Source organism: Streptomyces sp. AK02-01A, assembly GCF_033795305.1.
Taxonomy (GTDB): Bacteria; Actinomycetota; Actinomycetes; order Streptomycetales; family Streptomycetaceae; genus Streptomyces.
This window is the reverse complement of the sequence record NZ_JARBAE010000016.1, coordinates 1-57671: the sequence shown is the minus strand read 5'-3', so window position 1 is coordinate 57671 and position 57671 is coordinate 1. Positions and strand designations below refer to the sequence as shown.

46 protein-coding genes (1 of these 46 running past the window's edge) are annotated in these 57671 nt (G+C 69.9%); 23 read left to right on the top strand and 23 right to left on the bottom strand.

The genetic code is table 11. The annotated features are described in order from the left end of the window. Window positions 1-790, top strand: partial view of an ABC transporter ATP-binding protein gene (locus PV679_RS17210; protein WP_319681150.1) — the 3' portion only. It extends 2 nt beyond the left edge of the window; 790 of the gene's 792 nt are visible here — the last part of the coding sequence; only part of the start codon is in view: it crosses the left edge, with 1 base visible at window position 1; its stop codon occupies window positions 788-790. 3 nt (window positions 791-793) lie between these two features. After that, a complete protein-coding gene (locus PV679_RS17205) occupies window positions 794-2128 on the top strand; it encodes an ABC transporter permease (RefSeq protein ID WP_319681149.1) in 1335 nt (444 codons plus the stop codon). Window positions 2129-2205: 77 nt separating this feature from the next. Here PV679_RS17205 and PV679_RS17200 read toward each other — a convergent pair whose 3' ends face one another. Then, entirely contained in the window at window positions 2206-2832 is a 627-nt protein-coding gene (locus PV679_RS17200; RefSeq protein WP_319681148.1) for an NAD(P)-binding oxidoreductase, read from the bottom strand. Window positions 2833-3081: 249 nt separating this feature from the next. On the opposite strand from PV679_RS17200, the gene PV679_RS17195 reads away from it, so the two are divergent. Beyond that, a complete protein-coding gene (locus PV679_RS17195) occupies window positions 3082-4008 on the top strand; it encodes a LysR family transcriptional regulator (RefSeq protein ID WP_319681147.1) in 927 nt (308 codons plus the stop codon). 30 nt (window positions 4009-4038) lie between these two features. Here the strand turns inward: PV679_RS17195 and PV679_RS17190 are convergent, their stop codons facing one another. The 6 genes from PV679_RS17190 to PV679_RS17165 form a co-directional block, all read right to left on the bottom strand. Next, window positions 4039-5316 carry a sensor histidine kinase gene (locus PV679_RS17190; RefSeq protein WP_319681146.1) on the bottom strand — a complete coding sequence of 426 codons (1278 nt, stop codon included), beginning with the start codon at window positions 5314-5316 and terminating at the stop codon, window positions 4039-4041. A gap of 318 nt (window positions 5317-5634) precedes the next feature. Continuing rightward, window positions 5635-6597 (bottom strand): NAD-dependent epimerase/dehydratase family protein, encoded by a 963-nt coding sequence (locus PV679_RS17185; RefSeq protein ID WP_319681145.1) that lies wholly within the window; start codon window positions 6595-6597, stop codon window positions 5635-5637. Between the two features lie 49 nt (window positions 6598-6646). Further along, a complete protein-coding gene (locus PV679_RS17180; protein ID WP_319681144.1) occupies window positions 6647-7903 on the bottom strand; it encodes a nucleotide sugar dehydrogenase in 1257 nt (418 codons plus the stop codon). A 347-nt stretch (window positions 7904-8250) separates the two neighbouring features. Next, on the bottom strand, window positions 8251-9753 hold the full coding sequence (locus PV679_RS17175; RefSeq protein ID WP_319681143.1) for a glycosyltransferase family 2 protein: 1503 nt from the start codon (window positions 9751-9753) through the stop codon (window positions 8251-8253). A gap of 65 nt (window positions 9754-9818) precedes the next feature. After that, window positions 9819-10640 carry a glycosyltransferase family 2 protein gene (locus PV679_RS17170; RefSeq protein ID WP_319681142.1) on the bottom strand — a complete coding sequence of 274 codons (822 nt, stop codon included), beginning with the start codon at window positions 10638-10640 and terminating at the stop codon, window positions 9819-9821. A 40-nt stretch (window positions 10641-10680) separates the two neighbouring features. Then, complete coding sequence (locus tag PV679_RS17165) at window positions 10681-11886, bottom strand: glycosyltransferase family 2 protein (RefSeq protein ID WP_319681141.1); 1206 nt, start codon at window positions 11884-11886, stop codon at window positions 10681-10683. A gap of 821 nt (window positions 11887-12707) precedes the next feature. On the opposite strand from PV679_RS17165, the gene PV679_RS17160 reads away from it, so the two are divergent. The 5 genes from PV679_RS17160 to PV679_RS17140 all read left to right on the top strand — a co-directional run bounded on the left by PV679_RS17160 (window position 12708) and on the right by PV679_RS17140 (window position 17137). Continuing rightward, window positions 12708-13292 (top strand): ABC transporter ATP-binding protein, encoded by a 585-nt coding sequence (locus PV679_RS17160; RefSeq protein ID WP_319681140.1) that lies wholly within the window; start codon window positions 12708-12710, stop codon window positions 13290-13292. Further along, window positions 13289-13969 (top strand): hypothetical protein, encoded by a 681-nt coding sequence (locus PV679_RS17155; RefSeq protein WP_319681139.1) that lies wholly within the window; start codon window positions 13289-13291, stop codon window positions 13967-13969. The genes PV679_RS17160 and PV679_RS17155 overlap by 4 nt, the downstream gene beginning before the upstream one ends. 439 nt (window positions 13970-14408) lie before the next feature. Then, window positions 14409-15401, top strand: a complete 993-nt coding sequence (locus PV679_RS17150) for a prenyltransferase/squalene oxidase repeat-containing protein (protein ID WP_319681138.1) — start codon at window positions 14409-14411, stop codon at window positions 15399-15401. A gap of 84 nt (window positions 15402-15485) precedes the next feature. Then, window positions 15486-16322, top strand: a complete 837-nt coding sequence (locus PV679_RS17145) for a geranylgeranylglyceryl/heptaprenylglyceryl phosphate synthase (protein WP_319681137.1) — start codon at window positions 15486-15488, stop codon at window positions 16320-16322. Beyond that, window positions 16319-17137, top strand: a complete 819-nt coding sequence (locus PV679_RS17140; RefSeq protein WP_319681136.1) for a class 1 isoprenoid biosynthesis enzyme — start codon at window positions 16319-16321, stop codon at window positions 17135-17137. Before PV679_RS17145 ends, PV679_RS17140 begins: the two co-directional genes overlap by 4 nt. Window positions 17138-17145: 8 nt before the next feature. Here PV679_RS17140 and PV679_RS17135 read toward each other — a convergent pair whose 3' ends face one another. The 7 genes from PV679_RS17135 to PV679_RS17105 form a co-directional block, all read right to left on the bottom strand. Continuing rightward, window positions 17146-18726 (bottom strand): carbamoyltransferase C-terminal domain-containing protein, encoded by a 1581-nt coding sequence (locus PV679_RS17135; protein WP_319681135.1) that lies wholly within the window; start codon window positions 18724-18726, stop codon window positions 17146-17148. A 37-nt stretch (window positions 18727-18763) separates the two neighbouring features. After that, complete coding sequence (locus PV679_RS17130) at window positions 18764-19999, bottom strand: hypothetical protein (RefSeq protein ID WP_319681134.1); 1236 nt, start codon at window positions 19997-19999, stop codon at window positions 18764-18766. Next, window positions 19989-21509: a B12-binding domain-containing radical SAM protein gene (locus PV679_RS17125; protein ID WP_319681133.1), complete on the bottom strand. Its 1521-nt coding sequence runs from the start codon at window positions 21507-21509 to the stop codon at window positions 19989-19991. Before PV679_RS17125 ends, PV679_RS17130 begins: the two co-directional genes overlap by 11 nt. Window positions 21510-21605: 96 nt before the next feature. Continuing rightward, a complete protein-coding gene (locus tag PV679_RS17120) occupies window positions 21606-23231 on the bottom strand; it encodes an asparagine synthase-related protein (protein WP_319681132.1) in 1626 nt (541 codons plus the stop codon). Next, complete coding sequence (locus PV679_RS17115; RefSeq protein ID WP_319681131.1) at window positions 23228-24442, bottom strand: Moenomycin biosynthesis protein MoeGT1; 1215 nt, start codon at window positions 24440-24442, stop codon at window positions 23228-23230. Before PV679_RS17115 ends, PV679_RS17120 begins: the two co-directional genes overlap by 4 nt. Then, the gene (gene asnB / locus PV679_RS17110) at window positions 24432-26384 is read right to left on the bottom strand and encodes an asparagine synthase (glutamine-hydrolyzing) (RefSeq protein WP_319681129.1); all 1953 of its coding nucleotides are present in this window, start codon (window positions 26382-26384) and stop codon (window positions 24432-24434) included. The genes PV679_RS17115 and asnB overlap by 11 nt, the downstream gene beginning before the upstream one ends. A gap of 5 nt (window positions 26385-26389) precedes the next feature. Next, entirely contained in the window at window positions 26390-27379 is a 990-nt protein-coding gene (locus PV679_RS17105; RefSeq protein WP_319681241.1) for an NAD-dependent epimerase/dehydratase family protein, read from the bottom strand. A gap of 446 nt (window positions 27380-27825) precedes the next feature. On the opposite strand from PV679_RS17105, the gene PV679_RS17100 reads away from it, so the two are divergent. Together PV679_RS17100 and PV679_RS17095 are read left to right on the top strand one after the other, a co-directional pair. Continuing rightward, window positions 27826-29616: an ABC transporter ATP-binding protein gene (locus PV679_RS17100; RefSeq protein WP_319681128.1), complete on the top strand. Its 1791-nt coding sequence runs from the start codon at window positions 27826-27828 to the stop codon at window positions 29614-29616. After that, complete coding sequence (locus PV679_RS17095) at window positions 29613-31427, top strand: ABC transporter ATP-binding protein (RefSeq protein WP_319681127.1); 1815 nt, start codon at window positions 29613-29615, stop codon at window positions 31425-31427. The genes PV679_RS17100 and PV679_RS17095 overlap by 4 nt, the downstream gene beginning before the upstream one ends. A gap of 62 nt (window positions 31428-31489) precedes the next feature. Here the strand turns inward: PV679_RS17095 and PV679_RS17090 are convergent, their stop codons facing one another. Next, a complete protein-coding gene (locus PV679_RS17090) occupies window positions 31490-32416 on the bottom strand; it encodes an NAD(P)H-binding protein (protein WP_319681126.1) in 927 nt (308 codons plus the stop codon). A gap of 151 nt (window positions 32417-32567) precedes the next feature. Next, window positions 32568-33617 (bottom strand): alcohol dehydrogenase catalytic domain-containing protein, encoded by a 1050-nt coding sequence (locus tag PV679_RS17085; protein ID WP_319681125.1) that lies wholly within the window; start codon window positions 33615-33617, stop codon window positions 32568-32570. Between the two features lie 148 nt (window positions 33618-33765). Between PV679_RS17085 and PV679_RS17080 the strand changes: the two genes are divergently transcribed. Next, window positions 33766-34347 (top strand): TetR/AcrR family transcriptional regulator, encoded by a 582-nt coding sequence (locus PV679_RS17080; protein WP_319681124.1) that lies wholly within the window; start codon window positions 33766-33768, stop codon window positions 34345-34347. Window positions 34348-34538: 191 nt separating this feature from the next. Here the strand turns inward: PV679_RS17080 and PV679_RS17075 are convergent, their stop codons facing one another. After that, a complete protein-coding gene (locus PV679_RS17075) occupies window positions 34539-35066 on the bottom strand; it encodes a DUF4142 domain-containing protein (protein ID WP_319681123.1) in 528 nt (175 codons plus the stop codon). 289 nt (window positions 35067-35355) lie between these two features. On the opposite strand from PV679_RS17075, the gene PV679_RS17070 reads away from it, so the two are divergent. After that, entirely contained in the window at window positions 35356-36573 is a 1218-nt protein-coding gene (locus tag PV679_RS17070; protein WP_319681122.1) for a cysteine desulfurase-like protein, read from the top strand. A gap of 329 nt (window positions 36574-36902) precedes the next feature. Further along, window positions 36903-37631 carry a hypothetical protein gene (locus PV679_RS17065; RefSeq protein ID WP_319681121.1) on the top strand — a complete coding sequence of 243 codons (729 nt, stop codon included), beginning with the start codon at window positions 36903-36905 and terminating at the stop codon, window positions 37629-37631. A gap of 515 nt (window positions 37632-38146) precedes the next feature. On the opposite strand, the gene PV679_RS17060 is transcribed toward PV679_RS17065, so the two are convergent. After that, window positions 38147-39022 (bottom strand): LLM class F420-dependent oxidoreductase, encoded by an 876-nt coding sequence (locus PV679_RS17060; RefSeq protein ID WP_319681120.1) that lies wholly within the window; start codon window positions 39020-39022, stop codon window positions 38147-38149. A gap of 520 nt (window positions 39023-39542) precedes the next feature. Between PV679_RS17060 and PV679_RS17055 the strand changes: the two genes are divergently transcribed. Then, entirely contained in the window at window positions 39543-40292 is a 750-nt protein-coding gene (locus tag PV679_RS17055; protein ID WP_319681119.1) for a GntR family transcriptional regulator, read from the top strand. On the opposite strand, the gene PV679_RS17050 is transcribed toward PV679_RS17055, so the two are convergent. Next, on the bottom strand, window positions 40285-41892 hold the full coding sequence (locus tag PV679_RS17050) for a phosphonate degradation HD-domain oxygenase (protein ID WP_319681118.1): 1608 nt from the start codon (window positions 41890-41892) through the stop codon (window positions 40285-40287). The two genes, PV679_RS17055 and PV679_RS17050, sit on opposite strands and share 8 nt — an antisense overlap. Window positions 41893-43416: 1524 nt before the next feature. Continuing rightward, on the bottom strand, window positions 43417-44070 hold the full coding sequence (locus PV679_RS17045) for a M15 family metallopeptidase (protein WP_319681117.1): 654 nt from the start codon (window positions 44068-44070) through the stop codon (window positions 43417-43419). 237 nt (window positions 44071-44307) lie between these two features. On the opposite strand from PV679_RS17045, the gene PV679_RS17040 reads away from it, so the two are divergent. After that, window positions 44308-44976 carry a hypothetical protein gene (locus PV679_RS17040; RefSeq protein ID WP_319681116.1) on the top strand — a complete coding sequence of 223 codons (669 nt, stop codon included), beginning with the start codon at window positions 44308-44310 and terminating at the stop codon, window positions 44974-44976. Window positions 44977-45210: 234 nt separating this feature from the next. Here PV679_RS17040 and PV679_RS17035 read toward each other — a convergent pair whose 3' ends face one another. Further along, window positions 45211-45711, bottom strand: a complete 501-nt coding sequence (locus PV679_RS17035) for a CGNR zinc finger domain-containing protein (RefSeq protein WP_319681115.1) — start codon at window positions 45709-45711, stop codon at window positions 45211-45213. 286 nt (window positions 45712-45997) lie between these two features. Between PV679_RS17035 and PV679_RS17030 the strand changes: the two genes are divergently transcribed. From PV679_RS17030 to PV679_RS17020, 3 genes are all read left to right on the top strand, one after another. Continuing rightward, window positions 45998-46867: an alpha/beta hydrolase gene (locus tag PV679_RS17030; RefSeq protein ID WP_319681114.1), complete on the top strand. Its 870-nt coding sequence runs from the start codon at window positions 45998-46000 to the stop codon at window positions 46865-46867. 199 nt (window positions 46868-47066) lie between these two features. Further along, entirely contained in the window at window positions 47067-47288 is a 222-nt protein-coding gene (locus PV679_RS17025; protein WP_319681113.1) for a hypothetical protein, read from the top strand. Window positions 47289-47556: 268 nt separating this feature from the next. Beyond that, complete coding sequence (locus PV679_RS17020; protein WP_319681112.1) at window positions 47557-48075, top strand: hypothetical protein; 519 nt, start codon at window positions 47557-47559, stop codon at window positions 48073-48075. A 241-nt stretch (window positions 48076-48316) separates the two neighbouring features. On the opposite strand, the gene PV679_RS17015 is transcribed toward PV679_RS17020, so the two are convergent. Next, on the bottom strand, window positions 48317-48724 hold the full coding sequence (locus tag PV679_RS17015) for a nuclear transport factor 2 family protein (protein WP_319681111.1): 408 nt from the start codon (window positions 48722-48724) through the stop codon (window positions 48317-48319). Window positions 48725-49349: 625 nt separating this feature from the next. On the opposite strand from PV679_RS17015, the gene PV679_RS17010 reads away from it, so the two are divergent. Further along, window positions 49350-52355, top strand: coding sequence for an AfsR/SARP family transcriptional regulator (locus PV679_RS17010; protein ID WP_319681110.1), 3006 nt, complete (start codon window positions 49350-49352; stop codon window positions 52353-52355). A 16-nt stretch (window positions 52356-52371) separates the two neighbouring features. On the opposite strand, the gene PV679_RS17005 is transcribed toward PV679_RS17010, so the two are convergent. Further along, on the bottom strand, window positions 52372-52557 hold the full coding sequence (locus PV679_RS17005) for a hypothetical protein (protein WP_319681109.1): 186 nt from the start codon (window positions 52555-52557) through the stop codon (window positions 52372-52374). A gap of 317 nt (window positions 52558-52874) precedes the next feature. Here PV679_RS17005 and PV679_RS17000 point away from each other — a divergent pair, with 317 nt between their 5' ends. The 4 genes from PV679_RS17000 to PV679_RS16985 all read left to right on the top strand — a co-directional run. Next, complete coding sequence (locus tag PV679_RS17000; protein ID WP_319681240.1) at window positions 52875-54407, top strand: helix-turn-helix domain-containing protein; 1533 nt, start codon at window positions 52875-52877, stop codon at window positions 54405-54407. A 150-nt stretch (window positions 54408-54557) separates the two neighbouring features. Beyond that, complete coding sequence (locus PV679_RS16995; protein ID WP_319681108.1) at window positions 54558-55460, top strand: beta-ketoacyl-ACP synthase 3; 903 nt, start codon at window positions 54558-54560, stop codon at window positions 55458-55460. 111 nt (window positions 55461-55571) lie between these two features. Further along, on the top strand, window positions 55572-55805 hold the full coding sequence (locus tag PV679_RS16990; protein ID WP_319681107.1) for an acyl carrier protein: 234 nt from the start codon (window positions 55572-55574) through the stop codon (window positions 55803-55805). A 145-nt stretch (window positions 55806-55950) separates the two neighbouring features. Next, the coding region (locus tag PV679_RS16985) for a condensation domain-containing protein (RefSeq protein ID WP_319681106.1) at window positions 55951-57671 on the top strand (1721 nt) is incomplete at its 3' end.

Sequence of the window (57671 nt, the reverse complement as noted above, 5' to 3'; positions counted from 1 at the left end):
GTTTCGTCGCACGAGCAGGACCGGACCCGCCAAAGGCACCGAGGCACTTCTTCTGGCCTCAGTCAGCAAAACCTACGGGTCCGCCGGGAACACCGTTGCCGCACTCGACGGTGTGTCCCTTCGCCTTCCGGCGGGAAGCTTCACCGCCGTCATGGGTCCGTCCGGATCCGGCAAGTCCACTCTGCTGCAGTGTGCCGCCGGGCTGGACCGGCCGGACAGCGGACAGATCGTGGTGGACGGCGAAGAGATGACGGGAGGCAGCGAGGCGGCGCTGACAAAGTTCCGCCGCCGCCGGATCGGCTTCGTCTTCCAGCAGTACAACCTGCTGCCCACGCTCACCGTGGCGCAGAACACCACACTGCCGCTGAGGCTTGCCGGGCGTCGCGTCGACCGGGCCCGGACTGAGCGGATCCTCACCCAGGTCGGCCTCGGCGACCGTCTCGGCCACCGGCCCGACCAGCTCTCCGGCGGACAGCGCCAGCGGGTCGCCATCGCCCGCGCACTGGTCACCGAGCCCAGTGTGATCTTCGCGGACGAGCCGACCGGCGCGCTCGACACCCGCGCCGCGCGGGATGTGCTGCGGCTGCTGCGGCAAGCCGTACAGATCCACGGCAGGACGGTGGTGATGGTGACGCACGATCCGGTCGCCGCCTCGTACGCCGACTCCGTGCTCTTCCTGGCCGACGGCAGGCTGGCCGGAGAGCTGACGGAACCGACCGTGGACGCGGTCGCCGAGCGGCTGGCGCATCTGGGCGACGCGGTGGACGACGACCTGCCCGCGGGGGTGTGAGTCATGTTCATCCTGGCCATGCGTTCCGTCCGGCTGCGCCCGGGCCGCTTCACCGCCACACTGCTGGCCGCGTTCCTGGGCGCGGCCGTCATCATGACGTTCAATTCGATGCACGACACCGCGGGCGCGAAAGGCGTCGACGACATCAGCGCGGAGTCGCTCACACTCACGGCGAGTGTGGTCGGCGGCTACGGGACGCTGCTGGTGTTCTTCGCCGTCGCCTCCACACTGACCGTGAACGTGCGGCAGCGCGCCGAGGAGATCGGTCTGCTGCGCAGTATCGGCGCGACACCGGCGCAGCTCAGGCGGATGGTGGTCGGCGAGTCGGCCGTGGTCGCCCTCGCCGGAGCGCTGCTCGCTGTCGGGCCCGCGATGCTGGGCGGTCAGGCGCTGCTCGGGGCGTTCCAGGACAGTGGCCAGGCCGCCCGGGACGTGGAGCATGTCTTCGGGCCCATCGCGCTGTTGTCGGGTGCCGGCACCACGCTGGCCGCGTCGGTGGGCGCCGCGTTCCTCGCGGTGCGCCGGGCGACGGGAGCGGCGGCGACGCGTACGTCCCGGGGCCTGGTACGCGGCTTCGCCGGCTGGGCCGCGCTTGTGGCCGGTGCGGCGGGAGTGTCCGCGACCTTCACGTTGAAGCCGACGGATGCCGCGCTGATGGCGGCTCCGGCGTTCGGCGCCATCATGCTGGCCGTCGGTTTCGCGCTCTTCTCACCACCGCTGCTGCGGGCGCTGCTGGGCCGGCTGGGGCGGCCGGTCACGGCGCTCACGGGAGCGAGCGGCTATCTGACCGTGCACAACATGCGCCATCGCGCCGCGGAGTTGTCCGGAGTGCTGATGCCACTGATCCTCTTCACCGGCATCGCGACGGCGACGCTCTCCATGCAGGCCATCGAGAGTGACGCGATCAGGGCCTCCGGCCTCACCAAGTCGGTCGAGGACAAGAATCTCGAAACGCTGAACTTCGTGATCGTCGGCATCATCGTGGTCTTCTCCTGCGTCATGCTGATCAACACCCTGTACGCGGCGACCTCGTTCCGCCGCCGGGAGTTCGGTCAGCAGCGCCTCGCGGGAGCCACCCCGGCACAGGTACTGGGAATGGTCGGCGTGGAAGGGCTGGTGCTGACGGTGACCGGTGTGTTCTTCGGAACGGTGGCCGGGCTCGCCGGAATCGCGTCGTTCGGCCTGGTCCGTACCGATTCGCTCCTGCCCGGTCAGGGACTCGGGATCTGGCTGGGCGTGGTGGCGGTCGCCGCGGCGGCGACGCTGGTCACCAGCCTCGGCACCGCGCGCCGTTCGCTGCGCACGCCCGCGGTGCGAGCGGTGGCGGTGGAGACCTGAGCCACCACCGTTCGTACGCGGGCCGGGGGACAGCCGCTTGAGGCGGCTGTCCCCCGGCCCGCGTGCGGACAGCGTCTCTATCGGCGCTGGTCGAAAAGAGCGATCGCGGGAGTCGCGGCGAAGCACGGTGTCTCGCTCTCGTCGAGCATGAGGGCGGCGACGCCGGCCCTGGGCGCCGCGGGCGGGATCAGGCGCGGTTCGAACCCGGCGGCGGGCACGAGCCGAGCGCCGCCGTGGTACGGCCGGTTGGTCAGCGGTCCGGCGTACACGACGCTGCCGCCCGCCGCGCGGACCGCTTCGCCGGCGACGCCTTTCGCGTCCCACGCGTGGCACAGGACGCGCTTGAGCAGAGCGCCGTTGATCCTTCCCAGCGCGCCCTGGGTCGCGCCCATGCCGAGCGAGCTGAGCCAGACCACCCGAGGGGCCGCCGCCGCCAGCAGGCGGGCCGCGTCGGTCAGGACCCGCGGGTCCTGCTTCTTGGTGATGCCCAGCGCGCTGACGATGACGTCGGCGTCCTGGACGGCGGCCAGGACGGTGTCCGGCTCGGTCACATCGGCCCGCACCGCGCGCAGGGCACCGGTGGCGAGTCCGGAGAGTTGGTGCGGGTCGCGGGCGAGAGCGGTGACCTGGTGGCCACGGGCCAGGGCCTGGCTGAGCAGCAGTCGGCCGGTTGGTCCTGTGGAGCCGAGGACGGCGATCTTCAATGTGTTCTCCGGTCGGGCGAGCGGCGGCGGGTACGGGTACGACGCGTACGGAGGTCAGGCGCGGCCGGACAGGGCGCGGACGGCCTGGATGAGCTGCGAGGTGGCGTTGTGGCCGGAGTACGGAGCGCGCATGGAGTGTTTCCTGGTTCGACTGGACGGCGCCGGTTGGCGCCGTTCCCTGTGGTTTCGAACGTAGGCAGCCGCACAGTTATCGGCAAGTGCATGCTTGTTACGCCTAGCATTACCCGCATGCAATTGGATTTGAATCTGCTGACCGCGCTCGACGCGCTGCTGGAGGAGGGCAGCGTGGCCGGCGCCGCCGCCCGCCTCCAGGTGTCCTCGCCCGCCATGAGCCGGACGCTGGGCCGCATCCGGCGCGCGACCGGCGACCAGATCCTGGTGCGCACCGGCCGGACGATGACAGCCACACCGCACGCCGTCGCCATCCGCGCGCAGGTGCACGCCCTGGTGCAGCAGGCCCAGGCCGTACTCGCCCCACAGCGGTCCCTCGACCTGGCCGTCCTGGAGCGCACCTTCACCCTGAAGTGGCACGACGCCCTCACCAGCGCGTGCGGTCCCGTCCTGCTCGCCGCGGTCCGCTCCCAAGCTCCCGGGGTCCGGCTGCGCTTCGTGGCCGAGGCGAGCACGGACACCCCCGACCTGCGACGCGGCGAGGTCGACCTCGAAGCCGGCTCCAACGAGCCCGCACTGCCCGAGATCCACCACGAGAACGCCGGCCATGATCACCTGGTCATCGCCGTGCGCCCCGGTCATCCACTGACCGACGGACCGCTCACGCCGGACCGCTACGCGGCGGCCCATCACATCACCGTCTCGCGCCGCGGACGCCTGAGCGATCCCATCGACGACGCCCTCGCGGCCCAGGGCCTGCGGCGGCATGTCGTCGCCGCGGCGCCCACCGCCGCCGCCGCTCTCCAACTCGTCGGGAACAACGACCTCGTGGTCGCGGTCCCCGGACTCATCAGCCGCTCCCCGCTCGCCGGTCTCGGTCTGCGCACACTGCCGCTGCCCCTGGACATGCCCGCGATCCCGATCCATCTGGCCTGGCACCAGCGCTACGACGGCGACCGCGCGCACGCCTGGCTGCGCGACCAGGCCCGTACGGCGATTCATACGGTCTGCCGGCCACCGGCCAGGCCGGAAACTGAGCGCTGAACAGCCCCGCGCCGCCGCTTCAGGGAAGCATCAGGACGAGGGAGACGCTTCCCGCGACAACAGCGCGCACGGGATCTCCATCGTCACCGTGGTGGGACCGCCGAGCGGGCTGTCGACGACCAGTACGCCGTCGAACGCCCCCAGCCGGCGGTCGATCCCGGCCAGTCCGGAGCCACTCACGGTGGCTCCGCCCCGTCCGTTGTCCGTGATGATGATCCGCAGCGCACCGTCCCGGTGGTCGAGGTCCAGCCGGATCTGGTCGGCGCCGGAGTGCTTGGCGGCGTTCGTCAGCACCTCGCTGATCGCGAAGTACGCGGCAGACTCGACGGATTCCGCGGCCCGTCCCGGCAGAGTGATGCGCGCCTCGACAGGTATCGGCATCCGCAGAGCGAGCGCCTCCGCCGCGGCCGCCAGGCCGCGCTCCGCGAGCACGGGCGGATGGATGCCGCGTACGAGATCACGCAGTTCGCCCAGCGCGTCCGCGGAGTCCGCGCGAGCCTTGGCCAGCAACTCCCTCGCCTTGGCCGGATTCTTCTCGATCAGCGCCTCGACGGTGCCGAGGCTCATGCCCACGGCGACAAGCCGCGCCTGCGCGCCGTCGTGCAGATCGCGTTCGATGCGGCGCAGTTCGGCGGCCGATGTGTCGACGGCGTCGTGGCGGGTCTTGGTGAGCCGCTCGACACGCTGCTCAAGGTCCGTCCGGCGCGGCGCGAGGACGGCCCTGGTCAGCAGGAAGTGGACGCGCAGCAGACGCGGGTTGACGAAGAGACCGAGGACGAGCAGGGCCGTGCCGAGGGCCCCGGCGCCAACAGCGGACGCCTGGCCCCGGATGGGGACGAAGCCGTACCAGTACCCGATGCCGCCGTCGGTGAAGACGCGCCACAGACCGGCGGCGAGAGCGTAGCCCTCCAGCGGATACACCAGCAGCGCGGCCGGCAGCAGCGCCGTGAGAAAGCCCGCGGTCATGTCGATGACCAGCCAGCGCAGATCGCGCCAGGTCGCCGGGTCCTTCATCAGGTGGACGCACTTCCTCGGCTGTCCTCCGACACCGGGCAAAGTGCCGACCGGGAAGGGCCGGTACGCGGCCGGGATGCGCACCTCGCACCATGCGGCCCCGAGCTCCCGCCGCCGGCCGGCGAACCGGCGGACCAGCCCGAGCACCCAGGGTGTGGTGAACACGCCGAGCCCGAGCGGAATGAAAGAGATCGAGACAACGGCCCCGACGAAGAGCGCTATCGACCCGGCCAACGACATCACCGACAGCGCCAGCCCTCGTAGGCCGGCCACCGCCGCGTTCCGGAAGCGCATCCAGGTACCCCCTCGGCTCGGCCGCCCGTCCCTCGGGCCGACGCCAATCCTGCCGGGCGCGTCGACGCCGGTCACTGGCGTGAGGCCCCGGGCCGAAGGTACAGGTAGCACCACCCTAGGCCCTGTCTGACACATCCCGCCTGGCCTGCGACGCCTGGCACGCACGCTCACCGCGTTGTCGGAGTCATCCGAGTACGTCCAGTACACGGATGATCCTCCGCCTTGGGATCGCACGCACCAGACGTCGCGGGCCCCGCCCCCCGGGCGGACGGCACTATGTGTCAGACACGTCCTAGGGGCAGTTGGACCGGCGGGCTCTCAGAGCGGCCGTCGCTCCGCGACCACATCCGCGATGATGTCGTCCAGGGTGCGGCCCGCCCGGAATCCGATGGCGTGGTACGCCTTGTCGCAGTTCGGGATGCGGCGCCGCATGTCCTCGAAGCCCGCGCCGTACGCCTCGGTGTAAGGGATCTTGGCCATGGTGCTGGCCGAGCCGGTCGCGGCGATGGTCCTCTCGGCGAGTTCGGCGATGGTCACCGGCCGTGAGCCGCCGATGTTGTAGACCGTTCCGTGCGCGTCCTCGTTCCGCAGCAGGGCCACCAACGCGGGTACCACATCGGCGACATGACAGAAGCAGCGGATCTGTGTGCCGTCGCCGAAGACCGTGAGAGGCTCACCGGCCAGCGACTGATCGACGAAACGCGGGACCACCATCCCGTACTGCCCGCTCTGGCGCGGTCCCACGGTGTTGAAGAGCCGTGCGATGACCATCCGCAGTCCGTATCGCGCCGCGTAGAGCGCGGCGAGCGTCTCGTCCAGCGCCTTCGCCTCGGAGTACGACCAGCGGCTCTTCAGCGGCGAGCCGAGGATCCGGTCGTCCTCCTCGGTCAGGCCGTCGGCCGTGTTCTTCCCGTACACCTCGCTGGTGGAGGCGAGAAGAAACGGGACGTCGCGGTGGCGTGCCGCGTCGAGGACGGTCTCGGTTCCCGTGAGGTTCGTCCGCAGACTCTCCAGGGTCCGGTCAAGGATGGTGAACACGCCCACTGCCGCGGCCAGATGGTAGACCTCGTCCACACCTTCCATGGCCCGCGCCACCGTCTCCGCGACACAGATGTCGCCCTTGATCAGGCGGAGCCGTGGATTCGACGCGACCGCGGCGAGATTGCGCTCGCTGCCGGTGCTGAGGTCGTCGAGGACGACGACGTCGTCGCCGAGTGCCAGCAGATGCTCCACAAGATGCGAACCGATGAAGCCGGCACCGCCGGTGACCAGACAGCGCATGAGGGATACGGTCCTTTCCTCGTCTCCGGGAGGTGCGGCGGGCGGTGGCTCAGGCGCCCGGGTCACGGGCCGTGCCCGTGACGGCGTCCGGCGCCGTGTGCGGATCGAAGCGGTAGGTCGCGTCCACCACCAGAGGGCATTCCCGTACCCAGCCGTAGTCCTGGTCGGGATGGATCGTGTGGATCAGCGCGAGATCCCAGTCGGTGCCGCGCGGCTGCGTGACCCGCCGCACGCGGGCGCCGCCGGACAACGGCAGTTCGCTCACGAGCGGGTCGTAGTACGAGACGTCCGCGCCCCGCCCGGTGAGCTGCTCCACGATCTCCACGGCCGGTGAGTGGCGGATGTCTCTGACTCCGGGTTTGTACGCGGCTCCGACCACGACCACCCGCCGGCCCGCCAGTCCGAGACCCGCCCGCGACAGGGTGTCGAGGACGCGCGCGACGACGTGTTTCGGCCGTTCGGCGATGGCGGTCATCGCCTGGCTGATGAGAGGCGCGCTGCCGCGTGACTCGCGTAATTGCCAGAGCAGATAGTGCGGATCACAGGGAATGCAATGTCCGCCGACGCCGGGCCCCGGACGGAACGGCATGAAGCCGTACGGCTTGGTCGCCGCCGCGTCCGAGACCTCCACCGGATCGAGATCCAACTCGACGCATACGTCGGCGAATTCGTTCGCCAGGGCTATGTTGACGGCACGGAAGGAATTCTCGTACAGCTTGGTCATCTCCGCCGCTTCCGGCGAGCCCACTTCGTGCACCGTGGAGGACACCGCCGCGAGAGCGCCTTTCGCGCGTTTCACACACGCCGCTGTCGCGCCGCCGAGCACCCGTGGCGTCTCGCTCTGCACATGGGCGGTGTTACCCGGATCGATACGCTCCGGACTACAGGCCACAAAGATGTCCTCGCCGACCGTGAAGCCTTTGTCCCGCAGAGGATTGATCAGCATGCGCCGCGTGGTCCCGACGAAACTCGTCGATGTCAGGATGAGGGTCTGCCCCGGTCGCGCGTGACGCACCAGCGAGGCGCACGCCTCCTCCAGCGCGGTGAGATCCGGCATCAGATGGCGGTCGACCGGAGTGGGCACGCACACCACCACCACATCGGCCCCGGAAAGCCTCGACAGGTCGCCGGTGAGCTCGAAGTCGTCGCTCTGGAGCGACTTCTCCAGCCGCCGCTGGTCGGCGGCGGTCAGGTCGACGTCGCCCGAGCGGACGGCCGCGTTGCGTGGTGCGCTGTGATCGATTCCCAGTACGCGCAGACCGCTCGCGTGCAGCCCGAGAGCGGTCGGCAGTCCGACATAACCCATTCCGACGACGGCGGCGGAAATCGGTCGCCCAGCGCCGGCCGAAGGCTCTTCGCGAGAAACGGATTCTGGCATTTCTGTTCAGCCCCTATTCGTCCGGTAAAGCCACACGGTGAGCTCGCTTCGGGCCGCGGGTGCCGCGGAGGGCGATGGGACAGCTACCTCCGAAGCCGCCGAGTTTAGCGGATTCCAGCAGTGGTTCAAGAGGCACTCGCGCATGGCCGAATGACGATGACGGCCCGGCCGCGGTGAATTGTTCGTACACCGCGCACGCGGCCCGTACGCCCGCCCGACCGCGCATTTCGGATCGCCGCGCAATCACCTGGGATCTTTGGCCGCTCCGGTCCATCTCAGAGGTACATCACACGGCGCCGCAGACTTCCGGCCAGAAAGCCGCTCAGTCGCGCCGCGTATCTGACCCACCGGCGACGCGGCCCCGGAGAACGTACGAGGTCCGGCAGATGTGCCGCCAGCCACAGCCAGTTCTTCGCCACGACGCCAGGACTCCGCCGCTGGAAACCGGCGTCGCGGTAGGCGCCGTACAGCCGCGCGCCGGACTTTCCGTAGTTCCACTTCTGGCGGGCCAGAGAGGCGAGTCCGGCTCTGAGGCGGTAGTGCATCCGCGCGTCGGGCGCGTACTCCACCCGGAAGCCGCAGAGGTGCGCCCGCCAGGACAGGTCCATGTCCTCGCCACCGCCTCGGTACGACTCGTCCCAGCCGCCGATGACCGCCAGCACCTCTGTCCAGGCACCGCAGTTGGCTCCTCGGGCGAACGGCAGGAAGTCGCTCTGCGCGGTCATGGGCAGCGGCTGCTCGTCGGCGTTCGCCGGACTGAGTACGGAGACGTCCAGCGAGCCGCCGATGACGTCCGCGTCCCGCGCCGACTCCACCAGTGCGCTGAGCCACCCGGGATCCGCGACGTCGTCCGCGTCGCAGAAGGCGATGAAGTCGCCCCGCGCGGCGGCGATTCCGGTGTTGCGCGCGTATCCCTCTCCCGCCCGGCCTGACGCGTCGACCAGCCGCAGTTCCGGCAGCCAGGAGCACGCGGCGGCGGCCACCGCCCGGGTGCCGTCCGTGGAGCCGTTGTCGACGACCAGGATCTCGCGCGCTCCGCAGTAGGTCTGTCCGGACAGCGCCCGCAGTTGCGCGGTCAGCGTCCGGGCCGCGTCGCGGACGGGGATGACCACGGAGACCAGCTCCGGCCGGCCCCGGTCCGTGACCGTGGCGCGGGAGGGCTCGTACGTCCTGGTGGTACGCGCCGAGCCGTACCGGTCGTCCGCGCTCCGGTCCGTACCGTCGCGCGCCGGCCGCTCATATCGCCGGACAAGCAGCAGCGGCACGGCGCACACGGCCGGACCGCCGGAGCCCGGCCCATGGAATCCGCGCGCTGCCAGCAGGTCTCGGTGGACCGCCCGGGGCGCCGTCCCGCCGCCGCCACGCGCACGCGCGCCCTCGGCGGGCGGCAGGACAAATCCGCCGACCAGGCCGTCCGGGCGCAGCCGCAGCGCACCGCAGCGGACCATCCCGGCACCGGTGTCGCCGGCCGCCGCCGCGAGATGCTCAAGCCACTCCGGCAAGGCCTCGTCGGTGCCGTCCAGAAAGGCGATGTACTCGCCCTTCGCCTCCTCCGCGGCCCGGCGGACGGCCGCCGCGACGTCGTCCGGAGAGCAGCGCACCACCCGTACGCCCGGCCGGTCACGCACCGCGGCCCGGGCCGGCCGGTCCGCGTCACCGCTGATCACGACGGTCTCGTGAGCGGGCCGGGTCTGGCGCAGAAGGCTGTCCAGCGCGGCTTCCCACTCGCCGTCGGACGCGCTGACGACGACGCTGAATTCGGGCGGCTGTGCGTGCATGTTCCCTCCCGTCGTCCGCGTCGCGGTGCCGCTCCGGCGCCGTCCGCCGCGTGGGCCGGCGGATCTCATCCGATGCGGACGGGACGCAGTTCGAACTCGATGTCGTTCGGCGGAGCGGCGAGCAGCGGCAGCAGTTCCTCGCGCGAGCGTGCCTGTCTTCTGGTGAGTTCCCGCGCGGTCATGGCCTCGGTGTAGGCGCGGCGGGCCTCGGAGCCGAAGCCGGTGTCGGGCGCCTGGGTCAGCGACTTGGGCCAGATCCGGTACTGGTACAGCAGCCGGCGGGTGTTCCGCAGGCGGTACAGGCGCGAGGCCCGCAGATGGAAGTCGGTGTCGGCGCCGAGCCGTACGGTCCCGTCGAAGCCGCGGAGCCGGTCCATCATGTCGCGGCGGATCACCGTCGCCGGGTGGTGCGCCACCGTCGACCGGCCGAGGCGCATCCAGAGGTTGCCGTGCCGGGGCATCCGGCGGTGGCCCGTGATCCGGCCCGCGTCGTCTATGTACTGATAGCCGCAGCCCACCAGGTCGGCCCGGCCGGACGCCAGCATGCGCACCTGGTGTGTGAAGCGGCCGGGCAGGCTGATGTCGTCGGCGTCCTGAAAGCCGACATAGGGTCCGCGTACCCGTTCCAGCACCGCGTTCTTGATCCGCAGATGGCCCACGTTCCGCGAGGTCCGCAGGGCGACGAGCCGCGTGTCGGCCGCGAAGGGACGCAGCGCCCGGGTCCACGCGTCGTCCGGTGAGCAGTCGTCCACGACGACAAGGACGAGGTCCCGGAAGTCCTGCCGGAGGACGGACTCCACGGCGAGGCTCAGATAGTCCGCGCAGTCGTAGTGGGGAAGGATGACGGTGAGTGTGGCCGTGTTCAGCCTCTCGGGTGTCGCCCGCACGTCGGATCCTTTCTGGGGGCCGTCGTGGCGCCGGGCCGGTTCAGGCGCTCCGCGGCGTCCGGGCGGTGAGGGTGGACGCCTTCTCGTCGGCCGGGCTGGCGAAGTCTCCTTCGTCTCCCCAGGCGACCTGGCGCAGCGGACGGGAGGTCAGGCCGCGCACGGCCAGGCCGGTGACGACGGCGCTGAACCAGGCGAACTGGACGGACTTGACCGTCCAGCGCAGCAGACCGCGCGCCGTGCCCCGGCGTCCGTCCCACGGAGCCAGCGGCCACAGGCCGTGGAAGAGGATGTCCCGGAAGTACCGGCCGGCGACATCGCGCGGATAGTCGGCCATGCAGGTCACATGGCTGTACATCGAGCGGCGGAGCCGGCTCACGGTGTCATGGGCCCTGCTGACCCGGTAGAAGCGGCAGTACGCGTCGGGCAGCACGTCCAGGTCGCGCAGCGGGTCCGCGCCGATTCCGTCGAGCAGTTCGAACAGTACGAAGCCGTCGTCGGTGACCCGGCGCGAGGAGATCCCGGAAGCGATCACGGCGGACTGCACGATCATGCAGCCGGCCGCCGGGTAGGCCGTCGGAGGCAGGGTGTTGCCGCCGATCCTGTCCATCACCCGGGACGAGGGAGTGGACCGGGGCAGGGCGATGGACCGGGCGCCGACGGCTCCGGTGCAGCCGCGTTCGCGGAACCGGGAGACCAGGCGCTCCAGGCAGCCCGGGCCCAGTTCGATGTCGTCGTCGATCCACAGCCAGCCGGCGTAGTCGAGCTCCTGGCTGAGCCGGATCGCCGCGTTGGTCGTGCGGATCTTTCCCGGTCCCGGCAGCGCGAGCCCGACAAAGGCCGTGAGCGTGCTGTCGCGGGCGAGTGCGGCCAGCCGCCGCAGCCGGTCCACCGCCTCCTCGTACTCGCCGGCGGCGTACTGCATACCGGCCCAGACGGTCAGTGGCAGGTCCGGATGTGTCTTCCGGACGCCCTTCAGCGCGTCGAGGGTGTGGGCGAACGCGGTCTCCTGTTCTTCCGCGCCGCACCGGCCCACATAGGTCGGCAGCAGAGTGGCGATACCGCCGGCCGGCAGACGGGCCAGCGGGTCGGCCGCGTCCTCTTCCCGGACGGTCCGCGGGACCGCGTCCGGCTCCGGTCCCGTGGGCAGCACCAGGGTGACCGGCGCCCGCGGCTCGGGAGCCGGATCGTAGCCGCGGGCCACGACGCGCTGCAGCCAGGTCCGTTCGCCGTCGGTACGCCTGTGCATACCGTTCCCTTCCGCTCGTCCGAACGCCGCCCGTGCTGTCGGTATTCGGCCGGAGAGCTTCCGGCCCTTCCATGGTGTGCTTTTCGCGGGATCCCGGCGGCACCGCCGGGAGACCGGGAATCGGTATGCGTGAGACGCGTTCTTCGCATCGATCAGCGGTCGGGAGATTAACGAAATCCATAAGGTGATCACAAGGAGATGTCGCACCCGACCTCAGGAATGGCCGGAACCAGCGCCTTTGTCTCTCTCACCGGACTCGGAGTACCGGTACAATCCACCGCTTCGGATCCCGCCAAACACTGTCGGCCAAACGCTGTCGGCCAAGGGCTGTCCCTTAATCCCGGCCCGTGTGGCGCGCGGCCGGTGTACCGCGCCGCGAAGCGGAGGACCGCATTCATACCCGGCGCCGTTTTCCGGGAACGCGCTATGCCGCGCATTGCCACATTCGCCTGGTGTTGTCATGGTACGTTCGGTGGGCCGCGCCGGTAGTGTCGGACCCGAACTGCCGCGCTCCGTAACGGAGTACGGCGATGCCCGGCCGAAGTGCGCGGTACGGCAAGCCCGTCGGCCGTGCCGCGGCCGGAAGCGGCGCGCAGGTCAGGGCCACTCCATCGCTTCCGGGACAGGAAGCGCCATACCGGTTCCAGGACGTGTGAGAACAGCCGCGCGGTGCGTGGTGAAATGGTTTTCCGTGCCGTTCACGCGGCTGAGAAAGAGGTGACGGAAGCATGGTGACTCCTACGAATGCGGGACACCGGAATGAGCTGAGGGACGGGCCGGACGACGGCGGGAGGCCGGTTCTCCTGCACGCGCGAGGGATTGTGAAGAGCTTCAATCGGCGGCGCGTGCTGGACGGAGTCGATCTGCGGGTGCGCGCCGGTGAGATCGCCGCGATCATCGGCGCCAACGGTGCCGGGAAGTCCACCATGCTCAAGATCTGCGCCGGGCTCGCCTCTCCGGACAAGGGACAGGTGTCGGTGAACGGGCGGCTCGGTTACTGCCCGCAGGGCGCCGGCGTGATGGACTTCCTCAAGCCCCGTGAACACTTCACCCTCTTCGGCGCCGGCCGGGGCATGAGCGGCCCGGCCGCGGACCGCCGGGGCCGCGAGCTCGCCGTCGAACTGGACTGGAACGTCTCCAGGAACACTCTGGCCAAAGACCTCTCCGGCGGCACCCGGCAGAAGCTGAACGTCGTACTGTCCGCGCTCGGCGACCCGGACGTCCTGCTGCTCGACGAGCCGTATCAGGGCTTCGACCGCGGGTCGTACCTGGACTTCTGGAAGAGCGTGTGGAAGTGGCGTGAGGAGGGCAAGGCGGTGGTCGTCGTCACGCACATGCTCAATCAGCTCGACCGTGTCGACCAGGTCCTCGACCTCACTCCGGCGAAGGCGGGGGCCGCGCGATGACCAGGACCGTACGCATGGCGGAGATGACGCTGCGTGAACTGCTGCGCCGGCGCGGCGTCATGGGCCTGCTGCTGGTGGTACCACTCGTCTTCTATCTCGGCCGGCACGACCAGAGCGGCCAGGCCATCCGGTTCGCGAGCCTCGGTGTCGGGTTCGCGGTGAGCACCGCCGCGCTGTTCTCCGCCGCCGGCGGGCGGGAGGTGGAGTCGCGGCTCGCGCTGTCCGGCTTCCGCCCGGTCCATCTCTTTCTGGGCCGGAGCCTGGCGCTCGGCTCGGCCGGACTGGCCATCTCGGCGCTGTACACCGTCGTGATCCTGCTGGACCAGAATGTGCCGAACCCGTCCGCGGTGGCGGTCGAGATGGCATTGACCACGCTGGTCGCCGTCCCGCTCGGACTGCTCCTGGGCCTCGCGGTGCCCCGTGATCTGGAGGGCGCTCTGCTGCTGATCTCCGTCATCGGCGCGCAGATGGTAATCGATCCGGTCAAGGATTCGGCCAAACTGCTGCCGTTCTGGTCGACCCGCGAAATCATCACGTACGCGGTCGACGGTTCGGCCAGCGCCTCGCTCGCCACGGGTGTCATTCACGCCGTGGTCGTGGGCGCGCTGCTCGCTCTGGCGAGCGGCGCTGTCATGTCGGTCCGGCTGCGCCGGCGCCCGCACATGCAGTTCATCTGATCCTCCAGCCATATCGTGACGGCATTGCCGCCGGTGACCGCGGACCTTGATCCGCCGAGTCACCGGCGGCAATTGCGTCGCGCGGCGGACGAGTTCGCGATTTCGCCCGCTACCCCACCGGAACTAAGGGCTGCCCCGTAATCCCCGGTGGATCAGAAGCGCGCGGCGTCGGACGCGGTGCGTCGCACGGCGAAGGGGCGCTCGCATACGGGATGTATTCGGGCGTTCCGACAACGCGGCGAGGCGCCGTTTCTGCCGTCGCGCGCCCGCCGGGGATTACGGGACAGCCCTTGGGGCGTGTAGCCTGTGCCACTGCGACTCCGGGCACCTATGCGTTTGCCCGCGCATAAACCTGCTATGTGGCCACTTCCTCTGGGAAGGAGAGCACGTGCACGGTGTGGAGCTAATACCGTCCGCCGGACCGGGCGAGCAAGCCCTGTTGAGCGGAACGCAATTCCTGACGGCACAGCGCGACCCGGACGGCTGGTGGAACGACTACGAAGTCCGTGGCCCCGGACAATTCTGGGCGACGGCCTTTGTCGGAGCCTCACTGACCGAAGTCCCCGGTAAAGACGCCCACGCGGCGGCCCTGGACGCGTGGCGACTTCTGGCACGCACGCGCGGACCCTCCGACGGCTGGGGTTACGGACCTCAGGTGCCGGGAGACGCGGACATCACGTCGTGGGCGCTGCGGCTCGCCGAGGCCGTCGGCGCGGACGCCGAACCACGGGCCGTCGAAGGCTACGACTTCGTCCTGAGGCATCTCCGCGCCGACGGCGGCATCACGAGTTATGTGCCGGAGGTCGCCGGTCCGTTCCTGAGCCGGGTCGCCCCGCGCTGGGACGGCTGGTACGCGAGCCATCCCTGTGTGACCGCCGCTGCCGCCGGACTGCTCCGGCTGCCGCGCCGGCCTCGTCTGCTCACCAGGCTCCGGGAGATACAGCGGCCGGAGGGATCCTGGGCCGCCTACTGGTGGGCCGACCGGGAGTACTCCACCGCGCTCGCGGCGGAGGCGCTGGTGGCGGACCCGGACGACCGGGACATACCGGCGGCCGCCGCGGCCGGCCGGTGGGCGGCGGAGCGCATCGGTCCGGACGGCGCCGTCCGTACGTCCTGGGAACCGGACGGATCACCGTTCGCCACCGCCTTCGCGGTCCGGGCCGTACTGGCCGGCGGTGCCCGGCAGGGCCGGCCCGCCGTCCGGCGCGCGGTGCGCTGGCTGCTGGACTCCCAGCGTCCGGACGGAAGCTGGAAGCCGTCGGCGTGGTGCCGCTGCCCGGGTCCGATGGATCTGGACCCCGACGAGAGAGAGCACTGGGAGCGCAACCGGCGTGGACGCGCCGCACTGGGCTCCGTGGTCCTCGACAACGCGGCCCTGTACACCACCGCCTCCGTCGTCGCGGCTCTCGGCAGAGCGACCGCCGCCCGCTGACCGGCGCGAAGACAGTCCGCACATCCTCCGGGCGCCCGCCCGGACGTTTCTTCACACATCCAGGGCCGAGAGGTGAACGCACTGGTGAACCCGTTAACGGAATTGGCGCAGCAGGCCGAGCAGAGACTCCCTGAACAGGCCCTTCCCAGCCGGGAGGTCCTCGCCCGGCTCAGGAAGCACCCGCCGGGGCCCATGCACATCATCGACCCGTTCAAGGTGCCGGTGGCCGAAGCCGTCGAGAAGACCCGGGCGCTGACCCGGCTGGGCTTCCCGGCCATCATCCTGGCCAGCACCGACTACGAGGCGTTCGAGACGCGGATGGAGCCCTATGTGGCCCGTGTCAAAGCCGCCACCCCGCTTCCGGTACTGCTGCACTTCCCCCCGCGAAGAGGCACCGGTTTCCCGCTCGTCGCCGGGGCCGACGCCGTGGTGCTGCCCGCCCTTCTCGGCTCCCGTGACGACTACTACGTCTGGAAGAGCTATCTGGAGACGCTCCTCACGCTGCCCGGCCGGATGGATCGTGAGCACTGGCCGGAGTTCCTGCTGACCGTGGCGCTCACCTTCGGCGAGGACAGCAGGACCGGCGACCTGCTGGGAACCGTGCCGGTCTCGCCGGCGCTCGAAGAGCTCGACCAGCACATAGCGATCACCCGCAGTTTCGGCTTCCACATGGTCTATCTGTATTCCCGTAACTCCCATGTGCCGCCCGAGGTGGTCAGGTACTTCCGGGACCGGCTCCATCCGGACCAGATCCTCTTTGTCAGCGGAAACGTTCGCTCGGCGGAGCGGATCGCCGTCTGTCTGGAGGCGGGCGCGGACTATGTGGGATTCGCCGGGGCTCTCGAACAGCCGGACTGGCTGCCCGTGCTGGAGCGGATGGCCGCCACGTACAGCACCGACGGTCCCGGGACAGAACGATGAGCGCCGCGCTGCCCGCCGACTACACCGCCGCCATGCTCGTCACCGAGGGTGCGAACCGCGACCGGGTGACCGCCTTCGTGGCCGCGACCGGCGGTTCGCCGGATCTGACGGCGCATGTCGCCGCTCTGCGGCTCTATCTGCGCGTCCCTCACTTCCTCACGGAGTGGATCACCGACGCACCGCTGCGCGCCAGGGTCTCGGCGGGCCTCGCTCTGGACATCGTGGCGATGAAACTGCTCGACGACCTGATGGACGACGACACCGGGCTGAACCGCATAGAGCTCGCCTGCACGGCCCTGCGGCTGCATCTGACCGCGCTGCGGGAGCTGTGCGAGGAGTCCGGTGACGCCCAGGCCGTGGTGGACCTGCTGGAGCACGACTTCACCACCGTGTGCACCGGCCAGATCCGTACCAAGCGCCATCGCGCCCGGGACCTGGAGCAGTGGTGCGCCAACGCGAGCACCTACGGCGCGACCTTCCTGGGCTGCTACGGCGCGCTGGCGGCGCTCTGCGGCCGCAGGCCGGAGTGGATCGGCCCGGCGCGTTCCTTCGCCGAGGCGTTCGGCACGATCATCACGATCGCCGACGACCTCACGGACTACGACCGCGACGGAGAGCGGGACGGAAACCTGGGCCATCTGATGCGGACCGGTGACGTCCGCGTCCAGGACGTCACGGACCTGCTGGAGAAGCTGCGGGCCCAGGCGCTCGGCGCGGTGCGGGAACAGCCGGTCTCCCACGGTCTGGTGGCGGTCGTCGACCTCTACACCGACGATGTGCTGGACCGGCTGCTCCCCGTGCACGCGCGCGGCTGAACCGGGGCCTACCGGGGACCGGCCCGGTAGGCCATCACGTCACCGAAGACGAACAGGTCGACCGGGCTGTCCCGGAAGTCCTCCAGCACATCCCGGACCGTGTGCGCGATGGCCCGGCCCGGACCGTTCAGCGAGGTGTTGATCAGCGCGGGCACGCCGCTCAGGGCCTCGAACTCGGCGAGCAGCGCGTGCAGTCGCTCCTCGTCGGGCCCGAGGGTCTGGATCCGGCATGTCCCGTTGATGTGCCGGGCCTCCGGGGCCGAGCCCTCGGGCAGCAGATACTCGAAGAGCATGTACGGCGAGGGCCGTTCGCCGGGAAACAGCTCCGCGAACCGCTCCTCGCGCATCACCGCGCCCAGCGGGCGGTACCACTCCCGCTGCTTCAGCTCCTCACTCATCCGCTTGCGCATGCCGGGCACGGCGGGACTGCCGAGCAGCGAGCGGTGGCCCAGGGCACGCGGGCCGAGCTCGGCCGTACCGTCCACCAGCGCGACCACGCCGCCGTCGCTCAGTTCCCGCGCCACCGCGGCGCGGTCGTACGGCACCGGTTCGAGACCGCTCGCGGAGAGCGCCGCCAGGACGTCCTCGCGGGAGTTCGCCGCGCCGTTGGCGTACACGCTCAGCGGCGCCACCTCCTGCCCGAACAGATACTTCTGCGCGTAGATCCCGGCGCCGGCCAGATGCCCGGCGTCGCCGCAGGCCGGCGGCACCGCGATGTCCCGGCCGAACCGGTCACGCAGTACGGAGTTGGCGACGATGTTCAGCCCGCAGCCACCGCCGAGAGCGATCGGGCCGTCGTCCCGGACATGCCGGGCGAGCAGCCCGTGGACGGTCTCGGTGAAGAGTTCCTGGAAGGTCGCCACCACCCGCGTCATGCTCTCGAAGTCCCGGCCGAACTCGGGCCGGGCCGCCAGGTCCTGGCGCACCTCCTCGGCGAGCGCCAGATCGTGCATCACCCGGTGGTCCACGGCCTCCAGGATCTCGCGGACGCGCGGGTCCGGCGCGCCGTAGCCACCGAGCGCCATGACCTTTCCGGCGACGCTGGGCGTTCTGCCGAAGCCGAGAAGATGGCCGATCGCGGTCCATCCGAAGCCGTTGCCGTACCAGGGCAGCGGATCCTTCTCCAGCCACTCCAGGCTGTCTCCGCGCACTCTGAACAGCGAACTGCGGGTGATCTGGCCGCGGCCCTCGTTGACCAGGACCGTCGTGCCGTCCCGGTGGCCCGCGTAGTGCGCCGCCAGAGCCGCGTGCGACACCTCGTGCGTGACGACGACGCACTCCACCCGGCGTCCGAGGAGTTCACAGGTGGTGCGGTGGTGCGGAGCGCCGCCCGCGATGCGTTCCATCGCGCGGTCCAGGTCGGGTATGCGCAGCAGACTGCTGCGGACGGGAGTGCTCACCGCGACGAGTTCGACACCGTCGGCGTCCACGTCCTCCTGGGACAGGACGTGCCGCAGCGCGATGTCGGAGCGGTGGTCGTGTTTGGTACGGGTCAGCCGCTCGGTTTCGACCGCGAAGGCGAGACGGCCGTCCTTGAAGTACCCGACCCCCGTGTCGTGGCCGGCGGAGTGGAGTGACAGTACCTGCATCAGCTTCCCTTCTCGGTGGATGCCGGGTGACGCCCGCTCAGGCGAGTGGTTCCGCGTCGGCCGGCACGGGCGCACTGGCGGTGGAGTACGGGGCCCAGCGGATCCCGCGCAGCGGACGGCGGAACAGCCCGCGCAGATAGAGCTCCGCTCCGACCGCGGCGAACCAGCCGAAGTAGACCCATTTGATGGCGGCGTTGCCGACGCCCTGCGCCACACCCTTCGAGCCGCTCCAGCCGGTGAGAGGCCACATGCCGGGAAAGAGGATGTGGCGGAAGTAGTGACGGGTCACCGGCAGCGGCCAGTCGGCCAGGTCGACAAGGTGGTTGAGCAGCAGCCGGCGGATACGGCGGCGGGTCTCTCCCGCCGGTCCGGCGACGTGGTAGTGGCAGCGCGCCCCGGGCACCAGGCGCAGATGGGCCAGCGGGTCCGGCAGGTCCGGGTCGAGCAGCCGGAAGCACACATAGCCGTCGTCCGAGACATACCGGTCCGGCATGCCGCCGGCCATCACATCGGTGGCCACCAGGATGCAGCAGCCGTGCGGGTAGTTGGTGGCCGGTCCGGCGACCGCCTTGGCCCGGTGCAGCAGCCGGGAGGTGGTCTGCGGTTTCGCGTGAGGGATCTTTGTGGCGCCGACCGCGCCGCGGCAGCCGCCGTCCAGGAAGTCGCCGACGAGGTGCGCCAGGCAGGCCGGCTCCAGGGTCACGTCGTCGTCGAGCCAGCCGACCCCGGCGCAGCCGAGTGTCTCCGCCACCGCGATGGCGGCGTTGAGTGTGCGCGGTTTTCCCGGTCCCGGCAGTGACAGTCCCGCGACGCGGACCGCCGACCGGTGCCGTCCGGCCCGGCTCAGCAGCGCCTCCAGCCGTCTCAGGGCCTCCTTCTCCTCCTCCGGGACCGACCACTGCATCCCGAGGAAGAGCACGAAGCCCGCGCCGGGATGCTCCCGTACCGCCTCGTCCACCCGCTCCAGCAGCCGGTCCAGGCGTTCCTCCTGCTCGGCGAGGGTGTGCCGGCGTACATAGGTGGGCGCGACCAGCGTGAACACCGGTTCTCCCGGGCCGCGCAGCGCGGCGGCGGCCTTCTCCTGGTCGCCGGTCGACGAGCCGTCCTCCAGGAGATAGCGCACCGGCACGGTCCAGGTGTCGTCCGGGCGGTAGCCCCGTGCGACGGTGGCGCGCAGATGCCGTGGCAGGGCCGGTTCGCTCCGGTCCCGGGGCCGGCCCGGCTCCGCGGGCAGGTTCAGCCGTACGAGGGGCCGGCCGCCGTCAGAAGTCACGGTCGGTGTTGGAGGTCGACTTGGCCAGGCTCCGCAGTCCGTCCAGGGTGTTGAGCCACTGCCCGGTCGACGCCATGTGCGAGATCAGCGGGCGGGCCATGTCGCGGCGCAGGAAGAACTTGCGATAGGCGATCTGGGCGCGCTGCTGGGCGTCGGGCACCAGGTATCCGATGCGCTGGTCGAACTCGCCGCGCACAAAGCGGTCCCAGTAGTCGGCCGGGATCCGTCCGGCGGCCACCGACTCGGTGTGCAGCGGGGTGCCGGGCAGCGGAGTGGCGGTGTAGAAGCTGGCGTAGTCGAGCGGGATCCGGCAGGCGAGGTCGATCGTACGGCGGAACTGCTCCTTGCTCTCGTCCAGCCAGCCGACGATGAAGTAGCCGAAGCCCTTGATGCCGGCCTCGTGGGCGGAGGTCACCGCGCGCTCGATCTTCCCGATGTCGCTCTCCTTGCGCATCCGTTCGAGGATGTCGGAGTCGCCGTGCTCGATACCGAAGCGCAGGCGTACGCAGCCGGCGCCCGCCATGGCCTCCAGGAGCTTTTCCGGGACCAGGTCGACCCGGGTCGGCGCCTCCCAGCGGACCTTCAGTCCGGTCTTGCCGATGAGTTCGCAGATCTCCCGGACCCGGCCGCGGTGCAGCGTGAACACATCGTCGTAGAACATGATCTCCTTTACGCCCCAGCGTTTCTGAAGCTCCGTCATCTCGCCGACGACATCCTCGGGAGAGCGGTACATCGACTTCTTGTCCACCGCCTGCTTGAAGCAGAAGCTGCACTTGAAGGGGCAGCCCCGGCTGGAGATCATCGTCGCGAAGGGCTTCGGCGCCATGATCGAGAAGTACCGGTCCATGGGCAGGCCCTCGCGTTCCGGCCAGCCCACGTCCTCCAGGTTGACCATGGGCGCGGCGCCGCCGTCGAATTCGCGGCCCACCAGCCCGCGCACGCCCACCGGCTCCTCGCCCTGTTCCAGGGCCTCGGCGAGTTCCGGCATGATCGTGATGCCTTCGCCGACGCCGACGTAGTCGATGCAGGAGTGGTAGAGGTTCTCGCGGGCGTAGACCTCGGTGTGCGGTCCGCCGAGGATGACCTTCGCTCCGGTGCTCTTCGCCGCCTCGCACGCCTCGACCGCTCCCGGCAGACCCGGCGTCGTGGTGCTCACTCCGACCAGGTCGGGTTCGAAGTCGGCGAGGAGTTTGCGCAGTCCCTCGCTGTCCAGACCGAGCGCCGGAGTGTCGATCTGTATGACGTTGTGGAATCCCGCGCTCTTGAGGGCTGTGTGGATATAGCCCAGGCCGAGGTGTGGCAGGACACCCGCGCGCCGCTGGATCTGGCTGATCTGGCGGGTGTTGAGGCACAGGTCGTGATGGCGTACGAGCGCGATGCGCAGTTTGCGCTTGCGCCAGCGCGGCAGCGCGTGACGCGCCGGCTTGGTGTCCGGAGCGGCGGTAGAGCAGCCGCCCGATGCGCCGTTCGAAGATACGGAGGTCGAGATGACGGGCAGTGTCTTCCGCATGGTGTGCCCTCCTTGTTGGGGCTTACCGGGTTGGGTCTTACCTGGTTGGGTCGTACCTGGTCGGGTCGTACCTGGTCGGGTCGTACTTGGTGGGGCTTACCGGCCGATGCGGGACGCATCGGTACGGGACGAGCCGGTGCGAGGCGCGCCGGCGCCGGCCCGGTCCTGCGCGGGCCGGCGGGTCGGTGAGCCGGCGGAAAGGCCGGTGGTGAGGGATTCGAGCTGCAGCAGATAGAGCGTCAGCGGCATCAGACGGCTGACCCGCTGAGGTCCCGACCGGCCCCGGCCACCGGCCAGCAGCCGCAGGAGCATCCGGTCGCCGCCGCGCCACCAGCCGGGTTCCGCGTACAGCGCGTGGCCGAGCAGACCGCGCAGATAGGCCGCGCGGTGGCGCAGTGTCCCGGCCGCGGAAGCGCGCGGTCCGTCTCCGGCGAACCGCAGCGAGGCGTGGCGCGGAAACGCTTGGCGCAGCGCCTCGTCGTGCAGCCCGCCGTCGGTCAGCAGCCGTTCCGGCACCGAGGCGAGATGGTCGAACAGGTCGTGGTCGAGATACGGCGCGTGGATCAGCGGGCCGCCGGGGATCAGCCGGTACGGCGTCATGGCGACCGCGCGGCGCGTCCGGTTCCAGAAGAAGAACGATCCGGTGGGAAAGGCGGCCCCGGTGTGCCGGGCGAGCTCGGTGGCGAGCCGTCGGCGGGCCCGGTCCCGGCTCCACAACCGCCCCAGCGCCGGACTGAGCAGATGATCCGCGTGCGGACCGGTACGGCCGGCCAGCAGCAGGCGTCCGGCCTCTCCGGGCAGGTCCGTGGCGTCGAAGGAGGCGGCGCGTACGAAGGAGAGCGCGGGCGCGGGCCTGATCAGCGCGTCGCCGCCCAGGCCGTCGTAGGTGACCCGGGTGTGGCGGCGAAGATGGTCGAGGACGGGCAGCGCCCACGCTCCCTCGACGGAGGACATGCCCTGCGCGCGGTTGGCCACCAGCTCGGCGTGGAACTCGGACCGCGGGCGGTCCAGGGTCGTATGAGGGATGCCGAGACGCCCGGCCAGCTCGGCGGCCACCGGCGCGTCCGCTCCGGTGTCGGGCGGAAACTTCGAGCCGCTCACGCACAGCCGGGGCGCTGCTCCCTGCCGTTCCAGCTCCAGCAGGAGATGGCGGGAGTCACGGCCGCCGCTCAGTGGCAGGACATAGGGCTCTGCCGGCAGTCTGCGGGCCACCGCGGCGCGGAAGAGCTCGATGAGGCCGTCGACGGCCTCGCGGCGGGTCATATGGGTCGCGGGTGCCGGGACGGAGCGGTTGGATTCCAGCCGCAGTACGCCGGCGGACCAGGTCAGGGTCGCGGCCGGCGGAAGTGCCCGGACCGCCGCGAAGCAGGTGTCCTCGCCCAGGTAGAAGCCCAGCCTGACGAAGACGGACAGTGCGTCGTGATCGAGCCCGGTGGGAGCGCCGAGGGCCGGCAGGTCCGCCGGCGAGGTGGCGAGCGCGATGCGGTCGCCGTCCGCCCAGTAGTAGAGAGGGAACATGCCGTACCGGTCGTTGCGTACCAGCAGGCGTTCGCCGTCCCACCGCCACTCGGCGAACACTCCTTCGTTCTCGCGGCCCGCGCCGCGCAGCCGGTGGCCGAGGTGCGCCGACGGGACTCCTTCGACCCGCGTGCCGTCCGCGCCGCGTTCCAGCCGCAGATACGGCGCTCGCGGGCGGGAGGTGTCCGTCGGCGCGCTGGTCACCGCTCGTCCAGCAGTGTGCGTACGGCGGCGCCGATCCGGCGGACGACGGCCTCCTGGTCGAGCACGGTGTCGGCGAAGGAGAGGGCCGCCCGCTGGTGCCGTTCGATGGTGGCGGGATGTCCGAGCCAGTCGTCGACGGCGCTCAGCAGCTCCTCGGGAGAGGCGCACGCCGCTCCCAGCCGGTGGTCCCGGATGAGCCCGGGGACCCAGCTCTCCATCGGCAGCCCGGACTCCAGCATGAGGACCGGTATGCCGAAGTAGGCGGCTTCCAGCGTGGTGTTGGGCCCGGCCTTGGAGATGAGCAGTCCGTGCGGGGATTTGGACGCCTGGCTGATGTAGTCGAAGTACTCGGCCTGGGTGAGCCGGCTGTGGAAGCGCCAGTCGCCCAGTCGCGCTCCGCTCGCCGCGGCGGCGGCCCGGCGCGCGAGTGCGGGATCGTCGTAGCCGACGAAGACCAGGTCGGTGGCCGGGTGGTGGCGCGCGATGTGCTCCAGCACGCGCAGATACGTCTCGCCGCCCCGGTTGCAGAAGACGATCACTTTGGGCCGGTTTTCGCCGCCGGTCCGCTCGCCCCAGGGCTCCGAGGTGCGGGGTCCGGAACCGTCCGTCATGAAGTCGCTCAGATCGTGCTGGGCGACCAGCGGTCCGACCGTCCGTATCCGGTCGGGATCGGCGCCCTCCTCGGCGACCAGCCGGTCCTTCGCCCACGGGAAGCCGACCAGGGTCAGATCCGGGTGCGGGCTGCGGTGCAGCGGCAGGTCCAGCAGTCCCGGGTTGGTCAGGTGGTGCGCCACCGCCGTGCGGACGCCGGCCAGTCGGCTCGCGGCGACGCAGAGCCGGGCGACAAAGCCCTTCGTGCCGACGACGAGCTCAGGTCCGGTCTCGCGAAGATGCTTCACCAGACCGGTGAGCGCCGAGGCGTGCTCCGGACCCGGGTCGGTCTCGAATCCCTTGGGGAAGCGCTGCTGGAGGCGGGACATGAGCGCCAGATAGCGCTCGGTCCTGGTGGCGGTGTCGGGGCTCTCCAGCGAGATCGTACGGATCTGCGCGCCGATGTCGCCGAGCCACGGCAGGAACGTCTCCGCCTCCAGCAGCGTCACCTCCACGTCGAGGGCGCCGCGCAGCGCGCGGGAGAATCTGGTGGCGGCCAGGAAGTTGCCGAACTCTCCCCAGGTCTTGGGTGACAGGACGTGCACTCGCTCAGACGGCATGACGGATCTCCTTGGAGAGGACCGGCGGGCCACTGTGGGTGGTCCGGGCGGACGCGAGCTGCCCCTCGTACCAGAGCTGGTAGCACAGCAGCGCCCACAGCCGGCGGGAGTTGTCCTTGCGCCGGGTCAGATGCGCGTCGACCAGGCCCCGTACCGCCACCGGGTCGAACATCCCGCCGGCGGCCAGGGCACTCGGCGCCAGGGACTCGACGAGCACCGGGCGCAGCGCTCCGCGCAGGAGTTCGGCGAGAGGTGTCCGGAAGCCGAGCTTGGTCTGCCGCACCGTCCGCCGCGGCAGCCAGTCGGCGGCGACGCGGCGCAGCAGGTGCTTGCTGGTGAAGCGGCGCAGTTTGAGGTCGGTGGGCAGGGTGCCGCAGAACTCCACGAGGTCCAGGTCGAGGAACGGGGAACGGATCTCCAGGGCGCTGCGCATGCCGCCGCGGTCGGCCTTGGTGAGGATGACGTCACGCAGGAAGTGGCACATGATGCCGAGCTGGCTGCGTTCCATGGCAGTGAGGGCCGGCCGGCCGGCGAGCAGCCGGGCGATCTCGCGGAAGGGCTCGTGCTCCGTGAGCCGCTCTCTCGCCTCGGCGGAGAAGAGGCCCGCGAGTTCGCCGGGGCCGAAGGGAGCCGTCGAGGCGTAGAAGCGGTGCTCCGGCGCGGCCCGGACGCCGCGGGCGAGCTGCTGGAGCGCGGCCCTGACCGGCAGGTTGCCGGACCGCTCGGGAAGGTGCCGGGCGAGCCGGGCGAGGGCCTGGATCCGGTCGGCCGGTATCACCCGCAGCAGGGTCTCCATGGCGCGTTCGGCCTGGAAGAAGCGGTAACCGAGGAGGAGTTCGTCGGCGCCGTCGCCGGTCAGCACGCCGCGGACGTGGCGGCGCGCCTCGCGGCAGATCAGCCGGGTCGGCAGCAGCGAGGGATCGGCGAGCGGTTCGTCGGCCCCGGCGTATTCGCTGGTGACGACCTCGGCGAGGTCGCGCTGCCCGATACGGATGGCGTGGTGTTCGGTGCCCAGGTGCCTGGCCACCGCCTCGGCGTGGCCGGATTCGTCGAAGGCCGGGTTGTCGAAGCCGGCGCTGAAGGTCGGCACGGGGCCGTCGGAGAGGCGCTGTGCCACGGCGGCCACCGCGCTGGAGTCGAGACCTCCGCTGAGCAGTACGCCGAGCCGTCGTGGAGTGCTGGCGGTGCGGCGGGCGACGGCCGCGGTGAAGAGTTCCTCGAAGCGTTCCCGGGCCTCGCGCGCGGGGACGCGCCCGTGCGCCGGTCTCAGTTCGGGCCTCCAGTACTCCACCTCCTCCCGGCGCCCGCGCCGGAACCGCAGATAGCTGCCGGGACGGACTTTGTGGACGCCGGTGACGGCCGATCCCGGGGCCGGGAATGCCTGGAGGACCAGATAGTCGGCGGTCGCGGTCACATCGGGCGCGCGCGGGCAGTCCGGATGGCGCAGCAGCGCGGCGAGCTCGGAGGCGAAGGCGATCCCGTCCGGTGTGCTGGTGTAGTAGAGCGGCTTCTTGCCCAGCGGGTCCCTGACCAGCAGCGTGGTGTCCGTACGGGCGTCGTGGAGCGCGAAGGCGTACATGCCGCGGAGCCGGTCCAGGGCCCGTACGCCCTCGCGTTCGTACAGCTCCACCAGTACCTCGGTGTCGCTCGTCGTGCGCAGCACGGCGCCGTCGGCCAGCAGCGCGTGGCGCAGCTCGGCGTGGTTGTAGATCTCGCCGTTGAAGACGACCGCGGTGGCGCCGCCACGGGAGGTGAACGGCTGCCGGCCGCCTTCCGGGTCGACGAAGGCGAGGGCGCAGTGCGCGAAGGTGACGCCGCGGTGGTGGCACCAGCCGGAACCGTCCGGCCCCCGGTGCGCGATCGCCGAGAGCATCCGCTCCGCGGTGGCGCGGGAGGTCTCCGGCGCCGCTCGGGGGTCGCTGAAGCCCACGAAGCCGCACATCGCGGTTACCTCGGGTGTGTCGGGGCGGTCTCCAGCAGCGTCGGTGCGACCGCTGGTGGTCGGGCTCCGGCCGCCAGCCATCGGCGTGTCCAGTCGATCTGGGCGGCGAGGCCGTCGCGCAGACTGGTCTCGGGCCGGTAGCCGAGCAGGCCCTGGGCGCGGGTGAGGTCGGCCACGGTGGCGTCCACGTCGCCGAGCCGGGTGGGGCCGTACCGGGCGTCCGGCTTGATGCCGGTCAACTCCGCTGCCAGCGCGAGGAGTTCGTTGAGAGATACCGGGTCGTTGCCGCCGACGTTGATCACACCGCTCTCCACGGGCCCGCGTCCGGGAGCGCCGACGAGCATCAGGGCCCGCACGATGTCGCCGACGTAGACGAAGTCCCGGCGCTGGGTGCCGTCACCGTGGATCTGGATCGGCTTGTCCTCCAGTACCGCGCGGACCATCCGTGAGATGAACATGTCGGGCCGCTGACCGGGGCCGTAGACGGTGAAGAAGCGCAGCGCCGTCACGGACATGTCGGTGTCCGCTCGTGCGGCGAAGGCCAGTGCCAGGCGTTCGGCGGCGAGTTTGGTCACTCCGTACGGCGACGCCGGCTGGGGCAGCAAATCCTCGCCCATGGCGCGGGTGGCGTTTCCGTAGACGCTCGACGAGGAGGCCACGACCACGTGCTCAACGCCCGAGCGGACACACGAATCCAGTAGTCGCTGGGTGGCCAGGACATTGCAGTGCAAATATTCGGGAAACTCTGTCCACGAAGGCCGGACTCCGGGTATCGCCGCGAGATGGAATACCACGTCCGCATTGATCAGCACGGCGGACAGATCGGTTTTGGCCAGATCACAGCGGACCGCGTGAAAGTCTCCCGCGTCGGCCGGCAAGGGTGTATCGGTGCGGACCGTCACTTCTCGGCGGTCGATTCCCACTACGTTCCGGCCACTGCGGCGCAATGCCTCGACCAGATGGGAGCCGATGAATCCAGCAGCGCCGGTGACCACGTCATACTTGGCATTTCCCGGTACGAGTGCATCGCGTAACAAGATCTCCCCCTTGTGCCGTGGTGAGTACGGTTCGTCAAGGCGGTGCGAGGTGCTTGAGCCTGTTCAGCAGCTTCCGGGCCGGCATTCGAGGAGGTGTGGCGATGCTCCCCGCGCATCCTCGCCGGTGTAATGCCGCGAAGGATGACCGAACGTGCCTGAAACCCGGCCGATCGGGGCGTCATAACGCGGTGAACGCGCCCCGTATCAGGATCCGGTGGAGCCTAACAGCGCTCCCATTCAATGAGCAATGACGCCTCGGCAGTTTCACAGGAATACTGGAAAGGGTAGGGCGCCTTCCGGTTTCTGAGGGCCCTGCGGTGGTCCTCTTCCGTCGGCTCCGTGCCGTCTTTATGCTGTCGCTGTTCCGCGTTCCGCCGCTCGTGGATCAACGGGGAGGAACCGCGATGGCAGACAGCCCCGAGCCCGCCCGGGAGGTTCCCGGCGGACCGGCGGCCGCCGGTCCCGGGCCCATATGGCGTCAGTTCGTCCGGCTCGCCCGCTATATGCGCGGAGAGTGGCCGTCGGTGACGGTGCTCGCCGTGCTGGTGCCCGCGGCCGTCGGTCTCCAGCTCGCGGCGCCCGAGGTGATGCGGAGATTCATCGACGGCGCGCTGAACGGCCGGCCGTCCGACGCGCTGCTCCAACTGGCCTGGTGGTACCTGGCGTTCGCGATGGGCCAGCTCATCGCCTCGGTGGCGTCCGACTACGCCGCCACGCGGCTCGCCTGGCGCGGCACGAACCGGCTGCGCGACGATCTCGTCGCCCACTGTCTGCGCCGCTCGGCCCGTTTCTACCAGCGTTATCCGCCCGGCGAGCTGGTGGACCGGATGGACAGCGACGTCACGCGGCTGGCCGGCGTGATGTCGGTCCTGCTGCTGGAGATCGTGGCCCAGGCCCTGCTGGTCGTCGGTATCCTCGCCGCGCTGTTCCACCTGGACTGGCGGTTCGGCCTGGTCTTCGCTCCCTTCGCGCTGGCCACCCTGCTGCTCCTGCGCAGGCTGGTCGGCCGGGCCGTCCCCTTTGTCGCGGCCCGTCGCGCCTCGGGCGCGGAACTGGTCGGCTTCCTGGAGGAGCGCCTCGCCGGAGCGGAGGACCTGCGGACCAACGGCGCCGTGCCGTTCACCATGCGGGCTCTGGAGTCGCGGCTCGGAGTCCTGTACGACCGGGCCCGCCGCGCCGCCCGGGTCTCCGTCCAGTGGCCCGCCACCACCCAGGGACTGTCCACCGCCAGTGTGGTGCTGGCGCTGGTCCTGAGCGTCTGGCTGCGGGCGGCCGGGCAGATCTCCACCGGCACCACCTTCGCCGTGCTCTCGTACGCGATGCTGCTGCGCAGGCCCCTGCAGAGCATCACCACCCGCTTCCAGGACATCGAGGAGGCCGTGGTGAGCGTGCGCCGTATCGGAGAGCTGCTGCGCGACGGCGGGACGGGCCCGAGGGGCACCCGCCGGCTGCCCGCGCGACCGCTGGACGCCCGCTTCGACGCGGTGTCCTTCCAGTACCGGAGGGGTGAGCCGGTGCTGCGCGAGGTCTCCTTCGAGCTGCGGCCCGGAGAGCGCCTCGGCGTTGTGGGACGCACCGGCAGCGGCAAGTCGACGGTGGTGCGCCTGCTGTTCGGCCTGCACCATCCGGCGCGCGGTTCGGTCACGATCGGCGGCCGGGAGGTCCGGACGCTCGATGTGCGCTCGCTGCGCACCAAGGTCGCACTGATCACCCAGGAGGTGCATGTCTTCCACGCCACGCTGCGCGACAACCTCACCTTCTTCGACGCCTCCGTCGAGGACGGCCGGCTGCTCGCGGCTCTGGACGAGGCGGGGCTCGACGCCTGGTACCGGGAGCTGCCCGACGGGCTGGACACCGTCCTCGGCACCGGAGCGCGCGGAATCTCGGCGGGCCAGGAGCAGCTCGTCGCTCTGGCCCGCGCCTTCCTGCGGGATCCGGCCGTGGTGCTGATGGACGAGCCGTCCGCCCGGCTCGACCCGCACACCGAGCAGCTTCTGGCCCCGGCGATGGAGCGGCTGCTGCACGGACGGACGGCGGTGATGGTGCATCACCGGCCGCACGCGCTGCGGCAGGTGGACCGGATCCTTGTCCTGGAGGACGGACGGGCGGTCGAGCAGGGACCGCGCGGCGAGCTGGCCGCCGACCCGGCCTCCCGGTATCACGGCCTGCTGCGGACGGGCGGGACGGCGCGATGAAAGCGGTCGTCTCCCGGTTGCGCGCGGTACTCGGAGGTCTGGCCGGCACGTACTGGGGCCTGACCGGGCTGTGGGTCCTGCTGCGGTTCGGCACCTTGGTGGTGGGCCTGCTGTTCCAGCGGCTCTTCGACAAACTCGGCGACGGCACCGCGGGCGGCGCGATGTGGCTGCTCATCGCCTGGGTGGCGGCGGTCGAAGGGGCCAGGCTCTTCCTCCAGTTCGGTGTGATGCTGAACCGGCTGGAACCACGCCTGCAGTACCGGGCGACGGCCGGGCTGCGGCGCGCGCTGCTGGGATCGGCGCTGCGGCGGCCCGGCGTGGCGTCCCGTACGACGACGGGCGAGTCGCTGCGGGCCGTCGGTGAGGATGTCGAGGAGGTCGGATTCTTTGTCGTCTGGGCTCCGACGAACCTCGCGCGCTGGCTGTTCGCGGTGGCCGCCGTCACCATCATGATGCGGATCGACGCCCTCGTCACCTGCGCGCTGCTCGGCCTGCTGATTCTCATCACGGCGGTGACCGCCGTCGCTCACAGCCGCTATCTGGCCTACCGGCAGACCACCCGTACCGCCTCGGCGCGGGTCGCGGGAGCCCTCCGGGAATCCGTCAGCTCCGTACAGGCGGTGCAGGCCGCGGCGGCCGAGGAGCATGTCACCGCGCACATCCGGCGGCTGAACGAGGCGCGAGGAGGTGTCGCGGTCCGCGAGGAACTGTTCGCCAGCGCCCAGCGCAACGCCATCGGCAACGCGGCCTCCCTGGGCATCGGTCTGGTGCTGCTGCTCACCGCCGGACGCGTCCGCGACGGCGGCTTCACCGTCGGAGACCTCGCTCTGTTCACCTTCTATCTGCAGATCCTGACGGAGACCCTGGCCTCGCTCGGCATCCTGTCGGTACGGCTGCAACGTGTGGCGGTGGCGCTCGACCGCATCACCGGCTTTCTCGGGGAGCGGCTGCGCGACGCGCTCCGCGCGGATTCCGCGTACCGCGCCGGAAAGGCCCCGACGGTGCCCGAGCCGGAAGCGAGGCCCGGCGCGCGCACGGCTCCCGTACCGTCTCCGGAGGACCGCGAGCCGAACGCACCGGAACAGGAGCATCTGACGGTACGAGGGCTGACGGCCTGCCAGTCCGCCTCCTCCTTCCGGGTGCGGGAGATAGAGCTGGCGGTGCGCCGGAAATCCCTCACCGTGATCACCGGCCGCGTCGGTTCGGGAAAGACCACGCTCCTGCGGGCCGTGCTCGGACTCACGCCGCTGGAGAGCGGCGAGATCCTGTGGAACGGCGAGCCGGTGCGGGACCCGGCGGCCTTTCTGACACCGCCGCGCTGCGCCTGCACCTCGCAGAACCCACGGCTGTTCAGCGGGACGGTCCGGGAGAACATCCTGCTCGGCGCCGACGACGAGGCCGCGCTCGCCGAGGCGGTGCACACGGTGCTGCTCGGGCCGGACCTGGCGGCCATGCGGGACGGCCTCGACACCGTGGTGGGGCCGCGCGGTCTGCGGCTCTCCGGTGGTCAGGTCCAGCGCATCGCCATCGCGCGTATGCTCGTCCGCCGGCCCGAACTCCTGGTGCTGGACGATGTGTCCAGCGCCTTGGACGCGCAGACCGAACAGATCATGTGGGACCGGTTGCTGGAGAGCGGCGCGACGGTGCTGGCGGTCTCGCACCGTCCGTCGGTGCTCCGCGCGGCCGACCGGATCCTGCTGCTGCGGGACGGACGCGCGGAGGGCACCGGTGGCCTCGGCGAACTGCTCGCCACCTCCGCCGAGATGCGTCTGCTGTGGGACGCCGAGTCCGCCGCCGCTCCGGACCACTGAACTCTCCGAGCAGCGGCCTGTCACCGCGTCCCGGCGGCCGGACACCGCGCCGGAAGGCCGCGTCAGCCCGTCGGCGCGCGGAAGTCCGCGACGTACGGCCGGAGGGCGTCGCGCATACGGAGAGGCTCCCGTCCCGTGATCCGCCGCACGTCGTCGGAGAGCCGGTCGTACCGGTTCTGGGCGTGCAGCCTGCCCATGGTCACGATGTGGTCCACCACATGCGAAGGGATCGGCAGCGCTGTCCTGATCCGCTCGCTCCACTCGGCGTAGGGCACATCGACATAGGTGACAGGCCGTCCCAGCGCCGCCGAGTACTCCTCGGCCATCTCGTTCATGTCCAGGCTGAACGGCCCGGTCAGCTCATAGACGTTGCCGATGTGCCCGGCCGGCTCCGCGAGGATCGTGGCCATGACGCGCGCCACGTCCTGTGCCGCGACAGGTGAGGTACGCGCGGCGCCGAAGGGCAGCCGCAGAGTGCCGTCACGGACGATCGAGTCGGCGGCGATGGTCGTGAAGAGCGGGTTCTCGACAAAGACGGTCGGCCGGACATGCACGACGGGAAGGCCGGACCAGTTCAGCACCTGTTCGGCCATCCAGTGCGTCCTCTGCTGCCTGGACTCGTCGGTGCTCGTCGACGACATCTGGGAGACCGTCATCTGGGAGATGTTCACGAGCGCTTCGAGGCCGGGCGTCTCACGCGCCAGCGCCGTGAGACTCACCGCCACCTCAAGATACGAGGACGACACGCTCATACCGAAGTAGATCCTGCGGCAGCCGTCCAGAGCGGCAGCGACGTCCGGCGGCCTGGTGAGGTCACCCACCACGACCTCGGCGCCGGTCTTCCGCAGCGCCCGCGCCCGGTCGTCCTCGGTCCGGACCATGGCGCGGACCGGCAGGTCCCGTTCCCTCAGAAGCTGTACGACGGTACGGCCCACGGCCCCGACGTTTCCGGCGGCGCCGGTCACAAGAATGGGCGAAGTGGTGCTCATCGAATCTCCCGGGAGTCTCCGCTGTGGCAACGCCGCCAGACCCCTTCTCGACCCTATGGCGAGCACCACGGCCGGGCAACACGTCCGGTTCCCGCACCGCCTGCCCGGCCGGCGCGCCGCGATCCGTGCGGGCGCCGTCGCCATCGCCTCGTCAGCCGTCCGCCCGGTGCGGCGTGATGACGGTGATGCCCGTGGCCGAGCCCTCACTCATCGCCGCCAGCGCGGCCGGCGCCTCGGCCAGCCCGATGACCGACGTGACCAGCAGATCCGGGCGCAGCGCCCCGGTGCTCACCTGTCCCATCAGCTCCGGGTACGCGTGAGCGGCCATCCCGTGGCTGCCGAGGATTTCGAGTTCGAGCGCGACCACGCGGTCCATCGGTACGGTGGTGCCGCTCGACGGCATCAGCCCGACCTGCACATGCCTGCCCCGTCGCCGCAGGCTCTCCACGGACGCGCGGCAGGTCGCCTCGGAGCCGAGCGCGTCGAGGGAGACATGCGCGCCGCCGCCGGTGGCCTCCCGCACCGCCGCGGCCGTGGCGCCGCTCGTCGCGGAGGCGGCCACGCACACCTCGGCGCCGAAGCTCCTGGCCAGCTCCAGAGCTCCGGGCGCGACATCGACCGCGACGACCCTCGCACCACAGGCCGCCGCGATCATCACCGCGGACAGTCCCACTCCGCCGCATCCATGGACGGCCACCCACTCGCCGGCCCGGGTGCGGCCCTGGGCCACGACGGCCCGGTAGGCGGTGGCGAACCGGCAGCCGAGGGCCGCCGCGGTGATGTAGGACATGGTCTCGGGGATGGCCACGAGATTGATGTCGGCCTGGTGCACCGCGACGTACTCGGCGAACGACCCCCAGTGGGTGAAGCCGGGCTGCTCCTGGCGTTCGCAGACCTGGTGATCTCCTGCCGCGCACGCGGCGCAGCGTCCGCAGGCGCAGACGAAGGGCACGGTGACCCGGTCACCCACCTGCCAGTTGGCGACCGCGGAGCCCACCGCCTCGATCCGGCCGGACAGTTCATGGCCGGGCACATGAGGCAGGGCGATGCCGTCGTCGTGGCCCATCCAGCCGTGCCAGTCGCTGCGGCACAGTCCCGTCGCCTCGACGCGCACCACCACTCCGGCGGCCGACAGCGCGGGACCGGGCACCTCACGCACGTCCGGCAGCCGCCCGAACTCCTCGAACACCACTGCGCGCACGAGCCCCACTCCCCTGTCCGGTCGCCGGTCCTGAGCCGGATCCGGATTCCATTGGACCACCACGGCCCGCGAGCACCGTCGCGCGGGCCCGTCCGGCACCCAGTGACGATACTGGATCGTACATTCCATATAGGTGTAGGGTGCCCGCATGGCACGGAGCAGGGAGTTCGACACGGAGGCGGCGGTGGAGGCGGCGATGTCCGCGTTCCGCCGCAAAGGGTACGAGGGGACCTCCGTACAGGATCTCGTCGACGCCACCGGAGTCGGACGCGGCTCGCTGTACGGGGCGTTCAAGAGCAAGGACGGGCTCTATCTGGCGGCGGTGGACCGCTATCGGGAGCTGTACGCCCAGCCGCTGATCGAGATTCTTCGCGGCGGGGCTCCGGCGCGCGAGCTCATCCGCGAGATCCTGGTCGATCTGGTCGACGAGATCGTGCGCGACGGCAGCCGGCAGGCCTGCCTCATCGTCAGCGCCGCGACCGAACGGGTCCCGCACGATCCCCAGGTCGCCCGGCGCATCCGGTCGACGACGGGATCGCTGGAGGACGCGCTCACCGATGTGATCGCCGAAGCCCAGGAGAGCGGACAGCTCACCGGCACACGCGACGCCAGGGACCTCGCGCGGTTTCTTGTGACCACGCTGCAAGGGCTGCGCGTCATGGGCTCCATCAACCCCGACCGGCGCTCACTGATGAGCGCGGTCGAGGTCGCTCTGAGCTGCCTCGACTGAGAAGTGGCGCCGTCCGCCCGGAGGGCGGGGCCCTCGGCGTCCGGGTGCGTACGGTGGGCGGAAGCCGCTCACGTACTGGACGTACTCGCACGACTCAGACGACTCGGACGACTCCGACAACGCGGCGAGCATGCGCGCCGGACACCGCGGCCGGATGCCGCGGGCCGGGCGGCGCTAGCGTGCCGGCGGGGTCATGAGCGGTCGATGTCCGCCTCGCACGCACGGATCAGTTCGAGGTGCCTCGCCACGACGGGGCGAGCCGCACTGGCGGCCGCCCTCACCTCGGCGTTGCCACCTGTCTCGATCTCGTGGTCGATCAGTTCCAGCGTCTCCACGTGCCCGGTGGCCTCGGTCTTCAGCCACGCCGTGTTGTACGCGCTCGTGCCCGCCTTGGCCTGCACGGCGGCGAGCGCCTTCTGCTGCGCCGGGGCCGGCGCGGCCGGCAGCGAGACATCCAGTTTGCGCGCCAGCGACTTGACGTCGGCGTCCAGCTTCCGGTGGTCGCGCACCAGAGTGGCGCCGACCGTCTTCACGCAAGCCGCCGTGGCGTGCTTGCCCGCGTCCTCTCCGGCGGCGATCTCCGCCAGGTTTCCCTGATGGATCGCCTTCAGGAAAGGCGCGTCATCGGTGGCCGCGGCCGCCGCGAACGCGGAAGGCGCGGATATGCCGGCCAGCGCCGCCAGCATCGTGGCGGCGGCCACGCGTCGCACAGCAATCATCTGCGTTGCTCCCTTCGCCCGGCCTGGGATGCACAGAGATCGGCAGCAGACCGGTCGCCGGACGGGCACGCGTATCGGTGTCCAATGACCATGCCTTCCCTTGCCACACCGCGCGATCACATAAAAACCTATTTGTCACACGAATGGCCTTCATGCCCGCCTGTCTCGGCCTGTCTCGGCTTGTCTCGGCGGCTACACAGTCCCGGCGGTCCGGCCTTCGCTCCTCCCGGGCCTCGCGCACGCCCGGTGAGGCTGTTGACGCGCGGCTTCGGCCATGAAGGATGGGGTCATGCACCTTGACGTCGTACGACTCCGCAGCCACTTTCCCTCTCTCGCCCGGGGCGTGGCCCACTTCGACGGGCCCGGCGGCTCCCAGGTGCCTGAGCCGGTCGCGCGAGCCGTGGCCGACACCATGACCAGTGGCATCTCCAACCGCGGCACCGTCACCGCCGCCGAGCGGCACGCCGACGCGGTCGTGCTCGCGGCGCGGGCGGCCGTGGCGGACCTGCTGGGCTGCCGGGCCGAAGGAGTGGTCTTCGCACGATCCATGACCCAGGCCGCCTACGATCTCGCGCGGGCACTCTCGAAGCAGTGGGCCGAGGGCGACGAGATCGTCGTGACCCGGCTGGACCACGACGCGAACATCCGGCCCTGGGTCACCGCCGCCCAGGCCGTGGGTGCGACCGTGCGGCAGGCCGGCTTCGACCGCGCCACGGGCGCTCTGCGCGTGGACGACATCGCCGCGGTGCTGTCGCCGCGTACTCGTCTGGTGGCGGTCACCGGCGCGTCCAACCTGCTCGGCACGCGCCCGGACATACCGGCGATCACCGAAGCGGCACACGCCGTCGGAGCGCTGGTCCATGTCGACGGAGTCCATCTGACACCGCACGCCCCGGTCTCGTTCGACGACCTGGGAGCCGACTTCTACACCTGCTCTCCGTACAAGTTCTTCGGACCGCACCATGGCGTGCTCGTCGCGGCGCCGCGGCTGCTGGAACGGATACACCCCGACAAGCTGCTGCCGTCGAGCGACGCCGTGCCCGAGCGTTTCGAACTTGGCACCCTTCCCTATGAACTGCTGGCGGGCACCACCGCGGCCATTGACTTCATCGCGGCGCTGAGCCCGGCCGCGACCGACCGGCGGGCCCGTGTGCTGGCGTCGATGAGGCTGGTCGAAGAACACGAGCAGCGGCTCTTCGACCGGCTGCTCGACGGGCTCCGCGCGATCAGCGGCGTGGAGCTGTACGGCCCGGCCGGCCGGCGTACGCCGACGGCGCTCTTCAGCGTGGCCGGCCGGTCTCCGCGAGAGGTCCACGAGCATCTGGCCCGGCTGGACGTGAACGCTCCCGCCGGCACCTTCTACGCGATCGAGGCGGCCCGCTGGATCGGACTCGGAGAGGACGGAGCGATCCGGGCCGGCCTCGCGCCGTACAACGACACGGAGGACGTCGACCGCCTGCTGGCGGGTGTCAAGGAGGTCGCGGGCCAGGGCGTGTTTGAGAAGTAGCGCCGCCCGTTCGCAGGACGGGGCTCACGGCGTCCGGTGCGTGCGATCGCAAGGAGGAGAAGGAGCGCCGTCGTGGACGGGCCGGACGTGCGTGGCTCACTCCGACAGCGCCGCGAGCGCCTGTGCCGGGCGTCGTGGGCCAGGCGGGATTGGCCAGACAGGGCCTGAGAAGTCATATCCTCAATATGTCGGTCCTGCAAGCCAATTTCGAAGGAGACGCCGAGCGAGCCGGGCTCCTGGAAATTCTCCGCGGTGTATCTTGAGCCCGCGCACATTCCGCTGAATGAATTCGGGCCGACCCTATAGCGGACAAGGAGCAGCGCAGGGTCATGATCTTTTCTCGTCGGAAATTCTTCTGCACCTTCCATAAGGAAATCAGCAAGGATTTCCATCTCAAGTCCGGCACGGCTCCATGCCGCCTCACAGCCACTGCGAGTGAGCTGACCATTGGCGTCTGCCAGGCCCGAGCGTGCGCCGGCCGCCGACACGGACACTTGTCCATCGACAACCGGAAGGAACCCACACTCATGGTTTTCGTTCGCGTGCAGCTGATGAAGGGACGCCTGAGTGCCGCGCGGAAGGAGGAGCTCGGCGCGGCACTCATTCAGGCCGTCTCCGAAGTCGAGAACCTGGTCAACAACCAAACCCACAAGGAAACCTCCTGGGTGCAGTTCTTTGAGTTCGACCCCGAGAACTGGTACGCCCCGGCCAATGTCGCCGGTGCCGACCCCGACTCCCGAGTCCAGCTCGACGTAATCGCCCCCCAGGGCCTGCTCAGTACACCCGAAGAAGCCCGCACCATGCTGGACAAGGCCAACGAAGCCGTGCGATCGGTATTCGGTCCCGGTGAACTGCCGGCGCACGGGCCGTGGGTGCACGTCTACATCATCCCGCCCGGCCAGTGGGGATTCGACGGCCGCGTTCCCGACTGGGAGGGCTTCCGGGCCCGCCTGCGTGCCGACACTGAGGAAGAGGCCGATGAGGCACTGGCCCGCATCTACGGCCCCGGGCGCCACTCAGCGGTGTTGTTTGACTCCCCGGCGGCTCCCGCGAGCTGACCTCTCGTGTTCGCGCTTTCACAGTCCGGTCTCGGAGTCGGCGGAAGGACTGTCCCGTCATCCCCGGCGGGCGCGCGACAACAGTTACGGCGCCTCGACGCGTGGTCGGACGGCCCGAACACATCCAGTGCGCGAGCGCCCCTCCGCCTTCCGATCCACCGCATCCGAGGCCGCGCGCTGATCCACCAGGGATGACGGGACAGCCCTCAGGCGACGGCGAGCTTGTCCGTTCGCAGATCCCGGCCGGCCGGGCCACCTCGTCCCGGCGCGGCCCGGCACCCGTCGGCGGGCCCCTGGCGGCAGCCCTGTCTCTTCGAGCGAGACCAGCACACGCCGCGACTTCACCAACACGCCCGGTTCCGCGTAGTCCATGGCCTCGTCACCTGCTTGTCTCCGCACACACCGGCCCGCTGTTCCGGCGCTCTCGCCACAACAAGGCCAGGCCGGTCGGCCACCGTCGAGATCCGTTCTCAGGGTGCCCGCTCGAAGGGATCAGCCTCACTACGGCGCCTGGCTCACGCCGAGCCCAGGTCCAGGATCTCCGCCAGGCGCCGCCATTCCGCGCGCGGAAGGACGCCACGGTCGCCGGTGACGACCTGGAGGGCGACATGGTCGGCGCCCGCACTGTGGAACTCGGCCACACGCTCGCGCACCTTGTCCGGGCCGCCCCAGGCGAAGACCGCGTGCAGCAGCCGGTCGCTGCCACCGTCCTTGAAGTCGTCGTCGCCGAAGCCGAGGCGGCGGAAGTTGGCGGTGTAGTTGGTCATCGGGAGGTAGAAGGAGAGGAAGTCACGGGCGATGCTCCGGGCCCGCTCGGTATCGGTCTCCAGGATGACCTTGAGCTCGGGTGCCAGCAGCGGACCCGCGCCGAGGATCTCCCTGGCCTGCGCCGTGTGCTCCGGCGTGACCAGATAGGGGTGGGCGCCGGCGGCGCGGTCACGGGACAGCTCCAGCATCTTCGGGCCGAGCGCGGCCAGCACCCGCCGCTCGGCCGGCACCGGCACCGGGGCGGAGTCGAGCGCGTCGAGATAGGCCCGCATCGTCGAGTACGGGCGCTGGTAGCCCTCGGCCAGTTGTGCGTGACTGGCCCCGAGGCCGAGGATGAACCGGCCGGGATGCGACCGCTCCAGAGCCGCGTGCTCCTCGGCCACATCGGCGGCCTCGTGCTCCCAGATGCTCAGGATGCCGGTCGCCACGACGACCCGGGAGGTGGCCTGGATCAGCCGGTCGGCATGGGCGACGGTGCTGTTGCCGCCGATCCAGAGCGCTCCGTAGCCGAGCTGCTCAAGCTCCGCCGCGGCCTCGGCGGCCTCCTGGCCCTGCTGAGGGTCGTCGGACCGCAGCTCCATGCTCCAGATACCGACCGGACCCACTGCCTGCTTGAGTGTCATCGCTGGACTTCCTTCCGCACCGTGGACGCTCGCTCCGCCGGGTGCCGAGGCCGCCCGCCTCCGGCATACCCGCAGGTGCGCGCCCGGCCTCACGGCGGTCTACGCGGAGGAGCCTACGGCAACGCGTGGGCCGGACCCGGACCCGGCCGACGGCCTGTCAGCTCGTGTCCGCCACGGCCTCGCCGCTCCGTGTGCGGCCGCGAGACGCCGGTTCGCGCCGGCCCGTCCCGGGCGAGTGCCGAAAGGCCGGGAAGAGGCCATGTTGGCTGTACAACTCGGCAAGCTATGTTGTACGGGTCCCGCGGCCCGAGGAAGGGCGGCGTGACCGGCGGTGAGGGGCCGCTCCAGGAAGCGGGACATCGCCGGACCGGCGCGCGGCGTCGGACGCGGTACGCCGGTGTGTGGCCGGGCGCCGTGCCAGGCTCCACGGGCCCGCGAAGACGGACCGGACACAACCTGAGGAAACAGCCCTTAGGCTCGCGTCCGAGGAGCTACACAAAGCGAACGTGGGAGAGCGACAGTGACGGAAGGCCGGCAGACGCTGTACCGGAAGGTAGCCGCTGACCTGCGGCTGGCCATCGTGGAAGGGGCCTACGGGTCCGGTGGCCGACTTCCCGCCGAGAGCGAACTGGCCCAGGTGCACGGCGTCTCGCGCGGCACCGTCCGGCAGGCACTGGCGGTCCTGCGTGCGGACGGTCTGGTCACCTCACGGCGCGGCACCCGGCGGGTCGTGCTCGGCACCGCCCGGGTGCAGAGTTTCTCCGAGCTGCTGAGTTTCACGCGCTGGGCACGGTCGATCGGCGAGGAGCCAGGAGGCCGGCTGATCGCCGTGGAGCGCGGACCGGCCGACGAGGCGGAACGCGGCCAGCTACGGCTTGAGCCGGACGAGGAGGTCTGCCGGGTGCTGCGGGTGCGGACCCTGTCCGGAGCGCCGGTGATGGTGGAGCGCACGGTGTACCCGGCGCACATAGGTGAGATCGTGGCCGGCCTCGATCCGGCCGCCGTCTCGCACACCGTGCCACTGGAGGAGCGCGGTGTGCTCTTCTCCGACGCCCACCACACCATCGATCTGGCCCTCGCCGACGCCGACGACGCCAGGCTGCTGGGGTGCCGGGCCGGTGATCCGCTGCTCAGGGAGCGTCGGCGCACCACCGACCCGTCCGGCACGCCCGTGGAGTGGTCGGAGGACCGTTATCTGCCGGGCACGGTGGCCTTCACGGTGCACAACTCGGCGGATGTGTCCTCACTGTCGCGTCGAGCCGTCATCTGACCTCCGTACGCAGCAGCCCGGTCAGCAGCGGGCGCCAGTGGTCGAAGCCGGGAGCGACCGTGGCCGCGTCCTTGGCCCGGTCGTCCCAGCGGCGCAGCGCCACGGCGTCCCGCGCGTAGGGACTCGCCTCGAACGCGTCGGCCTCGGCGCGCGACATCGGACCTCCCTGCACTGTCAAGGTGTGCACGGAGGCGGCGGAGAGCTGGTCGAAGTACTCCGGCTCCACGGCGCACAGATAGCGCTTGGCCGCCACATGCAGGCGCACCGGCTCGGTGACGGCGGGCCCGAACCAGCGGGAGAGCAGGTCCGCGCCGGTGTGGCTGTGCCGGTTGTCGGTACCGGCCATCAGTTCCTCTCCGCTGACCGGACCGTGGAAGTGGCCGACGTCGTGCAGCAGTCCGGCCGCGATCAGTGCGGCGGGAGCGCCGTCCGCCTCGGCGAGCGCCGCGGTCAGCAGCATGTGCTGGGCCTGCGTGACCTCTTCGCCCAGGTACTGCTCGGTACCCGCGCCCGCGAAGAGCGCGGCGAGATCGTCCAGCGGTCGCTGCCTGCGCAGCACGGCGAGTGTGCTGAAGAGTCCGTCCAGGTCGGCGTAGGCCCCTTGAAGATGGCGGGCGCCGCTCTCGGCGAAGGCCGTACGGGCGTGCAGCAGGCGGGTGTTGTCGAAGATGAGGCAGTCACCGGGGTTGAGCCGGAAGTCGAGTTGGAGCCCGGGGCGCTGGAGCAGTTCGCCGAAGGTCCGGTAGGCGGCGTAGAAGGCGGTCAGCTCCTCGGCAGGCAGTCGCAGGGTGGCGATCGAGCGGTTGTTGAAGCGGATCTCGCGGATCCGCCCGCGTGCGTCGACCTCGATCAGCGGACGGTCCGCTCGCAGCGAGGTGTGCGCGTCGGCGAAGCGGAACGGCACCGGGGTGCGGGTCAGCACCTCGAATGCCTCCGGGTTCTCCGTACGCAGTAGCGCCGCCGCCCGGAAACCGTCCACCAGTCCGGAGTCACCGCCGTCCGCCGCGTTGACCAGGCAGTGCAGCAACTGCAGGGTGGGCACCGGGTCTCGGTACGGGTTGTCGGTGTGCGGCGTGATGCGGGAGCCGGTGAAGGCGAGGTTGTTCGGGTCCGGTTCGACCCGTACGTCGAACAGCTCGCCGTAGTTCGTCTCCCGTACGAAGCCGAACGCCCCGGCCACGTCGAGTACCTGGCCGGGCCGGCAGGGGACCTCGCGCAGGAGCGCGAAGCCGAGCCGTGCGACGGCCTCCAGGGTCCTCTCCCGCACCGCGTGGTCGGCCAGGTAGGCGGGCCACGAGGCCTCGGGAATCCGCCCGTCGAGGTCGGCCGCCGTCCAGGTCTCCTTGTCGGCCTCCGTACGGCCGTCACCGGCGCCGGTGTCCCGTCCCGGCCATCCGTGAGCGAACACGGACCGGTGCCCGTCGGGTGCCCAGACCACCTCGGTACCGGATCCGTCGGGCAGCTCCCGCGTCGACGCCACGGTCAACCGGGCGGGCAGGTCGGTGATCTGGAACAGCTTCTGCCCGTTGCGCGGGTCGCGGCAGAGCGAACACGGACAGTTGTCTCGCAGCCAGACGGCGGGAGCGTCGGTCAGCTCCATGTCTCCTCCAAAGTTGTACAGCCAACTTTTCCTCTGAAGCCAGAAGCTGTCAGCCGCGCATGAGGAGAGGGCCATGACGGTATGGCGGGACGGTGAACAGAGCGCCACCGGCAGGCGCGCCAGGAGCAGGCGGCCCATGAGCGGGCGGGACCTGGAAGCGGCCAGGGCCGAGTGCGGCCTTCAGCGCGCGACAGCCGCCCGTCCTGATCTTCGAGGCACTGGACGATCAACCACCGGGGACCGGAGGCGCCTCTGCGCCAGGCGACCGTCACCGCCTGGCGTACAGCGAGAAGCGGCTCCGGCGGCACGCGACCGGCGCGCCCGCATTGTCAGCGGCGGCGGGTAAAGTGCCTCCGCTCATGGCGGAGCTGGTTCCGGAATATGTGAACTCGCGACAAAAGCTGACTATTTGATGTCCATTCGGGTGCGAGTCAGCTCCACGGACGGGTGTAATTTACGTCACATGAAAAGGACGAACAGCCCCAATGAGCTGCCTCCTTGCCACATTTGACCCCCGATCTACGGAGATGAAGACCCGACCCCTGGTCGCACTCCGGGGCCGCGCCAGGCAAGATGGAAACCACCGCGAAGGGCTCGTGTGACGGCTGTCACACGTGAACCTACGCGGAAGTAACGAGCAAACGGGCACAAAGAAGGCCCCACCCATCGCCTGCAAGCTCGGAGTGAGGCCTTCTTACCTCTAGTACCGTCTGCCGCGTCGGCCCCGGCCTTTAGGCCGGGGCTGTTGCGTTACCGGCCCAAGTGATCCCACGCGAATTTGATGATCGCGAAGATCGGACCGAGCCAGCGGAACCACTTGTAGCGGCGATCCGCCTTGGTGCGGCAGCAGCACCCCTCAGGCTTGGAAGCCATCGGGCCCACCCCTTTCTGGGGTCCACGGCTGTCGTGGACTCCCGGGAGGGTTCACGAAAGCAATCCGGACCACAGAGGGGCGGTTTGGTAGGCAGTACAGTACCCGCGCCCCACACTCCGCGCCGCTACTACGCATGGTCACCATCGCCATGGGTCCGGGACACTCAGTGCCACTGGGCGTGACATATCAAGATCACGAGAGCGAACTTCGTTGGGGGCCAACGCCTCTACCTGCGAGGCTGCCTGACGGTACGTCTGGAACTCAGTGCCGGTTCCTCAGCGGGAAGTTGCGCATCTCACATTACGCGCGGTGGATTCCGTTGAACCGGCGGCTTTCCGACATCGATGTCACGCTGCGCGAGGGCCGCGTGTTACCGACGGTGACAATGACACTCCCTCAACCGGTCGTGCGTACGCAGGCCCGCGGTGGGCGATTTGCCGTTTGTGCAAAGCAATCCACTGGCCGGTGGCAGCGGCCGGCCGGACAGGTTGCGCGGCGACCCGCTCGAAGCGATTGAGCTCAGAGCGTGCCGGTGTCCGAGCGTAGGGATGACGGACTGCCGTCCGCCATCCGTCAGCGGTCAAGCGGCTGGTCCGCGCCCGGTGGGCGGATCCCGCGTCCGTACGGGAAAGCCGGCGGGCGCCGCCGCCTCAGTCCAGGTCCCTCGGCCCGTAGCGGGCGGCCGCTGCCTCCTTGACCAGTGCCCAGTAGCGGTCCCCGAACGACCAGTGCCACCATTCGGTGGGATAGTTCACCAGGCCCGCGCCCTTCAGAGCGGCTCCCAGGAGTTCGCGGTTGGCGCGAGCCTCCTCGCTGATGTTGTCGGCCTCGGTGTAGCAGGCGCCTTCGCTCTCTTCGGGATCCGCGTTCATCCGGGTGCCGAGGTCCAGTTCCTGACCGTCGGCATCGGCGAGCGTCAGGTCGATCGCCGCGCCTGCGCTGTGCGGGGCTATGCCGGGCGGTGAGACATAGCGGCTGGCCGCCGAATGGATTCGCTCGTCGGACCATTCGGGCCGGCCGGCCCGGAGTTGGGCCGCGTACTCCTCGAAGTACCGCCGCTGCAGCGACAGCGGCCGGTATCCCTCGACGAACAGCAGCCGGTGGCCGCGCGGCAGCGTCGTCTGGGCTTCGAGGAGCCGCTCAAGAACGCCCTCCCGCAGATGCGCGGAGGCACCTGCCGGGTCCTGCCTGCGCGCATCGACCAGCAACGAGCCGCCGAGGCGGACATCGACGAGGCGTTCACCGCATTCCCTGACGGGTATGGCGGCGACTTTCGGATCCGACATCAGGATGATCTCGCGCATCGAAGGATTGTCTCCTGAACGCACCGGACGCCCGGACCGGGGCCGTACAACCGCCGCACCATGCCGTTCCGGACCGGAAGCACCCGCAGCCGCCGAGACGAATTCCTGAAGCCCGCTCGGCCTTCGAGGCGGAAGCGTTGCCGGAGTTCCAAGTCCCCTACTGAGGCCGGGGTTCCACCGCTACGTTGGGTGGCCGCACGGGAAACACGTGCTCGATATCTCGATATGGGGGGGCTCATGCGAGGGGCGTCGCGCAGGTTACTGGTCGCGCTGATGGCGGGGGCCGGGCTGGTGCTGGCCGCGCCGTCGGCCGCACACGCCAATGAGATCGCCGAGATCCCGGCGAACAGCCCGGGCGGAATCTCGGTGACACTCAGCTTCGGAGGCGCGGTCGTGCCGCAGCCCTACACACCGGATCCGAGCGCCTACTGGGGTCCGGACAAGTGTCTGCTGATCTATCACGACTACGTGCCCACGCCGGGCTGCGGCGGATTCACGTTCAACGCGAAGCTGCACAACGTACAGGCCCAGCCCGGTTATATCGAGGGGCTGAGCGGCGGTGACTTCGAGGCGTACGCGGACACCGCCCGCACCTTCGGTTGCCTGGACGGCGACGGTGTCTTCCAGTGGGACACGTCGTTCGTCGTAAGGACGGAGCGGACTCCGCTCTCGGATGTCTACTACACGGCCGGGATGGACTACATCCTCCAGCAGTTCCGTACCGGCAAGACCCTGGACCAGGGCCCCTATTACTTCCTGAACTTCGAGGCGGTGGAGTTCGGTTGCGCCGAGGGCACGACCCCGACGCAGTTCGGGCTCATGGTGACCAATCTGCGGCTCGACGCGGTCGACTCGCCGGTCTTCGGCGATCAGACATGGACGGCGGCCGGACCGTTCTACGGCTGACCTGCGGATACGGATGCCGGGAGCGAGACGTATCCCACCGGGACGACCTCCGGCCCCAGTTCGAGCGCCAGGTCCAACAGGTCTGACGGGACGCGCTCATACCGGTCTCCTGATGCCGGGGATCCGGGGTGCCTGCCGAGCGCCGCTTCGCACGGGACCGCGTACGCGGCGGTAGCGACGGGAACACGAGCCGGGCCGGCCTTTCGCGGCGCGCCCGGCCGGCGTATGCCCGCTTCAGGCCTGCCTGGCGCGTGACCGCTCATGGTGCCGGCGCGCCTTCATACGATTGCCGCAGGTCGCCATCGAACACCAGCGGGCCCTGTTCGCGTGGCTGCGGTCGACAAGGAAGAGCCGGCATTCCGGGTTGGCACACGGGCGCAGCCGTCCCGGTGCCTCGCGGCGAAGCTCGTCCCAGGCGAGTACGGCCTCCACCGCGAAGCGCTGGTCCTCTTCGACGCTCACCTTCCAGGTGAGGCCCTCGTCACTGAAGTGCGGCAGCCGGTGGACACATTCGAGTACCTCGGCGAGCACGCCGGCCGGTGCCTCGCCACGGACCACGGAGTCCAGCAGATCCCGGGCCCTGCGCGCGGTACGCAGTTCGCCTCCGGATCCGCTGCCGCCTCGCGCTCGCAGCCAGCGCGCTCCTTCGTCATCAAGGGCAAGGGCGTCGCGCGGCTCGCCGTCGACGACAGGACGGCTGTTCAGCAAGGCCAGCGCCGCGTTCTCGTCGGTCATCCGCACCCTTTCCCAGTAACCCCCATGTCCGACTTCACAGGTTATACACCTCGGTGCGGCCGGGGCCCGTCGCGAGGCCCGCTCGGCATTCGGCTGCCGCCATCACGAGCGACACATGCCACCACGCCGACCATCCGGCCCCGTGACCGGGAAGGCATGCGGGGCCGACGCCGAGCGACGGTCTCGTACCGCATCCTGACACCCTAACCACATCAACACGTTTTACAGGTTACTCGACGAATGCTCCACTAGCCATAACCACATAGATACACTTTGGAGGTTAGACATGGTCGTTCCGGTGCGCCATCTCACCGCGACAGTCGCCGGCCAGAACGTCTTCTACCGCGAGGCCGGCCCGCGCGACGCGCCCGTGGTCCTGCTGCTGCACGGCTTTCCGACCAGCTCGCACATGTTCCGCCATCTCATCCCGCTGCTGGCGGACCGCTACCACGTCCTCGCGCCCGACCACATCGGCTTCGGGCAGTCGTCCATGCCGTCGCCGGAGGAGTTCCCGTACACCTTCGACGCCCTCGCCGACCTCACCGCGGGACTTCTGGAGCAGTTGGGCATCAACCGGTTCTCGGTGTACGCGCAGGATTACGGCGCTCCCATCACCTGGCGTCTGGCGACCCGCACCCCGGACAAGATCACCGCGATCATCTCTCAGAACGGCAACGCCTACACCGACGGATTCGTCGACTCCTTCTGGCGCGGTGTCTTCGCGTACGCCGCGGCGCCCGGTCCCGACACCGAGCCGGCCATGCGCGCGGCCCTGACGCTGGAGAGCACACGCTGGCAGTACCTCAACGGCGCCGCCGACAAGAGCCTCGTCAGCCCCGACAACTGGGCCCACGACCAGCCGCTGCTGGACCGCCCCGGCAACGCCGAGATCCAGCTACGGCTCTTCCAGGACTATCCGTCCAACGTCAGGCAGTACCCCGCCCTCCAGGAGTACTTCCGCACCAGTCAGGTACCGCTGCTGGCGGTCTGGGGAGCCAACGACGAGATCTTCGGACCCGACGGCGCGCGCGCCTTCCGTCGCGACCTGCCCGATGCCGAGATCCATCTCCTCGACGCCGGCCACTTCGCTCTGGAGAGCCGGCTCGACACCATCACCGGCTATGTCCGCGGCTTCCTCGGCCGCACCCTGGGCTGACCAACGGGCCTGGCGGAAAGGGCCTGTTGTGAAAGTGGTGCCCGGTCCGCGGTGTCCCGACGGCGCGAGCCCGGCGCCGGCGTCCAGAACTGCCGCGGAAAGGGCGCCGGGACTGCCGCCGCACCATACCGCCGCGGTCCTAATGTCCTCGGCAGGGCCGCTTCACCACACCCTGACCGCCCCTTCCGAGAGGACATCCATGACCCCCGCACATCGCGCGACAGCCGCCGCTCTCCTGGCCGCCGGACTCCTGGCCGGCGGCGCGGCCACCGCCACCGCCGCCCCGGCGCCCGCCGCCGCGGAGCGCATCACCACCGCGGACCAGCTCCAGCGGCACCTCGCGCAGGCCATCGCCCTGGAGCGCCTCAACTGCGGCGCTGTCGTCGCCGGTGACCCCATGGGCCGCCCGGCGAACGTGTGAGCACCGCCCCGTAGTCCCCGATCGTCCCGCGCGCGGCATCAGACGCGGTGCCTCGCGAGGCGGTGGGCCGTCCTCGTACCGGACCGGATCGTACGCGGAACACCAGTGCGCGATCGGACGGCCCGACGACACCGCGAGACGCCGTGGCTGACGCCGCGTGCGCGGAGCACGGGACCCACGCCGACCGGCACCTCGTCGCGAAGGAGCGAATCACTCGCGCGACACGACCTGGATGAATGACCCGACCCGATCCCGGACAAGGAGAGTCATGGACACCGAGGACACACCCGGCGGCACGGCCACCGAGGAAACCAAACCCACCACATGGTGCCCCAGCGGACGCGCCGACGCTCCCGAGTCCGTCGTCCTCGGTGTCCGCTCCCAGTCCGACGCTTCGGTCACCTATCTCGCCGCGCCCACCCCGGCCGCGGAGCTGCTCCCGATGATCCCGGCGAACATCGAGCCGACCCGCGTGCTCCGTTTCGCCTCGCACTGCGTCTCCGGCTGCGCTCATCGCAGCAACAACGACTGCACCCTCATCAGCAAGATCCAGATGCTGCCGGCCGCCGGCGAACCGGCCGTCCCCCGCTGCCATCTCCGGGCCCGCTGTCAGTGGTGGCGGCAGACCGGCGCCACCGCCTGTCAGCGCTGTCCGGCCGTCAGCACCGCCTACCACGCCGACGATTCCCTGAGCACGCGCGTCGCCGATCCCGCTGTCACACCCGCCCAGCTCCAGCGGTGGATCGATGCCGACCACGACGCGGCCGCCTCCGACAGCCGCGCATGACGGATTCCCATAAACCGACAGGCCGGTTTCGAACCAGAAAGGCCCGGTCCGAAACCGGCCGGAGCCGGGCAAAGGATGCCGGACACAACATGGCGAGGAACGGCGCAAAATCGCTGCAACCATGACTCCGACCGCCGACCGCGATGCCATTACAGGCACCGAGACCGGCCGCCGAGCGGGCTGAATCACGTCTGCCCGTCGCCGCCCGGCGGGTTGCCATTCGGCTTTTCGGAGGCCCGGTTCAAGTCGGGGCGACGAAGTAGAATCTCCGGTAACCGAGAAGCATTCCTTCGTCGGTCAGTGTGAAGAAGTCGGCGAACTCCGCTTCCCGCGGCCCCTGTTCCTCTCGCGAGGAACCGGATTCGGTGAAGCGTCCGGTCGCCACGACACAGTAGCCATCGGCGATGATCTTGTAGATGTGATGGTTGTCCGTGGGACCGACGATCTCGGCGTGCAGTCTGACAACTTCCTCGCGGCCATGGCCGTAGGGCACATCCGGGCGCTTCACCTGGGCGTTCTCGTCGAGCAGCGATCCGATGGCGTCGATGTCGCCGGTGTCGAGGTAGTGGTACATCAGCCGCACATGATCGATCCCGGCTGCCGTGACGGCCGGGCTCGGCGGGGAGCACCTGTGGGGAAGACTACTCATGCGGCTGATCCTCTCGGCGTCGCACAACTGCTGGTACCGGCAACGGGCTTGTATCTGAATTGACGCCGTCCGCCCTGCGTGCGTTCCCGCGCCGTCCGGCATCCGCAATCGCCGGACGGAGGATCATTCCCGAATTGGACGTACGTGGACGGCTCCGACATCGCGGTAGGCGTGCGTGCCAGGCATCGCGCGCCAAGCGAGACTCTCGAAACACACCCCGGACGTTGTTCACTCCCACATTCTCGTCCTCAGTCACAACCGGGCGCTATCTTCCCGCTATTACGACGCGAAGAAGTCGGGCCCGATCCAGCGCATCACGGCGCATATGGGTGAGGGCCGGGCCGTGAACACTCGTCCACACGACGGTCCTGCGGCACCGGCGCGGCGCTCGGTGCCCGGGACACACACGGTGACGGGACAGGAAACGGAGCCCTCTGGTCCAGAGCCGGACGGCCGCGACCGGCGCCGTCAACGCGGTCTTCACTCCGTCACTTCCAAGCCCTTAGGATCCTAAAAAATTGCTATCCGGTCTCTCATGGACAAGGGGTTGAACGCTCGGTGACACTGTGCTCATACGAGCACACTCAGCAGGTGTGTCCGACCCTGGAGACGCATGATCGACTCGATGGCAGCGCAGCGGAACAGTCCCTCAGAGATCGTGTTCCAGATCCTCGGTCCTCTTGAGGTGAGTGGTCTCGCCGGCCCTCTGCGCATACCGCCAGGACGGCAAGAGGTGATCCTCGCGGCACTCCTTCTGGAGGCCAACCGAGTGGTGAGCACCGACTATCTGGTGGCTCTCATCTGGGACGAGGAGCCGCCCGACACCGCGCGGACGCAGGTACAGATCTGTGTGTCCCGGCTCCGCAAGGCTCTGTCCGGCGCGGGTATCGACGCACCGATCACGACCCGGCCGCCCGGCTATGTGCTGGGGACCGCGGATCACACACTGGACCTGCGTCTGTTCAACCGTCAGACGGCGGAAGCACACGTCCTCGTACGGGAAGGCAGAAACGCCGAGGCCGCCGAGCTGCTGCGCCGTTCGGTGGCGCTCTGGCGCGGCCGGTGCCTCAGCGGCATCACCAGCGAAGCGCTGCGCAGCAAGGCCCTCCAGCTCGACGAGGACCGGCTGAACGCCATCGAGACCTACTTACAGTTGGAGCTCGACCTCGGCCGTCACCACCAGCTCATCGGCGAGATCGGCCGGCTGCTGCACGAACATCCGCTGCGCGAGCGGCTGCGCGGCCAGCTCATGCTCGCCCTGTACCGCTCCGGCCGGCAGTCGGAGGCGCTCGACATCTACCGGGCCGGCCGCGATCTCCTCATCGAGGAACTGGGTCTGCTTCCCGGCGAGGAGCTGCGGCTGCTCGAAACGGCGATCCTGTCCGGCGACGCCGCTCTGCACACCGCGCCCGCGCCGCCCGCGCCGGCCCGAAGACCCGTCGGCATCCTGCCGGCCGAACCGGCCCACCGCGACGAACCGCCACACCAACTGCCCACCGACACCGCCGACTTCGTCGGTGACGAAAGTCTGATCCGTACGGTCGAAGCCATTCTGCTCGGCAAGAAGGACCAGCGCGCGGTCGGTGTCGCCGTGATCGTCGGAAAGCCGGGCATCGGCAAGAGTACGACGGCCACGCACATCGCTCACCGGCTGAGCAAGGAGCATTTTCCCGACGGCCAGCTCTACTGCGATCTGCGCGGCTCGGGGCCGGAGCCGGTCTCCGCCAAGGACGTACTCGGCCGCTTCCTGCGGGCGTTGGGGATTCCGGGGCCGCTGATCCCGGAGTCCCGCGACGAACGTGCCGAGATGTACCGGTCCCTCATCACGACCCGGCGTGTCCTGGTGGTGCTGGACGACGCCGCCACGGAAAGCCAGATCACCCCGCTCCTTCCCGGCAGCGAAAGCTGCGCGGTGCTCGTGACCAGCCGCGCCAGGATGACCGCGCTGCCCGGCGCCCGGCGGATCGAGCTGGACGTCCTCGACGAGGCGCGGGCGCTGAAGCTGCTGGGCCGGGTCATCGGTCCTGCCCGTGTCTCCGACGAGGCCGAGGCGGCCAAGGCGCTCATCAGGACCGTCGGCGGGCTGCCGCTCGCGCTGAGAATCGTCGCGGCCCGGCTCGCGGCCAGACCGCACTGGCCGCTCGCGTCGATGGTGCACCGGCTGGCGAACGAACGGCACCGCCTGGACGAGCTGGCCCACGGTGAGATGACCATCCGGGCCAGCCTCTCGCTGACCTTCGACGGGCTCGGACCCACCGACCGGCGTCTGCTGCGCCAGCTCAGCCTGGCGCAGGGCCCCACACTGCCGGGCTGGCTCGCCGGCGCGCTCCTCGACGACCACCGTTCACAGCCGTCGGACCTCATGGAGTCCCTCGTCGACGTGCAGATGCTCGATGTCGTCGCGGTCGAGACCACCGGTGACTTCCGCTACCGGTTCCACGAGATCATCCGTGTGTACGCACAGGAGCAGCTCGCTGTCACCGACAGCCGGGCCGTGCAGATCGCGGCCACCGAGCGGATGTTCGGCGGCTGGCTCGCGCTGACCGAGCACGCCCACCGCAAGATCTACGGCGGCGACTACACCGTCCTGCACGGGACCGCTTCTCGCTGGCATCCTCCGGCCTCGTATGTCGAGGATCTGCTCGCCGACCCGCTCGACTGGATGGACAAGGAGCAGGTGAATCTCTGCCGCGCGGTGGAGCACGCCGCGGAGCAGGACATGGACGAGGTGTCCTGGGATCTGGCCACGACGCTGGTGAGCCTGTTCGAGGCACGCGGCTATTTCGACCACTGGGAGAAAACCCACCAGGAAGCGCTGAAGGCGGTACGCAGGTCCGGCAACAAGAGAGGTATCGCCGCACTGCTCAGCTCGCTCGGCACGCTGTACATCAGCCGGGGCGAGCCCGAGGAGTCAAGGGCCTCACTCGACCAGGCCCTGACACTCTTCGACGAGCTCGGTGACGCGGGCGGCCTGGCCCTCTGCCGACGGGATCTCGCTCTTCTGGAGCGTCAACTCGGAGACGAGGAAGGAGCGTTGGCTCTCTACAACCGTTCTCTGCGTGACTTCGACCGGGCCGGTGACATCGTCGGCCGCGCCAGTGTGCTGACCCAGAGCGCGCACATCTGGATGCGGCGCGGACACAGCGCCGCCGCCCATGCCCAGCTTGAGGAAGCCCTTGAGATCTACCGTACGGTGGGATACACGGGAGGTCTTTCGCGCGCCCTGCGACGAGTGGGTCAGGTGCTGCTTCAGCGCGGAGAGCACGAGCAGTCCGAACGGACGCTGACCGAGGTGCTCGCGATGGTGCGCGCCAGCGGCGACATCATCGGAGAAGGACATCTGCTCCGCAATCTCGGCGAAGTGAAGGCGAGTGTGGGGCACTTCGAGGAGGCGAGAAATCTCTTCGAACGGGCCCTCGCCATCCGGGAGCAGATCATGGACCACGGCGGTGCGGCGGTCGTCCGCCTCGACATCGCCAGGCTGCTGCACCGGTTCGGGGAGCGGCTGCCCGCCCGCGAGCTGCTGGAAGCCACGATCACGACATTCAAGGACCGCAACATGTCCCAGGAGCTTCAGGAAGCGGAGCAGTTGCTGATCACTGTCGTCGCCGGGCCGGCGACGACCTCCTGAACGCTTCCGTCCGGCGTCAGTCCCACGGGTCGTTGTCCGTCGACGGCGTGGGCGCCGGGACGACGGTGGCGGCCGGAGCGGGCGGGTTCGGCACATCGCCCTGGGCGCTCTGACCGGCGTAGGCGGACTGGGTGCCGACCGCTACGGACGCGACGATCGTGGCAGCCACCGCGAGGTTCATGAAGACCTTGTTGACTCTCATTTCGGGGTTCCTTCCCTCGGTTGCGTTCTTCGATGACACGAACGTACGGCGGGCCGGAAACCCGGGACTATCGCGGCATCTATCCCGCCGCTATCACCAACAGACGGGCGAAGTAAGGCCGTTGTCACAGCAGTCACCTACGCCACAGAGGCGCCTCCCGGAGCCGACGGAAGCTGTTGCGCCGGTAATGCCGCGCGGATAGCGGCGTCCGGACGATAGGTCCCGGGATCACAGTCCTGAGGACAGCGGTGGCCGCACCGCGGGCCTCATCCGCTACCCGGTCCCGGTCCGCGACGGGAGGAGTGTTGAACGTGACTATGAGCGCTTACGCAGGAGTGAGTGAGGACGCGCCGCTGTTCGGAGGTCTGGTACGCAGACACCGCGGCCGCATCGGCTTGACGCAACGCGAACTGGCCGATCTCTCCACCATCAGTGTGCGGGCCATCCGCGATCTGGAGCAGGGCAAGGCCACCCGGCCCCGGCATGCCACCGTACGGCTGATCGCCGACGGGCTGCGGCTGGGTCCCCGGGCCCGGGCGGAGCTGGAGGCCGCCGCCCACCAGGGACAGGGAAGCTGGGCCCTGAAGGCCGCCTATGACGCGGCTCCGCCGGCGCCTCCGACCGCGCTCCAGAGCCTCGTCGGCCGGGAGTCCGAGATCGCCGTCATCACCGGCGAGCTGTCCTCCGGCGCCGAACGCCTGGTCAATGTGGTCGGGCTGAGCGGGGTGGGAAAGACCCGGATCGCTCTGGAGGTGGCCGGCCGGCTGCACACCGGCGGTGGCCTGCCCGTGCTGTGGTCCGCCTTCCGCGACGCCGCGGCCGAGTACCGGCTTCCGAGCGGCGTCGAAGGTCTCGCCGCCGTGGTGGCCGGCTGTGCCGGTGAGATCTTCGGCCCACCGGACACCCGGCGGTCCGCGCCGGAGACGGCCGACCGGCCCGCCGAGCGTGACGACACCGCGGCGCTGGCCGAACTTGTCGCGAACCGGCCCGCGCTCCTGGTGGTGGACGGCGCGGGCGTGGACGAACCCCGTGTCGACAGGCTCGTCCGGCTGCTCCGGGACTGCCCGGAGCTGGTGGTGCTGGTGACCTCCGAGCGGCCGTACGGCATTCCGGGCGAACGCCCCTTCCTGCTGGGACCGCTGGAGCCGCCGGGAAGCCAGGACGAAAGCGACCCGGAGACGCTGGGCCGGGTCCCGGCTGTCCGCTTCTTCCTCGGCCAACTCCAGCGGATCAGGCCGGAGTACCGGCTCTCCGTCTCCGACGTCCCGACCGTCTCCGACATCTGCCGGCGTCTCGACGGGCTGCCCTCCGCACTGCGGGCGGCGGCGTCCTGGCTGGTCGTCTATGACCTCGACACACTGCGCCACTGCCTGGAGAGCGACCCGGCGAGCCTGCTCAACCACTTCGCGGGCGCCGACGACAGCACACGGTTCCAGGACACACTGCGCCGCCGCGTCGGTCATCTCCCGCCCGAGGGACGGTCATTGCTCATCGCACTCTGCGACGGCGGTGGAGAGTTCGGCCTGGACGATGTCGTCTCGCTGACCGGAAGGAGCCTGCCCGACTGCGGTCGGATGGTGCGCGACCTGCTGCTGAGCGGTATGGCCCATCCGAGTTACCAGTGCGGCCGGTCCCGTTTCCAGGTGTTCAACCTGGTACGTGCCCTCCGGCCGGCCTTCGGGCTTCACCGCGCTCCCGGGACCGCTCTCACGGCCGGCCGGCCGGCGGTGTCCGGCGCACCTGCTGCGGGAGTGCCGGAAGAACTGCCGCCGGCCGCTCCGCACGAGGTGTTCGATGACTTTCACGTACAGGCGGGGAAATCGCTCGGGTCGGCCGAGTCGATCACATGAGCGCTGAAGGAGGACCTATGTCTTCGGAAACGCCGGACACCAAGAGCATCAGGACTGCGGTCATCACGGGAATCGGCGCATCCGTACCGGAGCGCGTGGTGAAGAACGACGAAGTGGCGGACCGGCTCGGCGTCACCACGGACTGGATACGTGACCGGACGGGAATCGAGCAGCGTTTCCTGCGGAGCGACATCCGATCTCGCTGTCGAGGCCGGCCGACGTGCGCTCGACTCCTGCGGCAATCCGCCTGTCGATTTCCTTATTCTCGCGACCTGCACGCCTGACCACACATTCCCTTCCACCGCTCCCGCGGTGGCCTCCCGGCTGGGACTCACGGGGATAGGCGCGTTCGACCTGAACGCGGCCTGTTCCGGCTTTGTCTACGGACTCTCCGCCGGTGCCGGTCTGCTCGCCTCCGGTGTGTTCGGCACCGGTCTGGTGATCGGCGCCGACGCCATCTCCACCATTGTCGACCAGGACGACCGGATCACCGCACCCATCTTCGGCGACGGTGCGGGAGCCGTGGTGATCCGAGCCGGTACGGCGGACGAGCCCGGAAGTCTGCTGGCCCAGACGCTGGGCAGCGACGGTGGCCTCCTGGACATCCTCAAGACGCCCGCCGGAGGCTCCCGGCAGCGCGCCGCCGGTGTCTCCACCGACCCGCTGGAGAGCTTCATCGGCATGCAGGGACGGCTTGTCTACAAGCACGCGATCAAGAACATGACAGCGGCTTCGCTCGAAGTCCTGGAGAAGACCGGCTGGACCGTCGACGACGTCGACTGGCTGGTGGCCCACCAGGCCAACCGCCGGATTCTGGTCGCGACCGCCGAGGAGATCGGTCTTCCGGCGGACCGGGCGATCGTCAATGTCGACCGCGTGGCCAACACCTCCGGCGCCTCGATCCCTCTCGCGCTCGTCGACGCGATGGCCTCCGGCTCGCTCAAGGCCGGCGACAAGGTGCTGCTGACCGCGTTCGGCGGCGGCGTCACCTGGGCCGCCGCCACGCTGATCTGGCCGGATCTGCCGACCGCCGGTCCCGCCGAAGTCCACTGATCCGGACCACGGCTCACAGTCCCGCTCGCGCGGGCCCGACGGCGCGCGCACGCTCCTGCCCCATCCGTACAACCCGATACGGCGACAGCCGGACACAACCGAGGGAGAGAAATGAACACGACTCTTGAAAGAGTGAACGAGATCGTCCTGTACGTCGTCCCGGACGCGAATACGGGAATCGGACCGGCCGACCGGCTCGCGGAGGATCTCGGTATCGACTCACTCTCGCTCGTCGAGATCCTGATCCAGGTGGAGAAGCGTTTTCTCATCACGGTCGACGACAGCGACATCTCACGTGTCGAGAGCGTGCAGGACATCCTGGATCTGGTCCATCGGCAGCAGTGATGTGTCCGTCAGGGACAGCCCGTACGGATCCGCCGAATTCACGGTTCGCCGGGCGGCCCGGTGTGCTTCTCCGTCCATTCGGTACGCAGGCCGCCAGAGGCCGCCGTAACCACTCGTCCGCCACCGCACAACACAAGGGGAATCCATGTCTGGTCCGGCAGCCGGCGGACGCCGCCTCAACGAGTCACAGTTGGGAGTGTGGTACGCCCAGCGGATCGATCCGCTGAATCCCGTGTTCAATATGGGAGGCTATCTGGAGATCCACGGCGCCGCCGACCCCGGGCTTCTCAAGGCCGCGCTGACCGCGCTGGTCGCCGAGGACGAGACCTCGCGATTGCGGTTCACCGAAAGAGACGGCGTTCCCTGGCAGAGCTTCGGGCCGGCGCCCGACTTCACCGCGGAGCTGGTCGACCTCAGCGCGGAACCGGATCCCGACGCCGAGGTACGGCGGCGGATGCGCGCGGACATGGACACCGTCCCGGATCTGGAACACGACCGCCTCTTCAACCACATCCTGTTCAGGCTGGGTCCCGAACGCCATGTGTGGTTCAACCGTGTGCACCACCTGATTCACGACGGCTACAGCGCCACCATCATGCGACGGCGGGCCGCGGAGCTGTACACCTCACTGGCCGGCGGCGAGGAGAGCGGCACGGCGTTCGGGTCGTTCGAGCGCCTGCTGGACGAGCAGAGCGCGTACGCCGGATCGGCGGCCCAGCGACGGGACGCCGCGTACTGGCGCCGGATCATGGAGGGCGCCGAGCATCCGTCCGGTCCCTCGTCCGCCATGCCGACACACCGGGTGGCACGGCGGATCTCCCATCTCGGCGCGGAGGTGTTCGAGCGGCTGGTGCGGTTCGGCGAGCGCGCCGGTGTCTCCTGGCAGCAGGCGCTCATCACCGCCGCCGCCATCCAGCGTCATCTGTGGACAGGCGATCCCGAGGTACTGCTCAGCCTGCCGGTGTCCGGCCGGCTGACGCCCGCGAGTCTGAGCGTGCCGGGCATGATGGCGAACGTCCTGCCGCTGCGCTGCCGCATCGACCGCGGCGAATCGTGCGAGGACCTGGCCGCCCGGGTGGCCGCGCTGACCCTGCGCGCCCAGTGGCACCAGCGGTACGACTCCGCGGACCTCCTGCGTGACCTCGACTGGCCGGCCAACAGCCGTCAGCCGTTCGGCCCGGTGGTCAATATCGTCGCGGTCGAGGAGCAGTCGTCCTTCGCCGGGATGCCGGCGGCCGGCCACATGCTCTCCACCGGAGGCACCGCCGAGGACCTCTCCCTGACGGTCACCCGCAGCGCGGACGAGGGTCTGCGGATCGACTTCACGATCGATGAGGCCTATCAGGAGGCCATTGGTCTGTCGTCCTACGAGCGCGCGTTCCACCAGGTCGTCGACATGATGACGGTGGATGCGGGTGTGCTGGTCGGTGACGTGGACGTACTGAGCCCGGAAGAGCGCACGCTGGTCATGGAGACCTGGAACAACACCCACGCCCCCATCGACAACCGGCCCCTCAACGAACACTTCGAAGAACACGCACACACCAACCCCAACGCCACCGCCCTCATCTACGAAAACACCCACCTCACCTACCACGACCTCAACAACCGAGCCAACCAACTCGCCCACCACCTCACCACCACCGGAACACAACGCGGCGACATGATCGCCATCCTCCTCGAACGCGGCACCGACTTCGCCACCGCCCTCCTCGCCGTCACCAAAATCGGAGCCGCCTACGCCCTCCTCGACCCCGACTTCCCCGACCAACGCCTCCACCTCATCCTCCAAGACTCCCGCGCCACCACCGTCATCACCAACACCAACACCCACCACCGCATCCCACCCACTTATACCCATCTCCA

What these genes read in the sequence shown, in the direction of transcription:
- PV679_RS17205 (WP_319681149.1), top strand. Translation starts at nt 794, where the DNA reads ATGTTCATCCTGGCCATGCGTTCCGTCCGGCTGCGCCCGGGCCGCTTC.
- PV679_RS17195 (WP_319681147.1), top strand. Translation starts at nt 3,082, where the DNA reads ATGCAATTGGATTTGAATCTGCTGACCGCGCTCGACGCGCTGCTGGAG.
- PV679_RS17190 (WP_319681146.1), bottom strand. Translation starts at nt 5,316, where the DNA reads ATGCGCTTCCGGAACGCGGCGGTGGCCGGCCTACGAGGGCTGGCGCTG.
- PV679_RS17185 (WP_319681145.1), bottom strand. Translation starts at nt 6,597, where the DNA reads ATGCGCTGTCTGGTCACCGGCGGTGCCGGCTTCATCGGTTCGCATCTT.
- PV679_RS17180 (WP_319681144.1), bottom strand. Translation starts at nt 7,903, where the DNA reads ATGGGTTATGTCGGACTGCCGACCGCTCTCGGGCTGCACGCGAGCGGT.
- PV679_RS17175 (WP_319681143.1), bottom strand. Translation starts at nt 9,753, where the DNA reads ATGCACGCACAGCCGCCCGAATTCAGCGTCGTCGTCAGCGCGTCCGAC.
- PV679_RS17165 (WP_319681141.1), bottom strand. Translation starts at nt 11,886, where the DNA reads ATGCACAGGCGTACCGACGGCGAACGGACCTGGCTGCAGCGCGTCGTG.
- PV679_RS17155 (WP_319681139.1), top strand. Translation starts at nt 13,289, where the DNA reads ATGACCAGGACCGTACGCATGGCGGAGATGACGCTGCGTGAACTGCTG.
- PV679_RS17140 (WP_319681136.1), top strand. Translation starts at nt 16,319, where the DNA reads ATGAGCGCCGCGCTGCCCGCCGACTACACCGCCGCCATGCTCGTCACC.
- PV679_RS17135 (WP_319681135.1), bottom strand. Translation starts at nt 18,726, where the DNA reads ATGCAGGTACTGTCACTCCACTCCGCCGGCCACGACACGGGGGTCGGG.
- PV679_RS17125 (WP_319681133.1), bottom strand. Translation starts at nt 21,509, where the DNA reads ATGCGGAAGACACTGCCCGTCATCTCGACCTCCGTATCTTCGAACGGC.
- PV679_RS17115 (WP_319681131.1), bottom strand. Translation starts at nt 24,442, where the DNA reads ATGCCGTCTGAGCGAGTGCACGTCCTGTCACCCAAGACCTGGGGAGAG.
- asnB (WP_319681129.1), bottom strand. Translation starts at nt 26,384, where the DNA reads ATGTGCGGCTTCGTGGGCTTCAGCGACCCCCGAGCGGCGCCGGAGACC.
- PV679_RS17100 (WP_319681128.1), top strand. Translation starts at nt 27,826, where the DNA reads ATGGCAGACAGCCCCGAGCCCGCCCGGGAGGTTCCCGGCGGACCGGCG.
- PV679_RS17095 (WP_319681127.1), top strand. Translation starts at nt 29,613, where the DNA reads ATGAAAGCGGTCGTCTCCCGGTTGCGCGCGGTACTCGGAGGTCTGGCC.
- PV679_RS17090 (WP_319681126.1), bottom strand. Translation starts at nt 32,416, where the DNA reads ATGAGCACCACTTCGCCCATTCTTGTGACCGGCGCCGCCGGAAACGTC.
- PV679_RS17080 (WP_319681124.1), top strand. Translation starts at nt 33,766, where the DNA reads ATGGCACGGAGCAGGGAGTTCGACACGGAGGCGGCGGTGGAGGCGGCG.
- PV679_RS17075 (WP_319681123.1), bottom strand. Translation starts at nt 35,066, where the DNA reads ATGATTGCTGTGCGACGCGTGGCCGCCGCCACGATGCTGGCGGCGCTG.
- PV679_RS17070 (WP_319681122.1), top strand. Translation starts at nt 35,356, where the DNA reads ATGCACCTTGACGTCGTACGACTCCGCAGCCACTTTCCCTCTCTCGCC.
- PV679_RS17065 (WP_319681121.1), top strand. Translation starts at nt 36,903, where the DNA reads ATGATCTTTTCTCGTCGGAAATTCTTCTGCACCTTCCATAAGGAAATC.
- PV679_RS17060 (WP_319681120.1), bottom strand. Translation starts at nt 39,022, where the DNA reads ATGACACTCAAGCAGGCAGTGGGTCCGGTCGGTATCTGGAGCATGGAG.
- PV679_RS17050 (WP_319681118.1), bottom strand. Translation starts at nt 41,892, where the DNA reads ATGGAGCTGACCGACGCTCCCGCCGTCTGGCTGCGAGACAACTGTCCG.
- PV679_RS17045 (WP_319681117.1), bottom strand. Translation starts at nt 44,070, where the DNA reads ATGCGCGAGATCATCCTGATGTCGGATCCGAAAGTCGCCGCCATACCC.
- PV679_RS17040 (WP_319681116.1), top strand. Translation starts at nt 44,308, where the DNA reads ATGCGAGGGGCGTCGCGCAGGTTACTGGTCGCGCTGATGGCGGGGGCC.
- PV679_RS17035 (WP_319681115.1), bottom strand. Translation starts at nt 45,711, where the DNA reads ATGACCGACGAGAACGCGGCGCTGGCCTTGCTGAACAGCCGTCCTGTC.
- PV679_RS17030 (WP_319681114.1), top strand. Translation starts at nt 45,998, where the DNA reads ATGGTCGTTCCGGTGCGCCATCTCACCGCGACAGTCGCCGGCCAGAAC.
- PV679_RS17025 (WP_319681113.1), top strand. Translation starts at nt 47,067, where the DNA reads ATGACCCCCGCACATCGCGCGACAGCCGCCGCTCTCCTGGCCGCCGGA.
- PV679_RS17020 (WP_319681112.1), top strand. Translation starts at nt 47,557, where the DNA reads ATGGACACCGAGGACACACCCGGCGGCACGGCCACCGAGGAAACCAAA.
- PV679_RS17015 (WP_319681111.1), bottom strand. Translation starts at nt 48,724, where the DNA reads ATGAGTAGTCTTCCCCACAGGTGCTCCCCGCCGAGCCCGGCCGTCACG.
- PV679_RS17010 (WP_319681110.1), top strand. Translation starts at nt 49,350, where the DNA reads ATGGCAGCGCAGCGGAACAGTCCCTCAGAGATCGTGTTCCAGATCCTC.
- PV679_RS17005 (WP_319681109.1), bottom strand. Translation starts at nt 52,557, where the DNA reads ATGAGAGTCAACAAGGTCTTCATGAACCTCGCGGTGGCTGCCACGATC.
- PV679_RS17000 (WP_319681240.1), top strand. Translation starts at nt 52,875, where the DNA reads ATGAGCGCTTACGCAGGAGTGAGTGAGGACGCGCCGCTGTTCGGAGGT.
- PV679_RS16990 (WP_319681107.1), top strand. Translation starts at nt 55,572, where the DNA reads ATGAACACGACTCTTGAAAGAGTGAACGAGATCGTCCTGTACGTCGTC.